The following is a 57,671-nucleotide window of genomic DNA, read 5'->3' on the forward strand; positions in this document are numbered from 1 at the left end:
GCGCGCTGCTCGGCGTGGGCAAGCAGGTGTCGGAGTCGCAGACGCTGCCCGGCAGCAAGACGCTCAAGCCGATGCGGTTGGAGACCTTCGAGCAGCTCGACCGCTCGACCCACGACGTGACGTACTCGCTGGAGATCTCCCGGGTCCGCATCCCGAACCCGACCGCCGACGCGTTGACGCTCACCGCGGCCCGCCACTTCGACCGCAGCGACATGGCGACCGCGCCGGTCACCACGCACGGATCGGTCGACCTGATCGCCCCCAAGCCCGGCTCGTCGCCCGCGATGACCGCGCCGACCACCCCGGCGACCTTCGACGTGCTGACCAGCAACCCGTTGACCCTGCCGCCGACCGACCCGAACTTCGTCCAGCAGCAGACGCTCAACCCCGACTCCATGTGGCACCTGGAGTCGCTGGGGTCCGACACCGCCAAGGCGATCCGCGAGGTCGCCTTCGCACAGACGTCGAACACCCCTGTCGCGGTGGGCAATACCGTGGCTCGCAACAACTTCCGCACCGCGGGCAACAACAGGTCCTCTTACACCGCCAAGGGCACGACTTCCGAGTACGCGCTGCACACTCTGACCACCGGTACCGGTTTGCACAACGGCGGCTGGTCTATGTTCAGCAATTCCTCTTACTCCACCAAGGGCATTGTCGGCGCTAAGCGCACCTTCCACGACGAACTGCTCGACGTGTCTGTCTCCGGCCGATTCGTTCCGGGCACGTTCAACCTGGTCCCGTTGAACAACCCCGGCAAGGTCGACCACGGCCGCGAGACCGAGGACATCACGCTCAGCGGGTCATCGCGCACGGTTACCTGGTCGCGTGGTGTTACCGCGTCCGGCCTCGGTGGCGGTACGGCGCTACACCCGAACGACAAGCTGACCCCCTCACCCGCGACGTTGCAGACCACGCCCACGCTCGGTACCGACAGCGGTATCGCGCAGCCGGAGTCGTGGACGAACGGCTCCTTCGACCTGACCGTCGTGGCCCAGGGCGGCCGGTCCTACCTGTTCGACGTGACCGCCGAGTTCTACGTGCAGACCACGCCCCGGCAGACCAACAAGGTCATCCCCAAGATCAAGGGCTGGTTCCGCAGGCTGGCCACCCCGTCCACGGTCAAGATCACCAGCACCGACGACGTCCGGGTCCGGGTGTGGGAGGCCGACGCGCTGCGCGAGGGCCTGATCACCCTGGCCGACGTCTACACCACCGCGGGCACCAACCCGCCAGCAGGCCTGGCCTTCACTCCGGCGGCGGACGGGGTGATCCTGCACCCGCAGGGCACCCCGGCCGTGCCGCCCCCTGGCCTGCTCAACCAGGGGCCAGCCGATGGCCGCGGCCGGACCTTGCGGGTCGAGCCGGGCGTCACCCAGAACCAGGTCGTCGACTTCGTCGCCGGGCTCGGGCTCGACATCCGGCCGCGGACCTTCGTCGTGCCCGCGGGCAGCACCTTCACCCCGCAGGACATCGCCGACGCCGTCGCCGCCCGCACCGCGCTGCCGGACGTCCAGGGCACCGTCGTGCAGCCGGACCCGGTCGTCCCCAACTTCGTGCCCACCCCGCTGCGCCGCGGCACGCCCGCGGTGACCCTCGCCAACCAGACCGCCCTGAACCAGTCGCTCCAGAACCAGACGCCGCGCAACCGCACCGCGCCGCAGCCGACCTTCGGGTCGTCCCCGTCCTCGTCCAGTTCGTCGGGCTCGTCGCGCACGGGTCAGGTCCGGCCGACCCGGGGCACCCAGATGAACACCATCCAGGAAGAGGCGCCGCAGATCGACAACGGCCCCCCTGGCTCGCAGTCGTTCCAGATGACCACCTTCCCCAGCGGGTCCCGCGGCAACGGGACCGACGAGGTCACCGGCCTGTGGAACGCCGCCGACCACGTGACCACGCCCTCGACCACCGTGACCTCGAACGCCGTGACCTCGGACACCACGCCGTCGAACACCGTGAACTCGAACACCACGCCCAGCACGACACCCGCCGTGGACCCCGGCGGCCCGCGGGGCACCAAGCGCTCCCGGGAGGACTTCGAGTCCGACTTCGGCCCGGTCACCCACCCCGAGCCGCCCGGCACCAGGAGCGTCCAGGACACCCTGACCCCCGCCTCGGCCCGGGAGGTCCAGGCGCTGGCGGCCGTGGTGCCCAACGGGTCCCGGTTCACCGACCCGGCCCTGTTCGTCGACCTGCTCAACGGCGACCGCACCACCCCGGGCCGCGACATCAACTGCGTCGACGCGGTCGTGTCGTTCCACTCGACCTACCACGGCGAACCCCGGGTCGCGGGCATCGGCACCCCCGGCCAGGCCCCGCGCGGCGCGGTCAGCAGGGCGGCCGAGTGGACGTCCTACGCCCCGGAGTTCGTCGGCACCGGCGCCAAGGCCCTCGGCGACGTCATCGAGCGCGTCACCCGCGCGGGCCACGGCGCCGACGCCATGCTCATCGCCTTCGGCGCCAACGGCGGCCGCGGCCACGCCTGGAACGTGGTCAACCACCACGGCACCGTGTCCCTGGTCGACCCGCAGAAGGGCACCATCGTCCCCGCGACCCCCGACGCCCTGCCCGGCATCGGCCGCGTCCACGCCATCCCCCTCGACGCCGCCAACCAGTTCATCCCCGGCACGCCGAGCACCCCCGGGCTGCCCACCGGCCTCCCCTCGGGCATCGCCGACGACTACGCCACCACCGCCGCCATGCCGAACCCCGACTGGGCCACCCACGTCGACGAGGTGGGCGAGGAGCTCGACACGCTCCTCGACGTCGTCGACACCGCCGCCCCCGCCACCAAGGCCCACGCCGAGGCCCTCGCCCTGCACCTGCGCGCCGTCGACATCGAGCGCATGCGGGCCCTCGCCGCCGCGGGCGACGTCATCACCATCCGCGGCACCAGCTACACCCTCGTCCCGCACGGCCCCAAGTACCACCTCGTCTCCCACGGCCCCGCCGACCCGGGTTTCGTGGCCGAGCTCGCCGCCTACGTCCTCGGCCGCAGCATCTTCGCCCTGGTCATCGGCGCCGACGCCGAGTCGCCGCAGGTCCTCGAGTTCCCCCCGCGGGGCCGCCCGCTGCCGGTCGAGGAGGGCGTCTTCGCTTACGCGAACGGCGACGAGGCGTGACGTAGGCGTCACTGGAACAGCGGGTTCCCAGGTGGGTCGCCTGTCCCAGGTGATCCGCCGCGATCCGACGCTTGAGCGCCGCCGAAACGGGGCACTAGTACGTCGGCGTCACACGACGCGGAGCTTCAGCAGTTGGAGAAAGGGTTTCCTCCGTGACCGCGGTCCTTGAGCTGTCTCTCGGTTACCAGCACCCGGCCCACCGCGCCCTGCGCGCCTACCTGCGCGAGGTCGCCACCGAGGTCGGGGTCGGCCTGGAGTCCGTCACCGTCGACCTCGACACCCCGGTGTCGGCCTACCTCGCGCTGGACGTGCGCCTGCCCAGCCACCCCGGCCGGGACGTGGCGCTGCTGTGGGACGAGCGCTCGGGTTGGGCCGTGGCGGTCGAGACCTACTCCGGTGAAGACCTGATCGTCTTGCGCTACCTCGGCGGTGCTGTCGACGCCTCCCCGCGGGAGGTCTCCCGGTTCGTCAACGCACTGCGGGTCGGCAAGCAGGTAGGGCTCACCGAGCCGCCGTCGCTGCGGGTGCCGACCGGCCTCGACGGGCTGGTGCTGGCACCCGCACTGGTCGCCGCCTAGGCGCGCCGACACCTCGCTCCGGGCCGAGCTTCACGCGGCCCGGAGCGCTCCCATGACTAGGATCCTCGCGAGGTCTCGCGTTGAGCAGCCAGCGCCGAGCCGACAGCGGCCATCGAGGTCGGTGTTCATCGGACGCGCGTGGAGGGTGCTGCCGTGGGAAGCCAACCGGATGACGAGGACTCCGACCTGGGCAACCTGGTCGGCCAGATGGTCGGGTTGACCGCCGACCTGCTGGCCGCGGGGTCGGTGGCCGACGTCCTGGAACGGGTCGTGGTCACCGCCAAGGACGTGGTGTCCGGCGGCGACCTGGTCAGCGTCACGCTGCGCGGCCCGGACGGCGAGTTCCACACCCCGGTGTCCACCGACGCCGTCGCCGACGAGCTGGACAAGCTGCAGTACCGCTTCGGTGAGGGCTGCTGCGTGGAGTGCGCCCGCGAGTCCGGCCCGGCCGCCGCCTACAGCCCCGACCTGGCCCACGACGACCGCTGGCCCCGGTTCGGGCCCGCCGCCGCCGAGCTCGGGTTCCGCTCGCTGGCCTCGGTGGCGCTGCTGCCCGACGCGCGCGCACCGCGCCTGTCCGGCGCCCTCAACGTGTACTCGCGCGAGCCGCACGAGTTCGACCCCGTCGACCGCGACGCGTTGATGCTGCTCGGCACGCACGCCTCGCTCGCGCTGGCCGCCACCGAGGGCGTCACCCGGGAGCAGTTGCGCGTCGAGCAGCTGCGGGAGGCCCTCGACACCCGCGATGTCATCGGCCAGGCCAAGGGCATCCTGATGGTGCGCCGCGGCATCGACGCCCAGCAGGCGTTCGACACGCTGCGCCGCACCTCGCAGAACATCAACGTCAAGCTCCGCGACCTGGCCAAGACCCTGGTCGATCGCCACCACCTGCTCGACTAGCCGGGACAGGACCGTCCGCCGGGTCGCGGCGACCCGGCGGACGGCTTCTTTCCATGAGCCCGCGTGCTGCTGCTTAACACGAGCGGGCTCACGTCCAGCGGCACGAGGGACGACGCAGTGATACCCATCTCGCGATCATCCACACCACACGGTCGCCGACCGGTCACCGGGTCCCGCCGCCCGACCGGGTAAAGGGCGGTCAAAATCCCCGCCACAACCTCGCAATGAATGATTCGACGGTCCCGTTGATGGAATTCGCGGCATACCACATTTCCCGATATCCACTCGATATGGCGAGATCGGTCATGACCAGGCATTTCGGTCGTGGAAATGCTTTTGGCAACTGGGAAGCCGGGTGGCTTGGACACATTTGTTGACGCTGTATGGGGTGGCTCATACGTTGTGGCGGTCCGAGTTCTTCGGCATTCCCTGCATCCTTAGAGGAGTGTGGCGTGAAACGCACCCTTGCCCTCGTGGTCGCCGCGGGCGCGGCGACCCTGGCGGTCCACGCGGTGGCCGGCGCCGCCGACGCCGCCCCACCAGCCCCCGCCGCCAAGACCCCGCTCGCGCTCGCCGTCGCCGCCGCGGACCAAGCCGCCGCGTCCGGTCTCGACGCCCTCGCCAAGGGCCCCGACGAGCAGTTCGTCCGCCGCGCGGTCTACCAAGGCGGGATCCCCGGCCGCAAGGAGCTGTTCTACGTCTCCTACGACCGCACCTACAAGGGGCTCCCGGTCGTCGGCGGTGACGCCGTCGTGGCCACCGACGCCGCGGGCAACACCCTCGACACCGTCGCCGCCAACCGCGGTGGCCTCGCCGTGTCGACCAAGCCCAAGCTGACCGCGCGCCAGGCCGACGACATCGCCAGGGCCCGCGTGTCCCACGTGGACAAGGTCGAGTCGGGCAAGCTCTCGGTGCGCGCGGGCGGTGTCGGCACCCTGGTGTACGAGACCGTCGTGGCCGGGCACCGCGCCGACGGCGTGCCCACCCGGCTGCACGTCTACGTCGACGCCCAGACCGGCGCCGTGGTCGACTCGGTCGACGACGTGCGCGCGGGCACCGGCACCTCGCAGTGGAACGGCCCGAACCCGCTGACCATCGACACCAGCAACAACAGCACCGTCGACAGCACCCGGCCGGGCCTGAGCTGCGTCGACTACTCGACCAAGCAGCCCTTCACCAAGTCGAGCAACTCCTTCGGCAACGGCCAGGCCACCAGCAAGGAGACCGGTTGCGTCGACGTGCTGTGGTCCACCCAGAAGCAGTGGGGGATGCTCAAGGACTGGCTGGGTCGCAACGGCATCGACGGCAACGGCCGCGGTGTCCAGGTGCAGGTCGGCCTCAACCAGGTCAACGCCTACTGGACCGGTGACCACATCGAGATCGGCCACAACCAGGCCAACCAGTGGATCGCCTCGATGGACGTCGCCGCGCACGAGCACGGCCACGCCATCGACCAGTACACCCCGGGCGGCGCGGGCACCGAGGCCGGGCTCGGCGAGGGCACCGGTGACATCTTCGGCGCGCTGACCGAGGCCTACGCCAACGAGCCGTCCCCGTACGACACCCCGGACTACACCGTGGGCGAGTCGGTGAACCTGGTCGGCCAGGGCCCGATCCGCAACATGGCCAACCCGTCGCAGGTCAACGGCGACCCGAACTGCTACTCCAGCGCCATCCCCAACACCGAGGTGCACGCCGCGGCCGGTCCGTTGAACCACTGGTTCTACCTGCTCGCCGAGGGCACCAACCCCGGCGGCGGCAAGCCGAGCAGCCCGACCTGCAACAGCACGTCGCTGACCGGCATCGGCATCCAGAACGCGGGCCGCATCTTCTACAACGCGATGCTGCTCAAGACCTCCGGCATGTCCTACGCCAGGTACCGCGTCGCCACCCTGACCGCGGCGAAGAACCTCGACTCGACCTGCGCCCAGTACAACGCCGTCAAGGCCGCCTGGAACGCCGTGACGCTGCCCGCGCAGTCCGGTGAGCCCACCTGCGCCGGTACGCCGAACAACGAGTTCAGCCTCTCGCTGAACCCGAGCTCCGGCACCGTGCAGACCGGCTCCAGCACCACCTCGACCGTGTCGACCGCGACCACCTCCGGCAGCGCGCAGACGGTCGCCCTGACCGCGTCGGGCCAGCCCGGCGGCGTGACCGTCACGTTCAGCCCGTCGTCGGTCCAGACCGGCTCGTCGTCAACGCTGAGCATCGCCGTTGGCTCCAACGTCGCCGCCGGGACCTACCCGATCACGGTTCGCGCGGCGGGCACGGCCACCCACACCGCCGTCTACAACCTGACTGTCGGCGGTCAGCCTCCGGCCAACGACTTCTCGCTGGCCCTCAACCCCACCAGCGGTAGCACTGCCGCGGGCGGCTCCGTCAGCACCACCGTCGGCACGGCGGTCACCACGGGCTCTGCCCAGACGGTGAATCTGAGCGCATCGGGCCTGCCCTCGGGCGCTAGCGCTACCTTCAGCCCGTCCTCGGTGACGGCAGGGGGCACCTCGACCCTCGCCATCTCGACCACCGCGTCGGTCGCCGCGGGCACCTACTCGGTGACCGTCACCGGCTCGGGCTCCGTGGCCCACTCCGCGACCTTCACCCTGACCATCACCGGCGGCAACCCCGGCGGCTGCGGCGGCGTGAACGCGTGGAGCGCGTCGCAGGCCTACGTCCCCAACGACCAGGTCTCGCACAACGGCCACAAGTGGAAGTCCACCTGGTACTCCACCGGTGCCGAGCCCGGCGCGCCCGGCTCGTGGGCTGTCTGGCAGGACGCGGGCACCTGCTGATCTAACCTGAGCCCGCACGGCACCCCGCGATCTGTCGAGATCGCGGGGTGCCGTGTCCGTCAGGTCCCTACCGTTCCCGGGCCTTGGCCCAGGCCTGCTCGAACTCGGCCCGCTCGATCCACTCTGGGCTGAACTCGGGGTCCGCCGCGATCGCCGCGAACTCCTCGTCGTCGGGCATGTCGACCTCGGCGAGGAACGTGCTCCCGGTGCTCTCCCGCTCGTCGGCCCAGTCGTGCCTGCCGTCCCGGTACACCTCGACCTTGCGCGTCTCCGCCCGGTCGGCGTCGATCTCGCTGTAGATCAGCACGGGCTCGTCCGGGTGGTCGTGGTGCCAGTGGGTCTTCAGGTACCGCATGGCGCTCAATTCCTCCCCCAACTCACGATCCGCCCGCTGACGTCGAGCGCGGCGTCGTTGAGGACCACGAACACGTGCTCACGCCCTGGGGCCTCGGTCACCTTCAACCCGGTCACGTCCACCTCCACGTAGTGCGTGTACTTGGTCTTGGGCCACGGCCTCCCCAGGAAGCAGCGCGCCAACTGGCCATTGCTCCTGGTGCCGGGCTGGATGTCCGAAAGGTACTGCCCGTCGCCGTAGCGCGCGTCCTTCGGGTTGTCGGCCAGCCGCGACGGCCACAGCTCGCCGCTGCTCCGGATTCCCTCCATCCCCTTCTCGTTGGTGTAGTGGTACAGCGTTCGCCGGGGCGGCGACGGTTGCCCTGTCGAGCAGGTACCGGACTCCCGCTCCTTCTGCTGCTGGGCCAACAACTGGTCCACGGTTGTCTGCGCGACCGCGACAGCGTCAACCCACGCCTCGCCCCGTGAGGAGAACCTCAGCGTGACACGGCCACCGCTCGCGTTGGCCTCTTGCTGCGCTCTTGCCGAGTACTCCGCGTCAACGGCCGCGAACACGGGACCCGCGTCAACGTCCACACACGACAGTTCGCCGGTAGCGCTATCGCCGGTGAGTCGGATCGTCGTCGGCGCGCTCATGCAACCACCGGCAGGCCTACCGTCGATGGTCACGTTCTTGACGGTCAACCGCGCGCTGACAGACCCGCCGGAGAGTCGTTCGCGGGCCTTGGTGCCCACCTCGCCCTTGAACGCCGCCGTCACCGAGCACCCGGCCGCGGTGCAGTCGAACGCCGCGGACGTGGTGAGCGAGAACGAGATCCCCGCGTCCACGGCCTCGGCCAGCCGCTTGGTGTTCTCCGCGAGCGCTTCGTACATCCGCTCGACCGCGTCGTCGTCCTCGATCGGGATGATGTCCACCCCGCGCGAGTCCTCCGCGATCCGCTCGGCCGCCGGTGGTGGCACGAACTCCGGTAGCGCTGTCGGCATCCGCGACGGCGTGAGGATGCCTTGCGGTTCCAGTCGCAGCACGCGGTAAGGCCGGTCTCTCGACACATAGATCGTGCCGAGCCCTGTCTCCGCTGTTAGTGCGGGGACACCGCGGACGTCGACTGCGGGCACGTTGACGTCACCGGGCGCCGGTAGGTTCGGGACCTGGGCGACCGCCTCTTGCAACTTGGCCGACAAGTCGCCGGGGGAGGGGAATTGCTTACCCAGGTCCCCGTACATGTACTCGTCGTTGGGGTCACCGGCCTTCCACCGCCCCAGCCTGTCCTCGTCGCGCAAGAACCTCGTGTAGAGCTTCCCGTCGACCTTCAGCAGGCCCTGGTCGTTGTCTTCCAGTCCCGCGTATCCCGTGACCCCGAACTGAGCCCCGAACTCGGTTGTGGTGACTTCCCGCCGTTGCCCTGTGATCGACGTGTCCTCGTAGCGGACCCCGGGAGCCGCCCCGAGCCCCTCCACGGCTTCCTCGAACGCCCCCCGATCCCGGGCAGGCCCGTCGTCGCGGTCAGCGCCCGACCACCAGGCCACCAGCCCGGCGACAAGCGCCAACACCACCCCGAGCGCCACGAACAGCCTTGCCCGCGTCATCGCAGGACCTCCCAGGAGATGGCCACCGGAGCCTGCGCGGGTGCGCTGCGCGCGGTGCTGCGGCAGGTGCTTGCGACCAGGAGCAGGACGAACAGGGCCGCCACCAGCCCCACGCAGCCGCCTCCGCCCCCGCTGCCGGAGCGGCCCCGGTCGCGGGTGCGGACCATGCCGCCCGGCGGGATGCCGGGGTGGCGCTGGGCGTAGTGGGCCTCTTGCCACTCGGCGCCCTGGGACTCGGTCGACCAGGGGGTGCGGAAGCCGCATTCCCCGCACGCGTACTGGAACTGGGACATCGCCGCCGCCTCACGGGTGCTGGAGACGGCCCAGGACCAGGCCGACGAAGTGGGTCATGGCCTTCTGCACGCACGGGGGCGAGGCGTGCTTGCCGGTGCAGCCGGGTGCCCACGTGCTGCCGTCTCCGTAGTCGAGGAAGTCGAACGGGACACCCGCGGCGGTCAGGTTGGCGACGGTGACCAGGTTGGTCTCCCTGGCCTGCTGCTCGGCGATCGCCTGGACCGGGTTGTCGAGCAGGTTGCCGCCGTTGCCCGTGTAGAGCGCGACCCCCATGCCCCGCAGCGGGGCGACGTTGTGCGCGGGGCTCTCGGCGTTCCAGATCCCGTCGAACGGCCACACCGGCGGCCCGAAGATCGCGTCCGCGCCGACCGTCGGCACCCCGGACGCCTCGATCAGCTCCGTGGTCACCACCACGCCGCGCATCACCGGGTTGCGCAGGTCCAGCCCGCCCGACATCGAGCCGACGTACCCGAACAGCTCGGGCCGGTGCTCGGCGTAGTGCAGCGCGCCGAACCCGCCCATCGAGTGGCCCAGGATCGCCCGCCCGTCCCGGTTCGCGATGGTCCGCAGGTTCGCGTCCACGAACGGGATCAGCTGGTCCAGGTGGAAGCTCTCCCAGTTCTGCTTACCGACCGCGCCCGGGTTCACCCAGTTCGAGTACCAGCTGCGCACCCCGTTGGGCTGCACCGTGATCAGCGGCTTGCCCTGCGTGGCGATCTCCGCCCGGTCCACGTTCCACCGGGTGTCGGGCATGTCCGGGTTGCCGTGCAGCGCGTAGAGCACGGGGTAGCGCTTGGCCGAACCCGCGTAGTCCTCGGGCAGCGTCACCACGACCACGTGCTGCCCGGCCACCTGGGTCGGCAGCAACGTCGGCCGCGGCACCTCGGTGGACGCGACCGAGAAGGTGAAGGTGCGGTGCGCGCCATCGATCCACGTCGGCTGGACCTTCACCGTCAGCCCGAACCCGTCCACGAACCGCGGCGGCTCCGCCTCGGCCTGTGCCGGTGTCGGCAGCACCACCGCGACACAGGTGGCCACCGCGGCGCCCCATCGCGCCAGTTCTCGCATGTTCATCGCTGTTCCCCTCCCAGGAAGCCGATCCCGGTGGACCGGCCGCACCACAGTGGCGAACCCGCAGGTCAGCCGAACAGGTCAGCGACCGGACAAGGAAGTCCGGTTGGCGATAAGGTCGACTCCCGGCCGATCAGGGGGTGTCGCACCGTGGCGGGGGAGTTCGGCAAACTGGTCCGCGCGCTACGCCGCGCCGCGGGCCTCACCCAGGAGGAACTGGCCCACCGCGCGGGCATCAGCGACCGCACGGTCCGCCGCCTGGAAAGCCCCGACCCGGGCGACACCAGGATCGGCACCGTGAAACTCATCGCCGACGCCCTCGACCTCGACGGCACCGACCGCCAGGCCCTGATGGCGGCCGCGAGCGCCGAGGAACCGCAGGCCCCGCCGGAATCGCCGGAGCCGGTGCGACCGGTGGTGTCCCAGGATCCGGTGGTGTCCCCGGATCCGTTGGTATCACCCGAGCCGGTGGTATCACCCGATCCGGCGACGCTGCCCGAGTCCGAGGCGCGGTCGGACCCGGTGCGACCAGGCCCGGCACAGCGTGACCCGGCACAGCGTGACCCGGTACACCTGCCCGCTCAGCGGAATTGGCCGGTCCAGGCAGGTCTGTCGGCCGATGATGGCCTGTCCGACGCCGTGCGCAGGCTCGCGCACATCGTCCACGCGCGGTGGGAGCGCGAGGAAGGCCAACGCGGCGTGCACGACCCGTTCCCGCTGCCGGTCCGCTGGCACCCCGTCGCCGCCGGACTCGCTGATCGCTGGGACAACGTCCACCGCCTCCCACCGGGGGAGGACGCGCTGCCCATCGACCTGACCGGCGACCTTCGCGATATCGCCGGGATCTACCGCATGGTGCCCTCCCGGCGCTTGGTGGTGCTCGGCGAGGCGGGCTCGGGCAAGTCGGTCCTCGCGATCCGGTTCACGCTCGACTACCTGCGCACCCGGGCCGCCACCGAACCGGTGCCGGTGATCTTCAGCCTGGGCGGCTGGGACCCCGCGACCCCGCTGCGCGAGTGGCTGGTCGACCGGCTGCTGCGCGACGACCCCGGTCTGCTCGCCCCGGCGCCGACCGGGTCGACGCTGGCCGCCGCGCTGGTCGAGGCCGGGTGGGTGCTGCCGGTGCTCGACGGGTTCGACGAGCTCCCGGCCACCGTGCGGGCCGCCGCGTTGGCCGCGTTCAACGAGACCTCGCTGCCGATGCTGCTCACCAGCCGCCCCGAGGAGTACGCCGCCCTCGGCCGGGTGCTGAACTGGTCGGCCGGGGTCGAGCTCGACGACCTCGCCCCGGGCGACCTCGCCGACTACCTGCCCCGCGCGACCCGCAACGACCCGTCGTGGGACCCGCTGGTCGCCGACATGCCCGCGCCGCTGGCCGAGGCGCTGCGCACCCCGCTCATGGTCGCGTTGGCGCGCACCACCTACCGCGCCGACCCCGCCGCGCTGACCGACCCCGCCCTCGACTCCCGCGCGGTCGTCGAGGAGCACCTGCTCGCCGGGTACGTGCCGTCGGTGTACCGCGACGGTCGCCGGTGGCCGCTGCCGCGGGTCCGGCACTGGCTCGGCAGGCTGGCCGAGGCCAGTCCCGTCGAGGTCGCGTGGTGGCGGCTCGGCGACACGCTCAGCCGCTCGACCAGGGTGCTGGCCGTGGTGATCGCCACCTCCCTGGTCACCGCCCTGTGCGACATCGTCGTGTCGGCCCCGATCATCCTCGCCAACGGCCTGGGCCCGGTCACCGTGCTGCTCGACGGCCTGCTGATCGGCCCCGTGGTCGGACTCGGCTTCGGCGTCATCTACGGGCTGATGATCGTGTGCCTCGACGTGTCGGTCGAACCCTCCCGGGTCCGCCTGCGCCTGGGCAACCGGGTCCGGGTGCACCCCACCGTGCCCACGCGCGCGCTCGCGGGCTTCGTCGGCGGTTTCGTCGTCGGCCTCGGCTACGGCCCGGTCGGCGTCCTGCTGCGCGGCATGGCGGGCGGCTTCCCCACCGCTGCCGAGACGATCCGGCTGGCCACCATCAACGCCGTCGCCCTGGGGTTCGTGTTCGCCGTCGCCGTCGCGGTGGCCCTGGGTCTCGTCGCCTTCCTCGAGTCACCCCACGACCTCACCTCGGCCACCGGCCCGCTCACCATCCTCGCCGCGAACCGCACCGCCGCCATCCACCTCTTCCTGGTGCTGGCCCCCCTCCTCGCGCTGGCGATCTTCGCCAGCGGCTTCCTCATGGTCGTCGTGCTGAGCGGTGTGCTGGGCGAGCTGCGCTGGAGCGGCCACGACGCCCTCGTCCTCAGCACCATCGGCGGCCTCAGCGGCGCCGCCTCCTACGTCCTGACCTTCACCGCGTGGGGTCAGTGGCTCGTCTTCACCCGTGTCTGCCTCCCTCTGCTGGGCCGCCTGCCCTGGTCCGTCACCGACTTCCTCACCGACGCCCACTCCCGCGGCGTCCTGCGCCAGTCCGGCGCCGTCTACCAGTTCCGCCATGCCCGCCTCCGCGCCCACCTCACCCGGTGACCGGCACCCGGCGATCAGCCCGTCACGAGCGCGTACTCGACCTGGGGTAACGGGTTGCCGTCCCCGAAGTCCCGGGTCTGCGTCGCGCCCGTCTCGACGAACCCGCACTTGGTGTAGAACCGCCGCGACTGCGCCGTGTCCCGCAGCGTCCACAGGTGCACCCGCGCCAGCCCGCGCACCGTCTCCGCCATCAGGTCCCGCGCCACGCCCGTGCCCCACCCGTCCGGATGGCCGTAGAAGCTGAGGATCTCCCGGTACCCGTCCCTGGTCTCGGACGGCACCGTGTGCGAGAACGCCAGCACCCGCCCGTCCCGCTCCGCCACCAACAACTCCCCGACCCCCTCCGCTATCCGCGCGTGCCAGCGCTCCAGCCGACTCCTGACGCCCTCCGCGGCGAACCCCGCCGGGAACAGCGGCGCGTACACCGTCCCCCACGACGCCGCGTGGACCTCGCCGATGGCCGCGCCATCCCCTGCTCGTGCCGGTCGAATCTCGTTCATGGCGCCCAAGGTAGACCCGGCCCCCGACAGCGTGCGAGAAGTTGTCCACACCCCCTGACCAGCGAGGATCGAGTCAGGTCGGCTGGCCGGTGACCACCGGGTCGGCGAGTGCGGCGAGCAGGTCGCGGCTGCGCTCGGCGGACACGCAGGTGTCGACCAGCCGCCCGGCCAGGGCGAGGTAGCGGTCGATGGTGGCCTGGCTCTCCAGGAACAGCGCCGAGCCGCCGAGGTCGAGGTGCACCAGGCTGCCCTGCTCGGCCACGGTGATCACCCGGAACGGGATGTCGTGGCTGAGCACGGTGTGCGGCACCACCTGGATCACCACGTTGCGCCGCGTCGACTCCCAGAACAGGTGCCGCGCCTGCTCCTGGATCACCCGCGGCGGTAGCGCTGCCGGTGTCAGGGACTCCCGCGTCAGCACGAAGTGCCAGTTCGGCTGTAGGTGCGTGTCGAGCACATGTCGCCGCGGTGTGGTCCCTACGGCGGCGGCGTACTCGTCGGTCTGCAGTGGCGCCGGGAGGGTGCCCGGGGTGAACGAGGTGATCCGGGCCGCCTGGGTCTCCAGTTCGTCCAGGGTCTGGGTGAACAAGGGGGAGTCGTGGCCGTCGTGCCACCACTCCTCGCGGCGCGCGTCGCTGTTGAGCGACAGGTAGTGCTGACGCTGGGACCTGGTGTGCACGCCGCAGGTGAACAGCAAGAGGCCCAACTCGGGGTTGGGGATGCCGCGTTGCCCGTTGAGGAACCGGGACAGGTCGGACCGGTGCCAGTTCAGGCGTTCGGCGATGTCGCGGTGGGCGATGCCGGTGCTGTCGATGAGGTGCCGCAGGCGCCTGCCGAGCAGCCAGGTCCGCAGGGAGGGGATGCGGGAGGTCAACACGTGCCTTTCTTCTCGGGGGGACCGGGCTGGACCGACCGGTCCGCACGGGGAGGTGGCGTGCGGACCGGTCGGGTGGCGCCTGCCGTCGGGGCATGACGGCCGGGGGCACCGGGGAACCGGCGCGCGGGCGGGGAGGGTCGCCCGCGCGCCGGAGGTCAGCCCGCCCGCGGGCGTTCGTCCATTGCGGCGACGGTGAGAGCGGCGTCCCGCAACGCTGCGCGCAATCTGCCGACGCGCAACGGGTGAATCAGCCAGGGTCCCGGCGCCGATGAGGTGACCACAACGCCGTCCTGCGCGATCGCGACCGTGATCGACACCCGGTGCCCCGCCTGGTCGAGGCACGGGATCGACCAGGCGTCCGGTCCCTGCCGCCACCCCCACCGGGCGGCCAGGCCGCACAGGACCTCGCCGGGGGTCCTCATCGTCGCCCCCGATCGTGCAGATGACCCCGCCGTTCGCTATTGCCCCTGTATGGTGTCCAATATCCATCCATAGCGGCGCGCACCACCTCGTTGGCGAGAGTTGTACCGGTGAGTGAACCGTACGTCACGTACGTGCGCCAGGGAAATACCTCGATCGTGTGACTGGCGTACGTACGCGGGCAACCGGGAGACTGTCGACCATGAACGAAACGGATGACCTGACACCAGGTTCACTGGTGCGCAGGTGGCGGCTCGGCAAGCAGCTCCGCGAACTGCGCGAGGCCGCGGGCAAGACCCAGGACGACGCCGCGGAGTACCTCGGCGTCCGCCGACCGACAATCAGTCGCATCGAGAACGGCAGGCACTCGATCCTGCCCAAGAACGTGCGCTTCCTCTGCCAGCTCTACGACATCGGCGCACCCAGGGTCGACACCCTGATGCGCCAGGCCGAGGAGAGCAACGAGCGTGGCTGGTGGGTCAGCCACAGCGACACCATGCCCGACTGGCACGAGACCTACGTCGGCTTCGAGGCCGACGCCAAGGCGATCTCCGTCTACGAGTCCGAACTGGTCTACGGCCTGCTCCAGGTTCCCAGCTACACCCGCGCGGTCCGCTCCGCTTTCACCGACGTGGTGGACGAAGGCACGTTGGAGAAGTTCCTTGCCTTCCGGCACGAGCGGCAGCAGCACCTGGACACCAGGCAGCCAGACCTGCACATCATTCTCAACGAGACCGCCGTCCGTCGTCCTGTCGGCGACATGCGGGAACAGTTGCAGCACTTGGTGAAGGTCTCCGAGTGGAACTACCTCACGCTGCAGATCCTGCCGTTCGCCGCGGGACCCCACCCCGGCATGACCAACCCGTTCTCGCTCCTCACCCTGCCGGACGAATCAGCCCCGAACTTCGTGTACCTCGAGCACGCCGACGGGGCGATCTACCTGGAACGTCCGGCCGATCTCACGCTCTACGCCGCGAACTTCCAGCGGATGTCGGAGCAAGCTCTCTCGCCCGATGACACGCGGGCCTTCTTGACTAGCCTGGTTGACGGCTAGTCCAACAGGGAGGTCCAGAGATGAAGCAGGTTAGGTGGCGTAAGAGTTCTTTCAGCGGCGGCAACGGTGGGCAGTGCGTGGAGTTGGCGCACACGCTCACAGTGGTCCGCGACAGCAAGAACCCCAGTGGTCCGACCCTCGTTGGGCGGATCGACGCGCTGGTCGCCGCCGTCAAGAATGGGTCCCTGGGTCACTGACCCCGGGACGGCACTGGCCCTCGCCCCTCCCGGGGCGGGGGCCAGCCCGTTTCTCGGCGGAGGAGGCCCCATGTCCATCCCGTGGCGCAAGAGTTCCTTCAGTGGCGGTAACGGCGGCAACTGCGTCGAGGTCTGGCGTAAGAGCAGTTTCAGCAGTGGCAACAACGGTGAGTGCGTCGAGGTGTGGCGTAAGAGCTCCCGCAGCAGTGGCAACGGTGGTGAGTGCGTGGAACTGGCGCCGGGTGCGATCCGTGACAGCAAGAACCCGGACGGGCCTGTCTTGCGCACCGTCGACCTCGGCGCCCTCATCTCCGCCATCAAGCGCGGTGCCCTCGGGTAACCCGCGTCTTCCCGCCGGTTCCGGATCGCGGTGAACCTTCCGCACCCGCTCGCCCGTGTGGTGAGTGGGAACGGAAAGGAGGACATCGTGGCGATCACGGTGGAGCGGGCGGGGAACGCGCTGGTGCTGCGCGAACCAGGTGCCGACGAGCAGGCGGCGGCCATCGCGGCGGCGTTGCCGGAGGAACGGCACCGCACCTCGGTCGTCGTCGGCGCCTCGGCCTGGCCCGCGCTGGCCCGGCTGGACCCGTGGCTCGTCGCCGACCTCGACGACCAGGTCGACACCGGTGTCCGACTGCTCGCCGCGCACTCCTCGACCATGGCCGCGGGCGAGGTCTCCCTGGCCAGGCGCTTGGCCGACCGGCTCGGCGTCGAGGTCGTCGCCCCCGATGGCGACCTGTACACGTTGTCCGGCGGGCACACCTTCGCCGCCGGACTCGGCTGGGTCGCGCACGGCGCGGGCTCCGACCGTCGCCCGATGGGGCACCGATTCCCCGAACCGTGGTGGCAGGGCTACCTACCGTCTGGCCACGAGGAGATCCCGCTGGGACTCTGGGTGCGCGCCGGCGGTGGCCCTTCGCGTGAAGATGACCCGTTGAGGTGGATACAACCCGACCCGGAGCGACCCACCGTAGTCGTCGGTGCTCCTGGGGAACCGGCTCCCTCGGCCGCCGATGTCGTCGAGGTGCTGGACGCCTTTCCCGCTGACGTGCGCGGCCGGGTCGTCCTCGCCTGCTACGGCACCGACATCGCCCAGGCCGTCGCCAGGGAACGCGGCGCCGCCGTCCGCGCCCTGCACGGCCTGCCCAGCGAACACGGCCTCGTCCACCTCGACCAGGACGGCCACTTCGCCTGGTACCCCTTCGCCATCGAGAGCGTCTACCGCCCCGGCTGCGCCCCGGTCCTCGACCGCTGGACCGCCCCCCTGCCGTCCCTGGCGATGTTCGCCCCCGCCCGCTACCGCCTGACCCCCGGCTGGTCCCTGGACGTCCTGGCCCGCGGCCTCCTGGCCCGCCCCGACACCCTCCCCATCGACCCCGCCATCCACACCCCGACCGCCCCCACCCCGGACCTGCTGCTCGCCTGCGGCCCCGACATCCCACCGCACGTCATCACCGCACTGACCGAGGTCCTCGACAACCTCCCCGCGACCACCAAGTCCACCCTCCGCATCCTCCCCGCCACCCCGGGCGCCACCCTCGCGGCCCGCTCCCTGGCCACCCACCTCCTGGGCACCCCCCGCCCCACCCCCACCCCCTGGCCGGAAGACCACACCCTCCGCATAACCCTCGACGCCTGGTCCACCCCTCTACCGAGCGTCACCGCCGGAACCAGCCTGCTCACCCCCGAATCCCTCAACCTCCCCGAAGACCACCCCACCCCCACTCCCACCACCTCAACCGCCACAGCCACCCCCACCCCACCCTCCCCGCGCGCAGAAGCCGAATCTCCCCCCGGCAACACCACACCGAACCCGCCCACTGCCACCCCACCCCACACGACAGCCACCGCCGATCCCGCAGCCTCCGGCGGCACCCCAGCCCCTTCGCGACAGGCCGACGCCTCACTCCCAGCAACCCCACTCACGTCGCCTTCACCCGCCGCCCCGACCCGGCCAGCCGCCCTCCCCACCAACCTGGCCCCATCCGCCGCCCTACCTCCCATCGCCGCCTCAACCACGGCAGCCGCACCGCTGAGGAGCGCACCCCCACTCCTCACGAACGCCCCCACTGCCACGCATCCGGCCGCCGGGCCCCTGCCCCCAGCGGCAACGGCCAACCCGCCTGCCCCACTGCCTGCAGCTGCCCCATCAGCCACCTCTGCCGTGCTTCCCGGAGCGGCGCCATCCCTGACGGCCGCCCCCGCGAAGGCCACGCCGCCCGCCGCCGCGCAACTGGCCAACCAGGCCATGTCCGCCCCCGCACACCCGGCAGACCCCACAGCCCCACCACCCGATGCGATGCCGCCCTCGGCGCCCGTCGACCCCACGACCCCGGCCGCGCAGGCCATCCCGCCCGTCGCCGCTACAGCCGCCGTGCCGCACGCCAGTCCCTCCAGCACCGGGCAATCGACTCCCATGGCGAACGCGATGCCCCCGGCCGCCGCGCAGGCCATCCCGCCCGTCACCGCGCCGCAGACCTCCGGAGCGCCGACCGGCCGATCCGCCACCGAGCAGCCGATCCCAGCGGCGAACGCCAACCAGGCCCTGCCGTCCGTTCAAGCCCAGCCGTTGCCCACCGCCGTGCAGGCAGCCGGTCAGGCGCCCGCCGGGGCGATCGCGGCGTTGGCGGTGCAGGCGAGTGCGCCGAGGCTGCCCTCCGTTGCCCCCTCGTCATCCGCGCTCCCGCTCCCCGCCGCCGTCACCGCCCCGCCCGCGAGCGCGCTCCCCGCTCTCGTCTCCAAGGCCCACACCGACCCCGCCGTCCCCGCCGACGCGCGTAGTGATGAAGCCCAGCGCCGTGCGGTGAGGGCCTCGCTGGGGACCCTCTATGATTCCGCCACCCGGGCCGTGGTCCAGCTCTTAGCCGAACGGCCAGGTCTCCGGGCGTCCGGTGACCAAGCCACGCTCCTCACCGAGCTGGCCGTGGTCCGGGTCTTCGCGGAAGCCCCCGGCGACTACGACACCGCCTTCCACACGTGCCTCACCGCCGGACTACGACGGTTGCCCACGATGCGCGGCGTTGTGGTTACCGGTGCCCACCAGGTCAACCACGCCGAAGGTGCCCTCCTACGCCTAGAAGGACCCATGCTCGCCGTGTCCTCGGTAGGCGCATCCGTCCCAGGTGACACCGAGCTGCTGATCTGGACCACCACCGCCCGCCGCCTAGAGGGACTCCTTGACGCGGATAGGCGTAACGACGTGGTGATTCCTACGCACACCGCGTTGCGTGTCTTGGGCGTAGAGGGCAATCGCCTGCTCTTGGCTGAGGAAGGTGCTTCTACCGAACGCGCATTGAGCAACCTCCGGGCGGCCGCCGCCGCGCGGGCTGCTGTCGACGTGCCCCATCACCCCCACACGGCGCGCTGGTTCGGCGCGCTCCCCGCCGCCTGACCGGAGACCGCGATGCCCACCGACCACGAGCCGGACGTCGACACCCACCAGCAGCTGATCGACTTCCTGACCGGGACCGACCCCGAGGAGGCTCCGCGATGGCAGGCAGGCTGACCACCGTGCGGTCCGTGCTGAGCGTGTCGGCCACCGACGCCGACTGCTTCCGCACCATCAACGACGCCATCGCCGCCGCCGTCGACGGGGACGTCATCGCGGTGCGGCCGGGCACCTACCGCGAGTCGGTCGTCATCGAGCGGGAGATCACCCTCTCCGGTGCGGGCTCGGCGGGCGAGGTGCGCATCGAGGCCGCCGGGGGACCGGCGGTGCACCTGGCCGCCGAACGTGCGACGGTCTCCGGGATCGTGCTCGCCCATCGCGATGGCGAGGCCGCCGTTGACCTCACCGCCGGTTCGTTGCGAATGGACGAGTGCACGATCGCAGCGGAGTCCGCCGTGGCGATCGCGGTGCGGGGTGGCGCCGAGTTGCACGCGCGGGACTGCCGTGTCACCAACCCGGGCGGCGCGGGCCTGCTCGTGTTCGACGGCGGCGGCGCGGAGGTTCGCGCGTCGACGTTCACCGGCATCGCCACCACCGCCGTGGTCGCCCGCTCCGGGGGAGCCCCGCGGCTGGTCGACTGCGACATCGCCGAGTCCGGGGGAGCGTTCCTCGCCGCTGACAACGGTGGCGGCACGGTCAAGAACTGCCGGATCGAACGCATCAACGGCCCCGGCATCGTCGTCGAGGAGAACAGCACCCTTCACGTAGACAGCACCACACTGTCCGAAGTGGAAGGCGTGGCGTTCCTTGTAGGAGTCGGTTCCTCACCTACCTTGCTCGACAGCACTATCGTCAACGCTCAGGCCCAAGCCATCGTGTTGGTGCAGGGGGGAACCGCGACGATCGAGCGTACCGAGGTTCGAGGTGCGCGCGGCCACGGTCTGCACGTCCTCGATTCCTCCCGCGCAGACCTAACCGACTGCGTCTTCACCGACTCCGGCCACGACGTCGTCCTGGTAGGTGGCACGGGCTCCCTGAACCTCACCAAGTTCACCGTGACAGGTGGCACCGGGTCGGCGGTCATCGCGGAGGAGAACGCGACAGTCACCATCACTGAGCCCAAGATCGAACGCGCCAAAGGCACCGCTGTCATCGCGCGCGGTTCGGCACGGGTAAGGATCGACGGTGGCGCTATCAGGGAATGCGGCACCGGCGCGCTCTGGGAGGGCGCGGCCACCGGAGAACTCGGTGGCGTAGTCGTCGAACAGAACCTCGGCGACGGCGTAGTACTTCGTTCAAGTGAACCGGTGGACCTGCGCGGTTGTCGTATCGAGCGGAACCGTGGTAAGGACTTGCGCGACGACGCGGGCCTCGCCCAGGTCGAGACACCACAAGAGACTCCGCCACCGAAGGTCGAAACCTCCAGTGACCTCACTACCTTGCTTGACCAGCTCACCAACCTCGTAGGCCTCGACGGGGTCAAGCGTGAGGTGGAGACGCTGGTTCGGCTTCACCAGATGGCCGAACGCCGAGCAGCGGCCGGGCTGCCGTCACCGCCCCTCGGAAGGCACCTTGTCTTCGCGGGCTCTCCCGGTACGGGTAAGACCACCATCGCCAGGTTGTACGGCCGGATCCTCACAGCGCTAGGAGTTTTGCGCACCGGACAGCTCGTAGAGGTCGCCCGCGCCGACCTCGTCGCAGCGGTCGTTGGTGGTACCGCGCTCAAGACCGCCGAGAAGTTCGACGAGGCTCTAGGCGGCGTCCTGTTCATCGACGAGGCCTACGCGCTCTCCGCGGGATCCGGTGGCAACGGCCCTGATTTCGGCCGGGAAGCCATCGACACGTTGGTGAAGCTCATGGAGGACCACCGCGACGACGTCGTGGTCATCGTCGCCGGTTACACCAACGACATGCGCACCTTCATGGCCGCCAACCCCGGCCTGGCGTCGCGGTTCACCCGCACCATCGAGTTCACCGACTACACGGCGCCCGAACTGGTGACCATCGTGGAGGGACTCTGCCGGGCGCACGACTACCGGCTGGAGTTCGAGACCCGCGCCGCCGTGCACGCCTACTTCACCAAGCTCCCGCGCGACGCCACGTTCGGAAACGGCCGCACGGCGCGCAAGGTGTTCGAGGAGATGGTCGGCAGGCAGGCCTACCGGCTCGCCGAGGACGAGAACGCGCCCGCCGTCGCCCTGACCCGACTCCTGCCGGAAGACCTGGGACCGTTGCCAGGTAGCGGAATCGGCGCAGGCGCGGGTCGGATAGACCAAGAGCAAGTCGACAGGCTTCTCTCGGACCTGCGCGGTCTAGTCGGCCTCGACGACGTCAAGCGCGAAGTGAGCAGCATGGTCGACCTGCTCGACTCGGCACGGCAACGGCGAGAGGCCAACCTGCCCGTGCCGTCGCTCAGCAGGCACCTCATCTTCGCGGGGCCACCCGGAACCGGTAAGACAACCGTCGCGCGTCTATACGGCTCGATCCTCGCTGCCATGGGAGTTCTCGCCCAGGGCCAGGTGATCGAGGTAAGCCGGGCGGACCTCGTGGGCGAGTACATCGGCCACACCGCCAAGCGCACCACCGAGTCCTTCGACCGCGCGCGCGGGGGACTTCTCTTCATCGACGAGGCGTACACCCTGTCGAGCCGTCCCGGCGGCGGGCAGGACTTCGGTCGTGAGGCGATCGACACGCTCGTCAAGCTGATGGAGGACCACCGCGACGAGGTTGTCGTCATCGCCGCCGGTTACGCCAACGAGATGGAAGGCTTTCTAGCGGCCAACCCCGGTCTCCAGTCCCGGTTCTCCCACCACGTCGAGTTCGCGAACTACACCGCCGACGAACTGGTCACCATCGTCAGCCAGCACGCCACCAAGGTCGGCTACGAATGTACCGCCTCCACGGTCACCGCGCTGCGCAGCCACTTCCTGGCGATCCGCAGGGACCAGTCGTTCGGCAACGGGCGATATGCCCGCCAGGTCCTCGACGAGGCGGTCACCCGACACGCCCGCCGAATGCGCGGAATCGCCTCGCCGACCATCAGCGACCTGTGTGTGTTGCTTCCTGACGACATCCCCGCGCCTAGCGCTAACGGCAAGCCACCGGGGCAAGGGTAGGTATCCACTAGCAGGTACCCATTACGCCGGATTGGCCTGCCCGATCGGCGGGTTGTGCGGCCGGACAAGGGATGTGAGCCTTGTCCGGACCGCAGCTGTTGCGCTGCGGCGTAAGGGGGAGGAATCTACTTGTACGAGCAAAAGAGGCGTAGACGGTTATCGCTTGTGGTAGTGCTCATCGCGAGCCTGTCGGTGTTGGTGCCCACCGCTTCGAGCGCGTCCAACCGTCCGGCGAAGCCGCCCACAAAGGAATCCAGCGTCATCGACGGCAGCTACATCGTCGTGTTCAAGGAAGCGCCGGGAGCGAGGTCAGCGGCCTCCACCACCGCGGCGACGGTGGCATCCCGCTATGGCGCACAATTGACGCACACCTACCGCCACGCGCTCAACGGGTTCGCGGGCCGGTTCACCGCAGACACCGCGCGCAAGATCGCCGCCGACCCGGCCGTGGCCTACGTGAGCCAAGACCTCAAGGTCAAGGCCGACGGCGTCCAGGACAACCCGCCGTGGGGCCTGGACCGCGTCGACCAGCGCGATCGGCCGGGTGACAACACCTACAACTACCCGACCAACACCGCCTCCAACGTCACCGCTTACGTCATCGACTCCGGAATCCGCACTACGCACCAGGACTTCGGCGGACGAGCGACATGGGGAACGAACACCCTCGGGGACGGCAACAACACCGACTGCGCGGGCCACGGCACGCACGTAGCGGGAACGATCGGCGGTAGCACCTACGGCGTCGCCAAGGCCATCAAGCTGATCGCGGTCAAGGTGCTCAACTGCGACGGGGACGGCACCAGCGCGTCCTTCATCGCGGGCCTGGACTGGGTGACCGCGCACCACACCACCGGCCCTGCGGTCGCCAACGTCAGCCTTGGCGCTGCCGGGACGAATCAGGCCTGGGAGGACGCCGTCCGCAACTCCATCAAGGACGGCATCGTCTACTCCATCTCCGCGGGCAACGACACCGAGGACGCCTGCAACCACACCCCGGCCCGCACGCCGGAGGCCATCACGGTCGCCGCGACCACCATCAACGACCGCTCGGCCGACTTCTCGAACTACGGCTCCTGCGTCGACATCTATGCCCCCGGTGAGAGCATCGCCTCTACCTGGAACTCCAGCGACACCGCCACCGAGATCCTCGACGGCACCTCTATGGCCGCGCCGCACGTGACCGGTGCGGTCGCGCTGCTCTTGGCCGCCGAACCGACCTTGACCCCGGCTAGGGCAGCCGAAGCCCTCCTACTCGACGCATCGACCAACCGCGTTACGGCTGCCCGCGTCAGTACACCCAATCGGCTGCTGGCTACGAACACCGGGAACCGGCCGGGCTATCCCGTAGTCGCCAACCCCGGCTTCCGAGCTGCACGCGTGGGGACCGCGTACTCGCAGACGCTCACCGCCACCGGTGGCACCGCCCCGTACAAGTGGACTGCCACGACGCTGCCCCCTGGCCTGACCATCAACCTCAACACCGGTGTCATCTCGGGCACGCCCACCACGGCCTCGAACTACAACGTCACCGTGACCACCACCGACGCAGCGAACCGCGCGCTCCCCACCACGTTCCCGATCAACGTGACCCCCGCTGCGGGCGCCTGCTCCAGCCCGGGGCAGAAGATCCTCAACGGCGGGTTCGAGTCGGGGCGGGCGTCGTGGTCCGGCGACACGCAGACCATCGGTGTCTGGAGCGGGGCCAACGCGCCGCGCACCGGCACCAGGGCCGCCGCCCTGAACGGCCACGGCGTCGACTCCGACAACATGCTCAACCAAGCCGTCGTCATCCCCGCCGGTTGTGTCCACTCGACACTGTCGTTCTACCTGAAGATCGTGACCGAGGAGACCGACCCGGTCATCTTCGACACCGTGACCGTCTGGGCCGGTAACACCGTCCTGGCCACTTACAGCAACGTCGACGCGGGCACCTTCGGCCTCAAGACCTTCCCTGTCGGCGCTTACTCCGGGCAGCCCATCGTGCTGTCCTTCGACGGAATGGAGGACTTCGCGGCCGGGACCGCGTTCGTCTTCGATGACGTCAGCCTGATCGCGTCCTAGCAGCAAGAGGGTGGCGCGGATCCCGCGCCACCCTCTTCGCGGCCTAGACGCCGGTCTTCAGGATGGTGACCGAGTCGCTGAGAGTGTTGGTCACGTAGGTCTCCCCACCGTCAGGGGACACGGCCAGGAACCACGGTTCACGCCCCACCTTGACGGTCGCGGTCACCCTGTTGCTGCCGGACTCGATGACCGACACGGTCCCCGACCCGTTGTTCGCGACATAGACATGCTTACCGTCAGGAGCTACCGCTACCGCCATCGGACGCTCGCCCACGTCGATGGTGTCGGTGACCTTCTGCGAGTCCGTGTCCACTACCGACACCGTGTTCTCGTCGAAGTTGGCTGTATAGAGGGTCTTACCGTCCGGTGACACAGCTAGACCGATGCTGCTCTTACCCACACGCACCGACCCGAGCAGCCGATGGCTCTCCAAGTCGAGGATGGTGACCTGGCTGAGCTCCACACTGACCACGTACACCCGGTTGCGGTCCACGACCAGCCCGCGTGACCCGGTCGGCGCCTTCGCGAACGGTGTCGCCACGGTCCCCTCGGACTCCAACTCCAGGATCTGCGCGGTGTCCTGATCGGGGATCAGCAGCCTCTTGCCATCCGCGGTCACGTCCGGGACGAACAGGCCCTTGCCCGCCGGAACGGTCGTGACCACCTCGTCCCGCGCGATGTCGATGACCGCGACAGCGTTGCTGGGGTTAAGAAGCGTCACGAACGCCTTGTTCCCGTTGACCGCTACGTACTGCGGTGGCGCTGACACAGGGATCGCCTTGATGACCTTCTGCGAGGCCCGGTCAATCACCGACACCGTGTTGGACACGCTGCTCGGTACATAGACCTTCGACCCCGACACGGCCACGCCGCGTGGGCGCCGACCGACACCGTTGATCGTGCCCGAGACAGTTGGCGTACCCGTGCTCGCGCCGATGATCGCCTCAGGCAGCGCTGACGACGAAGACTCGTTGGTATTGCTGGCAAAGACAGTGATGCCGCCACCGACGAGCACAGCAGCGACAACAGCCGCCGCTGGGACCAAGACCTTCCGCCGATTCACCTTCGGCCGCGGAACCGGCGACGGGATGAACGTGGGCGTTGGCGCTATCCGTCGCGCAGCGATCGCGGCGGCACCTAGGGCAACTGTGAACTTCGGATGCAGGCCGGTGCGCACAGGCCTACCGAACGCGGCAGACACCACCTGGTCCACCAACGGGATGCGGGACGACCCACCCGCCAACAACACCGCCGCGAGGTCTCTTGGCGTGAGACCCGCCGACGAGATCGTGCGGTGCAAGGCCTCCACGGTCAGGTCCACCGATGGGCGGATCATCTCGTTGAACGCCAGGCGGGTCACCACGACCTCGCGCAGACCCGACAGCAACGGCACCCGCACCGTCACGTCCGGCTCGATCGAGAGCTCCTCCTTGGCCCGCACACAGGCCGCCCTGGTCGCCGCGAGCACGGCCGCCGCCTCGGGGTCCGCCGGGTCCAGGTCGGCGAGCACCCCGCCGACCTGGGCGTCCACATGGGCGAACAGCGCCTCGTCGAAGTCCATGCCGCCCAGGCGTTCGATGCCCTCCGGCGTGCCGACGATCTCCATGCCGTCCTCGCGCGCCCGCAGGATCGTCGTGTCGAAAGTCCCACCGCCGAGGTCGTACACCGCGACGAGTTCACCGACACCCAACCGGCGCTCGGCCGCGTAGTGCGTGGCCGCCGCCTCGGGCTCGGTGACCATGATCGCGCCGGATAACCCAGCCAGGCGCGGGACCTCGTCGAAGTGCTCGCGCCGGTACGGTCCCCACACCGCCGGGCAAGTGAGCACTATCGACTCCGGCGCGGTGCCGATGGTGGCCGTCACGCGCGCGACAACCGACTTCAGTTGCGCGGCTAAGAGCGCTGCGGGGGAGTAAGGGGCACCGCCCACCACCAGCGGCGTCGGGTCACCCAACCTGCGTTTGAACCCCCGCACCAATCGGTGAGGCTCGACCCGTACCGCGTCCATCGCCGCGTCACCTGTCAGCAATGTCCCGTCAACCGACGCGTAAACAGCCGAGGGCTCAACAACTCCGTCGCGACCCAATGGCACCATTGTCGTGGTACTGGGGCCTCCGTCGGTGCGATTGGGGCCTCCGGCGGCGTGATGGGGGCCTCCGGCCGAGACACCACGACCAGTCGGACCGACTATGGCGGCTCCGGTGAAAGTGGTGCCGAGGTCGATGCCGAGGCCGTGGCCCATGGAGTTCTCCCAGTCCGCGCGGGCGACAGCCCTGCTCCGGTAGTTGACTCTATCCTCGCGCGTTCGGGTAGGGATATCCCTACCCGGCTAGAGGGCAACCCCTGTTGCCCGAACTGACACTCCGACCGCACCATGGTCCGATGAACCCGATCACGCGCTGGTGGCGGCGGGTCCGCACGGTGCGGTTGCGCCCGGTGGACCCGACCACCTGCGCGCTGCGTCGGGGACTGGAGCGCGACCTCAACGACGGCCCCGCGCAGCGGGTCGCGGCCCTGTCGGTGGAGCTAGGGTTGTTGTCCGTGGACCTCCCCGACAACCCCACGCTCAACGGGCGCATAGACGAACTCCAGGGCTCGCTCGCCGCGGTGCTCGCCGAACTGCGCGAGATCGGCGGCGCGCTCTACCCGCCCGTGCTGTCCAGCGACGGGTTCGAACCGGCGCTGCACGCGGTAGCGGAGCGCCAAGGGGTGGCCCTCGCCGTGCACAGCGACCCGGTCGACAGGGCTACCGCGGCCGCCGCGTGCCTCGCCGTCGCCGACCACCTGCGGTCCGTGCCCCGCGACACCCACGTCGACGTGCGGGTACGCCGGGGACTCGGCTCGGTGTGGGTCGACGTCACCGAGGAGCGCGTGTGCGGGTAGCCATCGCCGACGACGGCGCCCTGTTCCGCGAGGGCCTGGTCATGCTGCTGCGCGCCGCGGGCCACGAGGTCGTCGGGTCGGTCCCGGACGGCGACAAGCTGGTCGCCCTGGTGGCCACCGACCCGGTCGACGTCGCCATCCTCGACATCCGCATGCCGCCCGAGCCGGACGGCGGCCTGGCCACCGCCGAACGGGTCCGGGCGCTGCGGCCCGAGACCGGCCTGCTCCTGCTGTCGCACTACGCCGAGACGCACTACCTGATGCGGGTCCTGGAGATCGGCACCGAGGGCGTCGGGTACCGGCTCAAGGAGAAGGTCGCGGGCGTCCAGGTCCTCGACGACACCCTCACCCGGCTCGCCGACGGCGAGATCGTGATCGAACCGTCGCTGGCCAAGCGGCTGGTGGAGCGGCCCGCGGGCGGCGCGGGACCGGTCGGGGCGCTCAGCGAACGCGAGCACGACGTGCTGCGGCTCATGGCGGAGGGGCGCACCAACAACGCCATCGCGGGCGAGCTGTTCATCTCCGCGAAAGCCGTGGAGAAGCACATCGCGGCCATCTTCACCAAGCTCGACCTGCCCGGCGACCCCAGCGTCCACCACCGCAGGGTCCTCGCCGTGCTGGCGTACCTGCGGGCCAGGCGGATCGACGGGTAGCGGCGTGGGTTTCGAGGCGCTGATCCGCGACCTGGCCGAGTCGACCGGCCACGCCGCCGCCTACTACGCCCCGGACGGCGACGGGCTGACCCTTGTCGCCTCTTGGCCAGGTTCCGCCGCGCCCGCCGACCGCATAGAGGCGATCCCGGGTGTTGTGGAGCGTGTCCCCAGCGGGGGAGCGGTAGCGCTATCGGATGCAGGTCCGGGCGACCAGGAGCGGTTACGCCGAACAGCGCACCGGATCGCTCTGCTGGCTGCGGACGAACGGCTCCGCGCGGAACGCGAGCGGCTCACCGAGCGGGTCCAGGTACTAGAGGCCGACGCGCGCGCCGCACGGGAGAGGCTTGCCGAGGTACGTGACCTTGAGCGTCGGCGGATCGCGGGGGCACTGACCTCGGTCACGACCCGTGAGTTCACCGACCTGCGGTCCTTACTGGCAGACCTGGACCACGCCGGTAGCGATACCGCGCGCGCGTTGACGTCGTTCCGTACCGCGCTTGACGACGTGATCGACCGTTTCCGGACCGTGGTTCGCGGCGTGCACCCGGCGATGCTGCCCGAGCGTGGACCGCTTGCCGCGCTTGAGGAACTGGCCGCTGACCTTCCACGCCCCGTCCACTTCGCTGGTGATCTGGGGCGCCGGGTGGGGTGGGAGGTCGAGTCCGGGATCTACCACGCTGCTGCTGCCGTGATGTCGCTGCTGGCCGAGGGGACCTCGCACGAACCTGTCGGGGTGGCACTGTCGCGTGCGAACGGTGCGTTGACGCTGACTTTCACGGATAGCACTCCCCGGCTGACTGCGGCGGAACTGCGCGGGGCGCTGAAGGACGACGCGGACCGGTTGGCCGCTTTCGGTGGCGTGCTGGATACCTGGGTGGCCAACGGGCGGGCTCTTGTCCGGATCTGGCTGCCAGAGCGTCTGGACGGAACGGCTGTCGTTGCGCCTGCCTACGCCGAGGGGACCCTCTTGGCCCGAGTGCGTGACCTGGTGACTACGGCGGTGCGGGAGTCCGTGGCGGGTTGGGCCGAGATCGCCGACCGCCTCGACCAGCCGCCTACGGTCGCGTTGGTGGACTCTTCCCGCGCGGTCGAACTCCTCACCGGGTACGCCTTCGCCGCGGACGGCGCCATCACCTGGTACGTCCACGGCCGCACCCGCGACGTCACCTTCCACCGACCGGGCCTGCCACCGGTGACCACTCCGGTCTCCGTCGCGGGCATCACCCGCCCTGCTGACGCGGACCGGCTCGTGATCCGGTGGCCTGCGGACATCCTGCGCCACATGACTTTGGTGGACGTGCCCGCGCTACCGACCGCGGTATCCGGCTACGACGTCGTCGTCCTCTCGCGGCCAGACCCCACCTTCCTCCGCACCTTCCGCGACAAGGTCGACATCATCGTCGGCACCGAAGACCTCCCCAGCCTCTTACGCCGCCGCGTCATAGAACGAGCCGACCTCATCACCGCCCGCTCAGTCCTAGCCGCCGCGCGCAGAGCCCCCCGCCCCGAACCCCTGGCCCGCCTCTTAGACCGCATCGAGGCTGACGCCCATGAGCTTGCCGAGCTCGCGCTGCTCAACGAGCTGGAAACCGGCCTCCTCACCCTCCCCATAGACGCCGAACGCCTCCTAGGCGCCAACGGCCGCGCCCCCCACATCCGCCTAGGCCTCCCCGCCACAGCCCCCCTCGACGAGATCCACCACACCGCCACCACAGCCACCGCCATTTGGCGCACCCGCGCAAGCAACCCCGCCACCAGCCCCCACCACCGCGACGCCTGCCTGATCCTGGTCCGAACCTGCGAAGGCCTGTCGCTGCTCCGCTCTTAACGCAGGTGAGCCATCAGGCTGTCGTCCATGAGGTAAGGGCGCTCGACGGGTAGAAGGCGCTGCGCGGTCTCTAGGTCGTCGTTCTTCACGTGGCCGTGGATCGTGTGGGCAAGCGCCGTGACATCGGTGATAGAGACAATCCAGTTGTCCGCGTAGCGGCGTGTGGCCTCTCCCGCTAGCCCCAGCTGGAGCGAGCGGTGGGGGAGGGGCCGTAGGTGGAAGTCGCGCTCCGGATCCCACTGGACCCGCGCGGGGGAATCCTTCAGCTGACGGCGCCAGGCGTCGTGGTCGGCGTGGAGCCCGGCCTCGAAGTGTGCGAGGCAGGCGTGTTCGAGTGCCCACTCGAACCCATCGCGAGTGATCTCCACCGCGAGCACGACCTCTTGGTCTTCCCTGGCGCCCCAACCGCAGCGGTACATCATCCAGAGGAACGACGGTTTGATCCACGTCATCCGGTCCCGCTTCCACGCCGCGGGAAAGCGACCTTCCTTCGCGGCAGGCAGGCCGATCACCGGCGCGTAAGCCTGGTAGACGGTCACCGTTGACTCGGTATGGACCGCGCGAATCTCGAACTTCGGTTCTTGCATGGGGTAAGAGTCGGCGATGGGTGCACTACAGCGCCAACAGTTTTAGGCTCACGTCGGGATGAAGCCCGCGATCGTGGTGCCGTTGCCCAGGCCTGAGTCCACTCGGACTGTGCCGCCGATGGCGGTTAGGCGGGTTGTGAGGTTTACCAGGCCGTTTCCGGTGCTGGTGCGGCTCATCTCGAAGCCGGGGCCGTTGTCGCGGACGGAGAAGTGGAGGCCGTCTGGGGCGGGGTGGAGGCGGACGTCGATGGCGGCGCCCACGGCGTGTTTGTGGGCGTTGTTGACGGCTTCCAGGCAGACGAAGTAGACGGCTGTCTCGACGGGGGCTGGGTAGCGGGGCAGGTCGGCCGAGACGTCGAGGTGGACGTCGCTGTGTGGGGCCAGTTCGGCGCCTAGGGCGGCCACCAGGCCCTTGGTGAGAGCTGGGGGCAGGATTCCCGCCGCCGTGCGCACCAGGCTCTCCTGGGCGGCGTCCAGGCGGCCGGAGAGGGTCGGGAGGAGCCCCGGGTCGTGCTCGGCGACCGCGACGGCCATCCGGAGGGCCACAAGGTGGTGCTGGGTGCCGTCGTGCAAATCGCGTTCGATGCGGCGGCGCTCGGTGTCCATCTCGGCCGCGGCGCGCCACCGGCCATCAGCCAGGTCCGCGATCGCGGCATGGCCGCGGCGACGCAGTCCGTCGACCTCGCGGGTGAGCCGGATCAGATCGATCACGGGAGCCAGGACGGCAGCCACTGAGCCCAACCGGCTGCGGGTAGGGCGAACGCGCAAGTCAGCGCCAGGGGAGATCACCGCGCGGAACCCGGCACCGCCCGCGCCCCACGCGTAGCGGACACCGTCCAGCCGTAGTTCGCACCCATCGGCCCCCAGAGCGATGCCCACCGCTTCCGCGACCGCCTCCGGGCGCGGATCCCGCTCCCCGACAACGGTGGCGACGGCGGCTAGGACGACATCTGCCGCCGGGTCACCGTGATCACGCCGCGCCACCCTGTCACGGTACCCGCACGGATCGTCAGACGGGACGGCTGCTCAGCACCGTCGACTGGTCGATCTTCCACTGACCCCCGGCGTTAACCAGCACGTAACGGTGCACCTCCCGCACGGACCGGCCATCGGCGAACCGGTAGTCGATGGTCGCCTTCAGGGTGTTCTCGCCGATGGACGACACATCCGAGATCCGCACATCGCGAACCGAGCCCCAGAAGTTCTGATAGCCGCCGAACCCGCCTGCCGGGTAACGCTGGAACTTCTCGGTCAGCCGCTCCCACCCCTTGTCGAGGCCGGCGGGCATCAGGCCGTAGTAGTCCGTAAGCGCTGTCGCCGGGTCGCCCGGTGTCGGCGCTACCGGGTTGACCGCTGGAGGGACCGTCGTGGTCGGCTCCGCAGTCGTAGGCTGAGCCGTCGTCGGCTGCGCCGTAGGCGGCGGAGCTTGAGTGGAATCCGGGGGAGAGGTCGGCGCCGCGACTCCAGACGCCTGGTCGTCGAGCAGGGCTAGAGCGGCGACAGTCCCACCCGCCAACACCGCGAGCGCGACCAGGACAACCAGCGCGGACTTCCGACGCCGCCGCGCCTCGACCTGGACCGGCGGTTCGACCAACATCGTCTCGGCCTGTACTGGCTCGACCGGTGCCAACTGCTGCGTGGGCACGAACGCGATGGGATCGTGTTCGACGGCATCAAGCGCGTCACGGACCTCAGCCATCGTCGGTCGCGCGGCAGGATCTACGTCCAGCATGCGCAGCAACAGCGGCGTCAGAGCGCCCGCGCGGGTAGGAGGCTCAAACACACCTGTCGAGACCCGGTAGAGCAAGGCGATGGGATTGTCGTCCCGCCCAAACGGCGGCACGCCCTCAACGGCGGCATAGAGCGTCGCACCAAGTGAGAACACGTCCGACGCGAAGGTGGCTACATCGCCCCGAGCGACCTCCGGAGCCAGATAGGCCGGTGTGCCCTTGACCGTCGAGGTAGCGGTAACAGCCGAATCGGCGGCTAAACGGGAGATTCCGAAATCGGTGATCTTGACCCGCTCGTCCTCACCCAGCAACACGTTGCCCGGCTTGACATCCCGGTGCACGATCCCGGCCTCATGCGCGGCGGCTAAAGCGGCCGCGATAGCGAAACCCACGCGCGCAGCTTCCTCCGGGGACAGTGGCCCCGTGGACGCCAACGCGGCAGACAGGCTTGTCGACGGCAGGTACTCCATGACCAGACAGGGATTGCCGTCGTCGTCAGTCACGTCGTACACGGTGATGGCGCCAGGGTGCTGCAGCCTGGCCGCGATCCGGCCTTCCCGCATCGCCAGCCGCGTCACGCGCTCCGCCTCGGGTCCCACCGGGACCCGCATGCGCTTGACCGCCACCGTCCGGTGGAGTCGTTCGTCGTAGGCCCGCCACACCTCGCCCATGCCGCCGCTGCCCAGTGGCTCGACCAGACGGTAGCGCCCGGAAACCAGTCGCTCAGTCACTCAGAGGTGTTTACCCGCGTGGGCGAGGCGTGAAACGGGCTAGTTGTGCGTCATGCCCGGCGTGGAGTTGTGCGTCATACCGGGGTCGGTGCCCGCGGACGCCGGGGCTGCGATGATCGCCCCGACGACGAGCGCCGCGGCGGCGACGAGGGCGGCGAGAAGGGAACGCTTGGCGCGCATGGGGTTCTCCGTCGGTCGGCCGTCCGGCCGGTGCGGCCCGGACGGGCTGTGCACGGTGTGGAGCGCACCGATGGTCGCAACGCCACGCCACGGTGGCGCCACGCCAGCGCCAACGACCGGTGAATGCGCGCGTAACCCCAGGCGACCACGGTGCGTGAGCTGCGGCTAGGCCATTGGGCTCGACGTACCCACGGATGATTGTTTACCTTTCGTTCACCTTCTAGCCTGACCTGATGTCCGTTGGCCACGTCCGGCAGCGACGTCGCCTCGACGCCGCGGTCGACGCCATGCGCGCCGGACGGGGACGGGCGCTGCTGGTCGAGGGCGAGCCGGGGATCGGCAAGACCACCTTGGTGCGCGCGGCCACGAATCGAGCCGAATCGCTCGGTTATGTCATCAAGTGGGGTTACGGCGACGAGCTCGGCCAAGACCTACCGCTCTTACCGGTGCTGGACGCCCTGCGCGGTGACGACCCCAGGCTCGCTTCCGCTGACCGGCTCCTGCGCGGTGAGACCGGCGCGTCGGACCCTGTCGCCGCGGCGTCCCGCCAACTTCAGGCCATCATCACCGACCTGTGCGCCGCCACACCGACCGTGTTGGTCATAGACGACCTCCAGTGGGCAGATCGCGCTACCGCCGCCCTCTGGTGCCGCCTGGCCAGGCTCGCGCGTGACCTGCCGCTACTGGTCCTCGGAATGACCCGACTGGCGCCGCGTGGCACCGAGCTGCTCGCCATCAGACGCGCCGCGGGCCCCGGCGTCGTCCCACTCGACAGACTCGACGACGACGCCGTCACCACACTCGTCGGCGACCTCGCGGGCGGTGCCCCCGGAACCCGCCTGCTCGCGTTGGCCGATGGTGCCGCGGGAAACCCGTTGTACTTGACCGAACTCGTTGAAGCTCTCCGCAGATCCGGCGCCATCACGGCACAAGCGGGCGAGGCAGAACTAACAGCGGATCTCGCCCCGGGTTCACTGGGTGCCGCTATCGCCCACCGTTTGGACTTCCTGCCCGAGCGAGTTCGAGCGGTACTCGGCGCGGCAGCACTACTTGGTGTCGAGTTCGATCCCGCCGATGTTGCCGGTGTACTCGGAGAGCGCGTCACCGACGTGATCGACGCGTTGGAGGAAGCGCGCGCGGCCGGAGTCTTGCGTGAATCGGCCGACAGGCTTGCCTTCCGCCACCCATTGATCCGCTCCGCGATCCACGACGACCTACCAGTTGCGGTTAGAGCCGTCCTCCACCGCGACGCAGCCGTTGCCCTGGCTGGTTCTGGCGCTCCAATCAGACGCATCGCGCGGCAATATCTGCGCGCGGTAGATCTGTCAGGCACCGCCCGACTCGACGCGTGGTCCACGGCCTGGCTCGTCGAGGCCGCGCCCGCGTTGATCGCCCAGTCGCCGTCGATGGCCGTCCGACTCCTCGACCGGGCCGTCCGTGGGGATGGCGGGCCTCTTGCCGCCAGGCTGGCTGACGCCCGCTACCGCATGGGTGACGCCAGCGGCGCCGAGGAAGTCGCCAACCGCGCGTTAGCGGTAACGACGGACCCTGACCTCATCGTCGACCTGCACTGGACGCTCGCGCAGTGCCGAGCACTGACCGGTCGCTCTCGTGAGTCTCTTGCAGCGCTCGCCGACGCCAGCACCGACCTACCTGATCGACACCGGGCACGCCTGTTAGTGCTGACTGCTCGCGCGCACCGTGACCTCGGGGAAGTCGAACTGGCCGGTGTGGTTGCCGCTCGCGCGTTGGCTGCCGCCGAGGAGGACCGGTGGACCATCGGATGGGCGCTGCACGTGCTCACCGTCGTGTCCGTCATGCGCGGGGACGTCGCTGCGGCGCTTCCCCTGTTCGACCGGGCGCTCGCGGTCACCGACGCCCACCCGGCCTTACTCGACCTCAGGCTCTTACTGCAGATCAACCAGGCGGTCGCGCTCGGCGATGTAGACCGCTACCCCGAGGCCATCGCTGCCGCCACGGCGGTCCGCACGCTCGCCGAAGAGGCAGGTGGGTTGATCCGGCTCGCGCAGTCGCACAGTGCCCTCGGGGAGCTGTTGTTCGACGTCGGCCGATGGGACGACGCGCTGACCGAGGTGACCGCGCTACCCGACGAGGTCAAGGACCCGGGCGTGGCCTGCTGCGACCACGGCATCGCCGCGCTGATCGCGTTCCACCGCGGTGATCCCGACGCGGGCGTCGCCCACCTCGCGGCGGCGGCCGAACCGGCCAAGGGCATCGGTAACCGGGTGATCGGCTCGTTGGCGCTGGCCAAGGCACTCGACCGTGAGAGACGTGGGCAGCCCGACCGCGCGCTGGCGGGGCTGCTGGGATGCCTCTCGGAGTCAGCACAAGAGCTTGAGGAGATGGAAGATCTCCTGCCCGAGACAGTCCGTCTCGCGTTGCTGCTTGGTGATCTCACCGCGGCCGAGTACACGGCTGGGCTGGCGGAGAAGGTCGACGAACCGGTGTCGCACCGCCTTGGAGCGGCGGCTCTCTGTCGAGGACTCATCGACCGTGACCCGGCAGCGCTGACTCGCGCCAGTGAGCACTACCTCGCAGCGGGGCGGCCGTTCGCGCGTGGGCGAGCGCTGCACGCCGCTGCGATCGCCTGGGCCGAGGCCGAGGATTCTGTGTCAGCTCGGGCAGCCTTCACCGCCGCTGACGACCTCTACGAGACACTCGGCGCGGCCTGGGACGCCGCAGGTATGCGATCCGCGCTGCACGCGCACGGCATCCGTCGCGGACCGAGAGTGCGCCACCGTGTCGAACGCACCGGATGGAGCAGCCTGACACCGGCCGAGGCAAGAGTGGCCGCGTTGGTCGCACAAGGACTGTCCAATCCGGCCATAGCCGACCGCTTGGTGCTCTCGCGGCGAACCGTGGCCACACATGTCTCGCACATCCTCGCGAAACTGGGCATGGCCTCCCGGACCGATATCGCCAGGGAGGCCGCCGCCCACTACCGCGCGTCGGGTTGACCCGCGTCCGGGTGACCCGACTGCGGCCGGCCAGCCGGTGACTGGCTCGGGTGCCGCCGCCCGTGCCGCCTGCTCACCATCGGCACGACGAACCACCACACCAGGAACCACGTCACCGTCCCCATCGTCAGCCACACCGCCTGCCGGGTGCCCAGCACCACGTCCAGGATCAGCAGCATCGACGCGCCGAGGGAGAGCACGAGGAAACCCAGTCCGCACAGGGTGAACCACCCCGTCGCGGTCACCAGGTGGCTCTTGAGCCTGCGGCGGAACACGAGCCGGTGGAACGGAGCGGGGGCGATCAGCAAGGCGGTCGCCGCCGCCCCGAGCAGGAGAGCGACAACGTAGACGGTGCGCTGGAACTCGGTGATCTCGGGAAAGCGCGGCGTGAACGCCAACGCGAGCAGGAAGGCCAAGAGGAACTGCACCCCGGTCTGCGCGACGCGGATCTCTTGCAGCATCTCACCGTAGTTGCGTGTGAGGCGTTGGTGCGGTGTTTCGACGGTCATCGCTCGTCTCCAGGGTTGGTTTGTCCTGGTATGAGCTTGTCGTTCCGCGCCGAACGAGACATCCGTTGACTGACGGACATGGGAAGGCGAGGAGCTAGCCGCGGCGCGGTAGGGCTATCTCAGCCCACACCAACTTCCCGTCGTAGGTCGAGCGTGTGCCCCAACGGGTCGCGAACGACTCGACGATGTGGAGACCGCGGTGGTGTTCGTCGTCCAGCGCGGCGGGGAGCGTACGCGGCTGGGTGTAGCCGTGGTCGCTGACGTCGATGCTCAGACCACGCGCGTCCACGTGCAGTCGCAGGACCGCGGGGGAGCCGGTGTGCTTGATCGCGTTGGTGACCAACTCGCTGGTGATCGTGACGGCGCGGTCGGTCAACGCCGCAAGCCCCCACAGCTCCAGGTGCTCGGTGGTGAAGGACCGCGCTCGCGCGGCCGCGTCCGGCAGCGTGTCGAGCACGAGCGTGCTGACCCGGCGGTTGTTGCCCTCGTTCCGCACGTACAGCAGCGCCACGTCGTCCGCGTGCGCGTCCGCTGTCATGCGCGTGATCAGAGCGTCCAGCTCCTCGCCGTCAGCGGGCATCTCGCGGACAGCCTCAGCGAGCGCGTCGATCCCCTCGTTGAGGTAACCGTTCCTGGTCTCCACCAAGCCGTCTGTGTAGAGGACAAGCCGGGCGCCCACGGGGAACTCGATCTGCCGCTGCCCGAAGTTGGTGCCAACACCGAGCGGCATGCCCAACGTCTGCCCGATCAGCGACGACACGCCCTCCGGCGATACGTACACCGCAGGCGGATGACCCGCACTGGAGAAGGTAAGCGTGCCGTCAGCGGGATCGTGCACCGCGTAGAGGCACGTGATGAAATCCGCGTCCGGTGTCGCTATCGCCAGCTCGGAACTGTTGCGCAGCACCTCAGACGGAGGCAGGTCCAGCAACGCGTAAGACCGAACCGCTGTCCGGATCTGGCCCATGACCGCTGCCGCTGCCACACCGCGTCCGGCGACGTCACCGATGACGAACGCCGTTCGCCCTACCGGCAACGAGATCACGTCGAACCAGTCGCCACCCACCTCCGCACCTGTCGAGGCGGGCAGGTAGCGCGAGAGGACGCGTAGACCCGGTGTGGCGGGGATCGTCGGCAGCATGCTGCGGGCCAACTCGGTGGCCATGAACCGCTGCCGGGAGAACAGACGCGCGTTGTCCAACGCGATCGCGCTGTAACCGGCGATGCCCTCCGCCAACTGCTCGTGCCGCGCGGTGAACTGATCAGGCTCGGAGTGCCCGAAGAAGAAGCCGCCCAGCACCTCGCCGGAAGACGGTGAGATCACCGGCACCGCGAGGTAGCTGCACACGGGCAGATGACCTTCCGGCATCCCGTGGTACGGCGGGTTGTCCCCGTAGCGCGGGTCGGCGGTGATGTCGGGGGAGCGCATGGTGCCCACGCCGTTGAACGTCTGCGCGAACACCTTGGTGTTGCGCGGCATGGGGAACTTCTCGAACGCCGCCCTCGGCACGCCTGAGAGCGTGAACAGCGTGTAAGACTCGCCGTAGGAGTCCACGAGGTTGTAGAAGAACGCGCCGAACTCCGCGCCCGTGGCCTTCGTCGCCGCGTCGGTGGCGTCCTGCACCAACGCGTCCAGGTCCAGCTGCGCGGTCAACCGCCGCCCTACGACCTGCAGCGTGTCCACGAGGTCCGCCGTCGCGCGGAGTTGGTCGACGGCCTCTTCGAGAGCGTTGGCCTGGTCGCGAGAGGCCCGCTCCAGGGTGGTCAGGTGCTGGCGCAGCGCGTCCCGCTCGGCGGGCACCTCGGCGCCGTGCGCGAGCAACCCGACCCGCAGCCCGATCGCGACCGCCGTGAACTGCTCGGCGGTGCTCACCGGGATCGCCACACGCGAGTACAGCACCACGGCGAAGGGCGTCCCACCCGGCAGCACCCCGCCGAACCCGAGCACCGACTCGATGTCGTGCGTGGTGACCAACACCTGGTCGTTGATGTAGCGGCTGCCGCGAGCCACCGGCACGTGGAACACACCGAACCCGTTGCCGTCACCGCCGCCGTTGAGGATGTCCTCGGGAGTCAGACCGAACTCGCGAGTCATGGCCGCCATCATCGGCATCGACTCGAACTCCTCGACCGGAGGCAGCGTGCGCACTCGGGGAGTGTCGGACTCCGTGCCCGCCTCCAGCACCAGGTACTTGGCGCCCGCGTCCATCCCCAGTTCCGCGCCGGAGCGGATGGTGAGCAGCCGCACCACCGGCAGCACCGACCCGGCCGGGTCGGTGAAGCACTCGCGCAGCCGGGTCACCACCGCGCGCGCCGCCGAGGTGAAGTCCGGGGCCAGTTCCGCGAGTCTGCGCAGGTCGGCGGCGGTGCGGACCATGTCCGAGAGGTCGAACCGGGTGATGTCGTAGGTCCGCCCGTCCGGCACCCGGCTCGGGCTCACCTGGCGTCCGTCCCCGGCACCTCGTCGACGATGCTGAACAGCCGGTCCAGCGCGGTCGCGGTGATCGTCGCCCCCACCTGCGGGCGCAGCGCGGCGAGCGTCAGCGTCCCCTCGGCGGCCACGGCCGCCTTGTGCAGCCGCACCAGCGCGCTGAGGCCGCTGGAGTCGCAGAAGGACAACCTGCCCAGGTCGAGCACCACGGCCCGCCCGCTGTCCACGACCGGCGCCGCCACCCGCAGCAGCTCCGGGGTCGTGCCGAAGTCGAGCTGGCCGACCACGGACACCACCACCGCCGCCGCGCGCTCGTCCACCGTGATCGCCAGCGGTGCCGGTTCACCCACGCCAGGCTCCTTCCGCCAGCTCACCCGGGTGCAGAGCGTAGCCTCGAACATCGCCGCTCCGCACGAAGACCGCGTTCACGCCCCCGCCGAGCAGCGTAGGCGCACCACCGCCCGCAGTCATCGCTGGTCTTGCTCCGTAATCTCGTCGACCACGGTGTTCAGGGCCTGGGTAGCGTCAACGGGAATGGCGCCCAAGCCCGCTACCTCGGCCTGGTAGCGCGGCCGCCAGTCGCGGAGCCACGCGCGTTGACCTGGACTACGGCCGAAGTCGTGGTCGCGGTGCGGGTAGTCCAGCCGGGACAGCATCGTGGCCTCGTCGATGACCAGCAGGTAGGCCCGGTCGAACCGCGGCCAGGCCTTACCGACGTTGCCCGCGTTACCGCACACGTACAGCGTTCCCGGGCGCGCGGCGAGTTCGTCGAGCAGCGACAAGTCCCATGACCAGTCGTGCTCGGAGAGCCATTCGAAGGTGGTGTCGTCGGGCAGCTCGACAGGGCGCCCGTCGCGGTCGAGCCACATCGCCAACGCCGTGTCAGCGTCCACGGCCACCAGCCCACGGCGCGTCAGTTCGGCCGCGACGGACGTCTTACCCGAGCCGGAGCACCCGGTCACCAGCACGATTCCCACGTCAGCGGTCCTTTGGTGACCGGTAGGCCACTACGGCGACGTCGTCGTCGTAGCCGGAAGCCGGGCGGAGGTCGTCGAACACCCGGTCGATGATCGCCGCAAGAGGAGTCCCTGGGGCTGACTGCGTAGACAGGCTGGCGCGGAGCCGGTCCAAGCCGACGTCCCAGGGTTCGTCGCGGCGTTCGACGAGGCCATCGGTGTAGAGCAACACCAAGGACCCCGGAGGCAGGTCTGTCTGTGCGTTCACGCGGTCGGCGTCAGGTAGGACGGCCAACGGGAGCGAGCCCGCCTCGTCCAGCACGCGGGTACTGCCGTCAGGCGCGAGCAACACCGGTGGCGGGTGCCCGGCACGGCTGTAGGTGACTGTGCCCGCGACAGGATCAACGATCCCGCAGAAGACCGTCGTGCAACTCGCGCCCGGTACGTCCTCCGCGTAGCCGTCCAACTGACGCAACGCGTCGGCAGCGCTACCCGACTGGCGAAGCAACGCGCGGCACGCACTCCGTAGCTGACCCATCACCGCGGCCGCCGCGAGCCCATTGCCCACACAGTCGCCCACCACGATCCCGATACGACCCCCAGGCAGCCGCACCACGTCGTACCAGTCACCGCCGACCTCTAGCGGCAACACCGCCGGTTCGTACCGCACGGCGAACCCTGGCGGTAGGTCACTCGGCCCGAGCAGGGCGTGCTGCAGTGTCAGCGCCACCCCTCGGGTCTCGTCGAAGCTGCGGGCCCGCGCGGTCGCCAACGCCAGGTGCTGCGACATCAACGCGAACAGCGAACGGTCCGCCGGGTCCGGAGCCGACCGGGGCCGCACCAGGAGCACCGCGTCCGCCGCGCCCAGCGCCGTCACCAACGCGGGCCCCGCCGCGTCCCTGACCTCGGCGACCGCGCCCGCCCGCCGCCGCGCCGCGTCCGCCATCGCCCGCCGCAGCTCGAACGACCAGCTGTCCCAGGTCACCGACACCGGGTACGACACCACGCGCGGGTCAGGCGTGTCGGAGCGCCACAGCACCACCGCCGCCGACCACGCCGCGAACGCCTCGGCCACCCCGGGCAGCCCGGCGCCCAGCACCCCGTCCACGTCCACAGCCGTCGCGAGCGCGCCGGTGAACCGCGCCAGGGTCGCCTCGCGGTTGGTCGCGGTGACCCGCGCCGTCACGTCGCGGACCGTCCCCACCGACATCCGCGCCGCCCCCGTGCGGTCCGGCAGCGTCGCGACCAGCGACGACACCCACACCCGGTGCCCGTCGCGGTGCCGGATCGGGTACAGGAACTCGCCCCCGCCGTGGCGCAGGAACTGCTCGTGCACCCGCTCCTGCTTGTGCCGGTCGCCGCCCTCGGACAGCCACGGGTAGGGCCACCGGAACGGCACCCCGCTCGCCGGGTAACCGGTGATCGTCCCGAACGCCGTGTTCGCCTCGATCACCGTGCCCGCCGCGTCGGCCAGGAAGAACCCCTCCTGCAACGCCTCGACCAAGGTCTTGCGGAACCGCGCCGCCCGCGTCCGCAGCCTCGCCAGCTCCAGGTTCGACCGGATCCGCGCGACCAGCTCGGCGGGGGAGAACGGCTTGGGCAGGAAGTCGTCCGCGCCCGCGTCCAGCGCCTCCACCGCCGCGTCCTCACCGGCCCGCGCCGACAGGAACACGACAGGTAGCTCTGCCGTGGCAGGGTCCGCGCGGAGGGTGTGGAGCAGTTCGAACCCGCTCATGCCCGGCATCATCACGTCGGTCAAGACCAGGTCCGGGGCGTCTTCCGCCACCCGAGCCAACGCGGTCACCCCATCCGGAGCCTGGACGACCTTCCAGGTAGGACTGAGCAGCGCGGTCACGAACCGGCGCAGGTCAGGGTTGTCATCGACCACCAACACCGTCGGGGCGTCCTTGGGTGCACGTGACACCGGCTCGTTCGCCGGATCCGACCACCGCAGGGCCTCGGTCAGGTGAGCGGTCCCTCCCGCGGGCGGCGTAGTACCTACCTCGGCGGCTGCTTCCCCATACGGGATGCGCACCGTGAACGCGCTCCCCAGCCCCACGGTCGACGTCACGCCGGTAGACCCACCGTGCAGCCTGACCAGTTCGTCCACTAGAGCCAGACCGATCCCAGCCCCCTCGAACGACCGCCCCCGGCCGTCCGCGGCCCGGTGGAACCGGGTGAACAGCTGAGGCAACTCCTCCTCCCGCACCCCCACGCCGGTGTCCCTCACCACAAGCTCGACGCTGTCGCCCCGGTCGAGCAGCTCCACGTCGATGTGCCCGGTCAGGGTGTACTTGACGGCGTTCGACAGCAGGTTGAGCACGACCTTCTCCCACATCCCGCGGTCGACCGCGACCAACCGGGGCAGGGGAGAGCACCGCAGCACCATGGCCAGACCAGCCTTGCTCACCGCGGGCGCGAACGAGGTCGATACCTCCTCCGTCAACGCCGCCAGGTCAGTCCATGTGGGATCCGCCGTCAAGGCACCCGCTTCCAGCCGCGCTAGGTCCAAGAGGTCATCGACCAGCCTGCGCAGCCTCTCCGCGTTGCGCAGCACTACCTCGGCCCGATCGCGCTGAGCAGGTGCCAACGGTGCTACCTCGTCCGCCACGGCGTCCGCTGTCTCTCCGGTGATCAGCGTCAACGGCGTCCGGAACTCGTGGCTGATGTTGGCGAAGAACTCGGTCTTGAGTCGATCCAGCTCGGCCAGGTCCGCGATCTGTCGACGCTGCTCCTGGTAGGCCCGCGCGTCACCCACCGCCGCGGACACCTGGCCACTCACCAGGACCAAGAAGTCCTGATAGTCCTTATCGAACACCCGGTGCGCGGAGAGCCCTAGCGCCAAGACTCCTGGTGAGTCACTCCCACTCCCCGGCTGCAACGGCACAAGCAGCTCGCTGATCCCGCGTGGCATCGACTCCCGTGAGCGCCAGGCCGCCGTGACCGCCCCCGCCCGCCCCGGATCCGGTGGAACCGCCCCGCACTCGGCCGCCACCAGCAGCGACCCGTCCGGCTCGACCAGGTGGAACAGCGCGTAGGGGATTTCCGCGTGGTGCTCGGCCAGCACCCGCGCCGCCGCCGAACACACCGCCGCGACCGAGTTGTCCGCCGAGCGCGGCAGCCCGCCCAGGTCGCGCAGCGCCGCCAGCCTGCGGGCCGCCACCACCCGCGACGTCGTGTCGTTCGTGGTGCTGAACACCCCGACCACCCGACCGCGGCCGTCCCGCACCGGACTGTGCGAGTAGGACCAGAAGGTCTCCACGGCAGCCCCGTGCCTGCTCAGCACGAGCGGCTGGTCGTCGACCCAGGTGGCCTCGCCGGTCTCGAGCACCCGCTCCACCACCGGCCCGATCGTGGGCCAGACCTCGGCGAACACCTCCCGACCCGACCCGCCGAGCGCGTCGGGGTGCCGGTCACCGGCCAGCGGGACGAAGGCGTCGTTGTAGAGCATCGTCAGCCGCTCACCCCACAGCAGCAGCATCGGGTGGCGCGACTCCAGCACGATCCCCGCCGCCGTGCGCAGCGGCTCCAACCAGCACTCACGCGCTCCGAGCGGCGTCGCGGACCAGTCGAACCGCAGCACCAGCCGGGCCATCTCCCCGGTCCCCGGCTCGTCCGCGCGCACGCCGGTGACTTTTCCGCATGAATCGCGCGGGCGCGACCTCTTCCCCGGACGGGCCGCTACCGGCATCATGAACCGGCGGTAACAGTTACATTGCCGGTGGCGACTCATCCGGTGACGTGCACGTTGCTTGGCAGGGAGGTAAGACGGTGTCGACCGCACCGGGCGCCGGGGAGACCGGGTCGCCGACCACCGAGGTCCCCGGTCCAGGGGTCCCTATGGAAGCACCCGTGACCGTCACGGCCGAGTCTTCCGCCGACCACATCACCGTGCGGCTCCCGGCCCGTGCCGAGCACGTCGTCACCGTGCGCAACCACGTCCGCGTCTGGCTGGCCGACTTCGGCGTCGCCATCGAGACCGCGCGCAACATCGTCATGGCGACCGACGAGGCCGTGACCAACGCCATCGACCACCGGTTCCGACCAGAGGGCGACGACGGAGCGGTGACGCTGACGCTGCACGCGAAGGCCAAGACGATCGTCGTCACTGTCGCCGAGGACGGCTCGTGGCAGTTACCGGCCCAGGGCAACAACCCCATCGACGGTGGATTCAACCTACCGCTCCTGCGCGTCTTGGCCGATGAGGTGCAGCTCCGCCACTCCGACGGCAGGAGCACCCTCGTCGCGCACTTCCCGCACCGCGGTTGACCGCACACGCCCGGTCGCGAGCGGGCATAGTGAACGGCATGAGCGCGCTGCGAGGGGTCAAGCGAATCGGGTACGGGGCCATGCAGTTGGCCGGGCCGGGAGTCTTCGGACCGCCCGCCGACCCCGAGGGCGCCGTCGCCGTGCTGCGCCGCGCGGTCGAGCTCGGCGTGGACCACATCGACACCTCCGACTACTACGGCCCGTACGTGGTCAACGACCTCATCGCCCGCGCGCTGCGGCCGTACCCCGCGGACCTGGTGATCGTCACCAAGATCGGAGCCCGTCGCGACGACACGGGCAACTGGCTGCCCGCCCTCGCGCCGGACGAACTGCGCTCCGCCGTCCACGACAACCTCACCCGTCTCGGTGTGGACCGGCTCGACGTGGTCAACCTGCGCGTGATGGACGACTCGCCGCTAGAGGAGTCGTTCGCCGTTCTCGCCGCGCTACGCGAACAGGGGTTGGTAGGGGAGTTGGGGGTCAGCAACGTCACGGCCGCGCAACTCGCGAAAGCCCGCGAGATCGCGCCGGTCGCGTGTGTCCAGAACCTCTACAACGTCACCGAGCGCGCGGACGACCCGGTGATCGAGGAGACCAACCGGCTCGGGATCGCCTACGTGCCGTTCTTCCCGCTCGGTGGGTTCCAGCCGATCCAGGCCGAGGTCCTGCACACCGTGGCGGCCAGGCACGGGGCCACCGACCGGCAGGTCGCGCTCGCCTGGCTGCTCGCCAGGTCCCCCAACATCCTGCTCATCCCCGGCACCAAGACCGTCGCCCACCTCGAGCAGAACCTCGCCGCGGGTGACCTCGCGCTCACCCCCGCCGACCTGGCCGAACTCGACGCGATCGCGGGCTGAGCCACCCCGAGAACCGTGGTGGGCCGTCGGTGGCCGCTGCTAGTCTGGCCGCGTGACGGGGCAGAAAGCCGACTGGGGCGCCTTCGGGCGGCGCTACCGTACGTACTTCCGCAAGCGGGACGAGGTGCCCTTCCGCGTCCAGCCGCCGACCGGGGACGGGCGCACGCTGGGGTCGGGCGAACCGGTGTTCACCCTGGTGGCCAACAACAACGCGGGCATGTCGGCGTTGAACTCCCTCGACCAGGTGCAGGTCGGTCTCGCCTACCTCGACGGCAACATCGATATCGAGGGCGACATCTTGACCGCGCTCGAGGTGCGCAAGTTCTTCGGCGACTTCCACCCGATCTCTTACGCCAACAGGTTCCTGCCCGCCGTGGTGCGCGGTAAGACCGAGCACGACCGCCGGTCCATCACCGCGCACTACGACCGCGACCCGGAGTTCTTCCTGTCCTTCTTGGACGAGCGGCACCGCTGCTACACCCAGGGTTCGTTCAAATCGGACGACGAGCCCATCGAGGACGCCATGACCCGCAAGATGGACCTGGCGATCGAGCAGCTCGGCCTCAACCCCGGCGACACCGTGCTCGAGGTCGGCGGCGGATGGGGCGCGTTCGTCGAACACGCGGGCCGCAAGGGCATCGAGGTCACCACCCTGACCCTGTCCGAGCCCTCGGAGCTCTACCTCAAGGACCTCATCGCCCGCGAGGGCCTGCCCTGCCAGGTGTTGCGGCAGCACGTCTTCGAGTACTCGCCCGGCGTGAAGTACGACGCCGTGGTCAACATGGGTGTCACCGAGCACCTGCCCGACTACGCCAGGTCGCTGGCCAAGTACGAAGAGCTGCTGAAGCCGGGCGGGCGGGTCTACCTGGACGCGTTGGCGATGCGCGCCAAGCACCGCGTGTCCACGTTCATGAGCCGGTACATCTACCCGGGTGTGTCGAGCCCTCTGCTGCTGCACGACTACCTGCGGCACGTGGCGAAGTCGCCGTTCGACCTCGTGTCAGTGGACGACGAGCGCCACAACTACTACCTCACCTGCAAGATCTGGGCCGAAAAGCTCGACGCCAACCGGGAGCACGTCATCCGCACCTGGGGCGAGCCGCTGTACCGGCACTTCCGGCTGTTCCTCTGGGGCTCCGCCTCGGGTTTCCACACCGGACTCGTCCAGGCCTACCGCTGGGCACTGGAGCTTCCCGCCCGCTGACCTGGGCCTGTGCACAACTCGACGCGACTGTCGGTGCCCGCCGCTACCCTCTGCGTGAGTGGTCGGAATGGTTCCCTCCACTTCGGACGATGAGGTGGGGGCAGGCGGATGGGCACCGAAGCCGCACTGGTGGCCGCGGGCGCGGTACTGCCGGGCGTGAGCGCGGGCGGCGACCGGGACACCCTGGTGGCCAGGCACTACGAACACCCGGCCCTCGAGGACCGGGTCGTGGTGCGGCTGGTGCCGGAGGTGCTGGGGGTCGCCGAGGATCTGACAGCGCAGTACCTGGGGTTCGCGGCGCCGGTGAGCACCGTCCCGGTCGGTGTGGCGCGGCGCTCGGCGCTGGGGTTCCCGGCGTGGGCGCTGATCCACGACCCCGGCAACGCGCGGCACGCGCTGGCGCTGGTCAAGGACATCGAGCGGCTGGACCGGGTGGCGAAGTCCAAGGCGGGCTCCGCCAAGGACGGTTTCGCCGACCTGGCGACGATGCTGGGCCGCTCGGCGCCGCACTTCCTGCCGACCTTCTACGAAGAGGCCGCGCGGATCTTCCTCAGGCACGGCAACGCGACCTACGCGGCGACGATGTTCGGCAAGGCGCGCGAGGCCGAGCAGGTCCACGACCTCGCCATCGACGGCGAACGCGTCCGGTCGGTGTTCCTGGAGTTCGCCTTCGCCGGGGTGCTGCCCGCGAAGGCGTTGACCGCGCACGCGAAGGACCTGGCCCGCCGGTTCCCGCCCGCCGAGGCGTACGGGCGGTTCCGCACCCTGTGCGTGGAGCGGGTCCGCGGCGGACTGCCGCCGCACGCGGGCATGCCCGAGGACCTGCGCAGGCTCGCCAAGGCCGCGAAGCTGGACCTGCGCACCGAGGACAAGTGGGTGCTGCGCGAGATCCTCGGCACCGCGTCGATCTCGCGGGCCGCCACCGGGTTCTGGAAGTCCTACCGCGACTCGCTCGTCGCGCTGGCCGCCGAGGAACCCGGGATCCGGGCCCGGCTGCTGGCGTTCGTGCCCCGCCAGCGCGGCACCACCGACACCTGGCTGGACATCCTCACCGCGGGCGGCGCGACCGGGGCGCTCACCGGCCCGCCCGACCCGACCGTGTCCACCACCCCCGCCGGGTGGCTGGGGGAGATCGTCGCCGCGCGGTGGAGCGACTGGCAGGCGCCCGCCCGCAGCCAGGCGCTGCTCACCCTGGTCGCGGCCATGGTCGGCAGGCTGGTCGCCGACGCGGAGCCGGTCGCGGTGGTCGCCCGCCGCGACGACGTCGAACTCGACCTGCTCGACCTGTTGCTGGCCAACGGGGTCCCGCTGCGGCTCGGCACCGAACCGCTCGACATGGGCCTGCGCCAGTGGATCGCCGACGACGGCCCCGGCCGCCGCGACCTCGCCGCGGTGGCGGGCGGGGAACTCGGGTCCCGGCTGGGGTCGCAGGTGGTCAACTACCTCCGGCAGTCCAACCGGGGCAAGGTCGCCGACATCGAGCAGGTGCGCGCGGTCATGGCCGTGCCCGGTCTGCGCGCCGCCCTGCGCGACCTGCTCACCACCCGCGCCGCCGCGCCGAGGAAGACGGTGCAGGGCCTCGCGGACGCGGTGCAGGAGTTCGCGGTGCTCGGCACCCCGTACGCGTTCACCGATGTCCCCGAGGCCGCCGACACCCTCGCCGCGACCGATGTCGTGGCGGCGTTGCAGCGCACACTCAGGGCCGGTCTCCTCGACGAACTCGGCTGGCCAGCGCTCGACGAGGCGGCCGAGGCGTACCTGACCCGGACCAAGCACCACGTCGAGGTCGTCGGCGAGGGGTGGCCCGCGCTGGTGCTGGGCAAGCAGGACCACTTCGTGGCGGTCGGCCCGGACGGTGTGCTCGCCGAGCACACCGCGCGGATCCCGGCCGACGCCCGGAGCCAGTGGTCCTACTCGGCCACCGCGCACTGGTTCGACGGCGGGCTGCTGGTCAACTGGCGCGGTCCGGACGGGATCCTCGCCTACTGGGCGGACAACCCGGCCAAGCAGTTCGAGCCCGGCGAGTTGAACGTCTGGAACCGCGTTGGCGCCAACGCGTCCATCGCGCTGCCCGGCGGCGGCAGGTTCACCGGCAAGCGAGCGGTGCACCCGGGTGACACCAGGCTTCCTGAGCCTAGAGCGGCTTTCGGCGACGGTTCCACCGTCTGGTCCGCGCGCTACGGCACCACCTGGGAATGGTTCCAGGTCGATCCCGCCACCGGCGCGACCGGTCGGGTGGGGCGTCCGGCGTTCCTCGACGACTTCGCCGCCGAGGGCGCCCGCCTGGAACTGCTCAAGTGCGACCTCAGGCCCACCGCGCCCGGCACGGAGTCGAGTCCGCTGGGGGCCGCGGGCGGCCTGCACGGGTGGCGGCTGCGGCAAGAGGCCGATGGGACGTGGACCGGCGAGGGCATCGACGGCCGCCGGATCAATTCCCCGCACCAGGTGAGCGCCCTGCTCGACCTGCCGGGCAGCCGCGTCGCCGTGGTGCGCGAGTACGGCGCCCAGCGCCTGCTCGACGCCGAGGGCGAGGTCCTGGCCAGGGTGTCCGATGGCGCGCACCACCCCGACTACGCGGAGGGGACACCGCTGGTGGTGCCGCTGCACTGGTGGCACGTGCTGCGCCCGCGGGACGAGGCCGGGTCGGCGGCCCTGCGCGCGGTGAGCCGGGGCGCCGTCGAGAAGATGCTCAAGGCCGCGGTCGCCGAGCGGGACGGCGACGGTGAGTCCGCTGTGCGCGCGGTGTTCTCGGCGCTGCGGGCGGGCAAGCAGGACAGGGTCGCCAAGGCGGTGCTCGCGGGTCTGCCCGGCCTCAGCCACCCCGCGCTGGTGGCGGGGGTGGTCGGTGTCGTGCGCATGGCCGCCGAGCACCTCGTGCGGCTGCGCGCCTTCGGCGACATCGCCAAGGCGGCGCGCGAGCAGGGCGACTGGCTCGTCGGCACCGGGCCGGTGGTGACCGAGGACGAGGTCAACGCCGCGCTCAACCACTTCGGCCGCTACGAGAGCGGTCGGCCGACCGGCGCCGCCACCACGATGCCCGCCGCACTCGACGCCCTGCGCGCCGCCGCCGGTCGGTCCACACCGGACGCCGGACCGCTGCCGGGGCCGCTGGCCTCGGACTGGGTCGACGCCCTGCCGCACCTCGGTCTGCTGGTGCAGCGCGCCGCGTCCCCGGTCACCCCGGAGACCGAGCGGGCCACGCTGGCGCACGTGCTGCGGTGGACCGCGGACAGCGGTGTCCTCGACCAGCCGGGCCGGTGGCGGCGGGCGATGGTGCGGCTGCCGGAGAAGGTCTCCATCGACCGCCACCACGTGATCCCGGTGCGCGACGGGTTCATCGTCGTGGTCGACGGCGGGTGGTACGGCCGCGAGGCGACCGCCCTGCAGTACACCAGGAAGCCGGGGCAGTTCGACCTGCCACGCGACTGGTCCCTCGCGCACGGCGAGGAGGTGCCGACCGCCCTCGGTCGCGAGTGGATCGAGGAGTTCCTGCGCCTGCTGGACCGCGACGGTGCCGTGCCGTGGCGCCCGGAAGCGGTGACGGCGTTGGTCGAGGAGACCGGGATGGGCAGCGCGGAAGCCGCCTACCTGCTCGCCGGACTGCCCGGCGTCGACATGTGGGCCTCGACGTTCATCAGCACCGAGAACCGCGCCCTGCTGGGGTTGTCGCTGCCGGGTGCGAAGGCCGCCAAGCAGCGCATGAAGAACATCGACCCCCACCTGCGCAGGCGTTTGCTGGCCGCGACCACCCCGACGCTGCCCGGCGCGCTGTGGGACACGGGCCCGGACGTCGCCGCGGTGGCCCGGGTGTGGGTCGAGGCGGTCGGCCGGTCCCGACCGGTGCCCGACGACGTGCTCGTGGAGGCGGCCAGGCTTCCGCTGCGCGGCCCCGCCGACCGGGTCGTCGCCGTGCTCAACCCGGGCACCTCGGTGCTGGTCAGGGACGCGGAGATGCGGCTCGACGGCGACAAGCTGGTCTCCCGCAACGCGGACGGGTTCCACGGCGCCGACCTGTACGACGTGCCGCAGGTCCTGCTGTGGCTCGCGCAGCGGCTGCCCGCGTCGTCGCCGCACCGCGCGACCGTGGCCGAGTCACTGGCCCTGGTGCGGCAGCGGGTGGCGCACCCCGACTTCGCGGTGTCGCTCGGCAACATGGTCGACGAGTCCGCCGTGCGCGCGCTGCTGGGGGTGGAGTTGCCCGAGCCCGCGGACACCGTCAAGGTGCGTGACTGGCTCACCCTCACCAGTGCCGCCCGGTGGTCCTACCTGATGCTGTGGCCAGGACGGCTCGGTCAGCATGACCGGGACCTCTTAGTCGCTGTCGCCGAGATGACCGAGTCGCAGCACGTTGTGGCTGCCTTGGACCTGATCGCCGCTGACGGAGTCGTCGCCGCGTGCGCGGTGCCCTCCGCGGGCGACGCGGGCTCCTACTACCAGGATCCGACTTTCTCCGTACCGCACCTGGTGAAGGAGGCCGTCGAGCAGCACGGCTTGGATGAGGACGCCGCATCGCTCTACCTGCAACTGTTGGCGCTACCGGACCCGACGGATGCCAACGTGGCTCGCTGGACCGGCTGGACACCGGCGCGGTCGCGCAAGGCCCGCGCGGCGCTCGCCGAGACCGACCTGGTCGTGACCGCGAAACGCACCAGGGCGGGCCGGTCCCTGTTCCTCCCCGGCGGCTGGCTCGCGCTCGCCGCACCCCACCTACCTCTGGAGACGTGGAAAACCGCGATGTTCGGCTTCACCGACACCCCGCGCGGCGTGATCGCCGCCCGGGAACCCCTCGCCGACCTGTTCGCCCGGGCGTGGTCCCGGGCCACCACCGGCGACGCGCCCGGCTACGAGGAACTCCGCACCGGGCGGCGGCGATGACCGAGCCGAAGACCCGGCAGGTCGAACCAGCCGAGGACGCGTACCGCGAGGAGTTGGCGTTCCTCGCCGCCTACGACACTGGCCGCAAACCGCCGGGGTGGCTGCTGACGCCCCGCGCTGCCGTCACCTTCGTGATGGGCAGCGAGGCGTTGATCCTGCCCAAGGCCGTCGCCGGTCTGCCGTCCAGGTTGGCGATCAGCCCGAAGTTCGTCGGCGAGCGGGCGCTGGTGGAACGCGCCGTCATCACCCTGGCCGGGGAGCGCGGGCTGCTGCTCGTCGGCGAACCGGGTACCGCCAAGTCCATGCTGTCCGAGCTGCTGGCCGCGGCCGTGTCGGGCACCAGCCAGCTGGTGGTCCAGGGAACGGCGGGGACCACCGAGGACCAGCTGCGCTACGGCTGGAACTACGCCCTGCTGCTCGCCGAGGGGCCGAGCGCTCGGGCGTTGGTGCCGTCGCCGGTGCTCACCGCCATGCGCACCGGCGGCGTCGTGCGCATCGAGGAAGTCACCCGGTGTCTGCCCGAGGTGCAGGACGCGCTGGTGTCGATCCTGTCCGACCGGCGCATCGCCGTGCCCGAGCTGTCCGGCACCGATGACGCCACCGTGCACGCCGCGCCCGGCTTCACCGTGATCGCGACCGCCAACCTGCGCGACCGCGGTGTGTCCGAGATGTCGGCGGCGCTCAAGCGCCGGTTCAACTTCGAGGCGGTCGGCCCGATCGGTGACCTCGCCGCCGAGACGGCGCTGGTCCGCAGGCAGGCCACGGCCGCGCTCGACCGGGTCGAGGCGCCGTTCGCCATCGACGACGTGGTGCTCGAGGCCCTGGTCACCGCGTTCCGCGACCTGCGCAACGGGACGTCGGTGGAGGGCTGGGCGGTCGAGCGGCCCACCACGGTCATGAGCACCGCGGAGGCCGTGTCCGTCGCGACCTCCCTCGGCCTGGCGAACGCGTACTTCACCAGCGACCGCGACCCGTTGTCGCTGCTGCCCGGCCACCTGCTCGGCGTCGTCCGCAAGGACGACCCGACCGACGCGGCCCGGCTGCTCGCCTACTGGGACGGCGCGGTCCGCCGCCGCGCCGAGTCCGGCACCCACACCTGGCGCCGCCTCTGGGACCTGCGCGATGTCCTCGACCAGTAGCGGGTCGGACCAGGACACCGGACGGTCCCCGAGGAACACCGGCGAGCCGGACGGGGACACGGGTCAGCGGGGCACGGACACGGGCCAGCCGGGTGCTGACGCCGCGCTGGACGCGCTCGCCGCGCACCGCCTGCCGTACCTGATCGGCGTGCGGCACCACTCCCCGGCGGTCGCCGCGGTGGTGCCCGCGCTGCTGGAGGCCGCCGCACCCGAGGTCGTCCTGGTCGAGCTGCCCGAGGAGATGGGGGAGTGGTTGCCCCACCTGGCCGAACCGGGGTTGAGCGCGCCGGTGGCGCTGTCCGGCGCCGGACGTGACGGCGGCGGGCTGGCGTTCTACCCGTTCGCCGACTTCTCCCCGGAGCTGGCCGCGATCCGCTGGGCGGTAAGAGCGGGAGTCGAGGTCAAGACCTGCGACCTTCCGCTGTCCCGTCAAGGTGACCGCTACCAGGAGCGGGCAGCCTCGGCGACGCCTCTAGCCGATGCCCTGCGGCACAAGGTAACCGGCCGCGACGGGGACGACCTGTGGGACCGGCTCGTGGAGGCTGCCGCGCCAGGGCAGACCCCGGAAGCGATCCGGCGCACCGCGCTCTACGTCGGGTGGGCGCTGCGCACCGATGGCACCGTCGACCCGTTCGACCTGCGCCGCGAGGCGTGGATGCGGCAGGTCATCGCCGACACCGGTGATCGGCCGTGCGCGGCGGTGATCGGGTCGTACCACGCGGCCGCCCTGCTCGGTGGCGAGCCGATCGAGCAAGAACCGGCCAGCGGGCGTGAGGTGATCACGTCGCTGGTGCCGTACACCTTCGCGATGCTCGACGAGCGGTCCGGCTACCCGGCGGGCATCCGCGATCCCGAGTGGCAGCAGGCAGTCCTGGCGGCCGCGGGTGATCCCGATGGTGTCGAGGCCGCTGCCGCCGAGGTGATCGTGCGGGTCTGCGTCCGGGTCCGCGAACTCGGCCACCCCGCGGGACCCGGCGAGGCCCGCGAGGCGTTGCGGCTGGCCGTCGACCTCGCCCGGTTGCGCGGCCTGCCCGCGCCGGGGCGCAGCGAGGTCGTCGAGGCGATCCAGACCGTGCTGACCCACGCCGAACCGCTGGGGCGTGGGCGGGTCGTGGCCAGGGCCGCCGGTGACGTCCTGGTCGGCAAGCGCACCGGCGGGCTCGCGCCCGGCACACCCAGGTCGGGACTGGCGCCCTCGGTCGAGGCGCTGCTCGCCGAGCTGCGGTTGCCGAACCCGGACAACCGCGACCAGGTCGACCTGCGGCTTGATCCGGCACGCTCTGACCGTGACGCTCGCCGTGAGGTCACACTGAACCGGTTGACACTGCTCGGTGTCCCTTACGCCGAGAGCACGGGTACGGTCGGTGTCGGTGGCGCAGACGCGATCACCACCCGGTGGACAGCCACCTGGACGCCCGCGACCGCGGCCACCCTCCCTGTCGCGGGACTGTGGGGTCCGACGCTCCCGTTGGCGGCCGCTGGTCGGTTGCGGGCACGGAGAGCCGAGCGTGACGGGCATACCGCGCGCGACGTGGTCACCGATCTCGCTGACGCGGCGCGGTGCGGACTTGACCACCTGCTCGGCGACATCCTCACCGATGCCGCGATCGTGCTGCCCACCTCGGCGACGCTGAGCGAGTTGCTGGCCGCCCTCGACCTGCTGGACCGGCTCCGCGCGGGTCACCTCCCCGGCGGCGACAGGCTCGACGCCGACCTGCCCCGCACCCTGGAGACGGCCGCCGTCGCCCAGCTCGACGGACTCGCCGGGTCCGACTCCGCCGCCGACGCCCGGTCGCTGGTCGAGCTCGGCCAACGCCACGACGCGCACGGCACCGGCCTGCGCCTCGCCTCGGCCCTGCGCCGCCTCACCGACGACGGCGCCCCGCTGATCGCGGGCGCCGCGGCGGCCACCCGGGTCCTGCTCGGCCTCCTGCCACCCGGCGACCTGGGCGACCGCGCCGCCTCTCTGGTCGACAATGCCACCACGACCTCGGGCCGGGACACGCTGCGCGGGTTCCTCACCGGGGCCCTGGCCGCCGCCGAGCCGCTGCTGGAGGCCCCGGAGGCGTTGACCCCGCTGCTCGACCGGGTCGGCGCGCTGACCGACCGCCAGTTCCTCGACCGCCTGCCGACCCTGCGTGCCGCGTTCGCGACCATCGGCCCCACGCCCCGCAGGCGGATCACCGACGTCGTCGAGCAGCACACCGGCGTCCGGATCGACACCGCGCTCGACCCCGAGCTGATGGCCCGCTGGGTCGAGGCCGAGCACGCCGCGCTTGCGGTCCTCGCCGCGCACGGGCTCCACCACGGCCACTTCACCGCTCCGCCGTCCAAGGATGGCCAGGAACCCGTTGTGCACCAAGGGATCCCGCCGGTGACCAGATGGCGGTTGGTGCTGGGCTCGCGCGACGACCAGGCCGACGGCTCGGCTCGGCGCTACGCGGCCGCGTTGGACGAACTGTACGGAATGGACAGAGGGGAGGGCGCGGACCGGCACGGCATCGGCGGTGGTGGCGGCACCCCGTTCCCGAACACCCGGGAGTGGGCGGCGGAACTGGGCGAGCTGTTCGGCACCCGGGTCCGGGAAGAGGTGCTCGCCGCGGCCGTCGAGGGCGGCCGGGTGGACGCGGCGCTGCAGATCGACCCGGACTCGGTCCGGCCCTCGGTCGACCTGCTGCGCACGGTGCTCGCGCTGTCCGGCGGTCTCCCGGAGGCCACGGTGGCCCGGCTGCGGCCGCTGGTGGCGCGGCTGGTGCGGGAGCTGACCGCACAGCTCGCGGTCCGGTTGCGCCCGGCGCTGACCGGGATCTCGCTGCCGGTGCCGAGCAGGCGCCCGGGCGGTGGGCTCGACCTGCGCCGGACCGTGCGCGCGAACCTCGCCACCGCCCGGCGCGGCCACGACGGCCGGGTGATCGTGCTGCCCGACCGGCCCGTCTTCCGCGGCAAGGCCCGGCGCACCAGTGACTGGCGCCTGGTCCTGGTCGTCGACGTGTCCGGCTCCATGGAGGCTTCGACGGTGTGGTCGGCGCTCACCGCCGCCGTCTTCGCGGGCGTCCCGGCGCTGAGCACGCACTTCCTCGCGTTCTCCACCGAGGTCATCGACCTCACCGACCACGTCGACGACCCGCTGGCCCTGCTCCTGGAGGTCAGCGTGGGCGGCGGCACCGACATCGCGGGCGCCCTCCGCCACGCCCGCGGCCTGGTCACCGTCCCCGACCGCACCCTGGTCATCCTGATCAGCGACTTCGAGGAGGGCGGTCCCCTCGGCCCGCTGCTGGCGCAGGTCAAGGAACTCACCGCCACCGGTGTGTCCCTGCTCGGCTGCGCCAGCCTCGACGACACCGGCACCGCCCGGTACTCCACGGCCATCGCCGCGGGTCTGGTCGCCGCGGGCATGCCCATCGCCGCGCTGAGCCCGCTGGAACTGGCCAACTGGGTGGGGGAGAAGGTCCGCGGATGATGACGCTCACGGTGGATGCTCGGCGTTCTCGTGCCGGGACGGTGGTGGTCGCGGGTCTCGTGCGATCCGGTCGGCTGGAGGGGGTGTGGGGATGACGGTTCCCCCGGTGGCGCCGGAGGTGGTGCCCGCGGTGCTGGACGCGTTGCCGCCGCGGTTGCGCAAGCGGATCGACGGGGCACTCGACCGGGCGCGGGAATGGGGTGTCGAGGTGGTCGGCGACGCGGCGAGTGTGCGCATCGATGCCGACACGGTGCTGAGCTGGACGCTCCACAGCGGAGTGTTGATCAGCGCCGATGAGCTGGTGTGCTCGTGTTTGCTGGCGCCGAAGTGTCTACACCGGGGGATCGCGGTGGCGGTCGCGTCCGTTGTCGAGGGGCAGGCGCGGGCGGATGTGGCTGATGTTGTCGAGCAAGAGGACGACGTCGTGGCGGGGGAGAGGCGGGGTGAGCGGGCGGCCGCGGAGGTGCTGTGGGGGGCGTGCGCGGAGATCCTGCGGGTGGGGGTGACCGGGAGCGGCGCGGTTGTCCGGAGCGAGTTGTTGCGGGCGGTGCACGGCGCTCGGTTGGTCGGCCTGCACCGGGCGGCGGCGGGCGGCGTGCGGATCGCGACCGGGCTCGCCGCGGCGAAGGCGGGGGCGTCGTCGTTCGATCGGGAGACGGTGGCCGATGACCTCACCGAGGTGATGCTGGTGTGCCACGACCTGCGGTCCGGGATCGGGGACCCGGTGGCACTGCGGGGGACCGCGCGACGCGAGTACCAGCCGGTCGGGGCGTTGCGGTTGTACGGGTTGTGCACGGAGGCGGTGCTCACCTCGTCGGGGTACGCCGGGGTCGTCACCCACGTCGTGGACGCTGACCGGACACTGTGGACGGTGCCGTCGGTGTACCCCGGTGGTGCGGAACGGATTGTCATCGCGGCGGACGGGCCGGTCGCGATGGGGGAGACGGGGTTGAGCCACCGTCAGCTGGGGCGGTCGGGGTTGGTGCTGTCCGGGGCGACGGCCGCGCCGGACCGGCGACTTGGCGCGGGTAAGGCGGTCCGGGCCGTGGCGGCTGCCGGGGCGACCTGGGACGAGCAGCCGGTGGCGGGCCTGTGGGACGAGCCCTTGGCGGACCAGCTCACCCGAGCGTTCCACACCGGGCAGGACCTGTTGTTCCTCAGCGGTGTGGTCAGCGGCGCTACCAAGACCGCGCTGCGGCTGCGGCTCGACACCGGCGACATCGATCTCCTCGGTGCCACCGACGCGGCCAGGGACAACCTGCGCCTGCTCGGCGAGCGCCCGGGAATGCCGCTGCGCGTGGTCGCCCGCCTGGTCCCGGACCGCCCCACCACCGCCGTCGCGCTGGCCGCCGCCGGGGAACTGGCCGTCACCGGGCACGTCGACCTGACCATCGACCGCCTCCAACGATCCCACCTGCCGCCGGGCGTGCCTGCCGCGCCGCTGCCCGCGCCCGCCGTCGAGCCGCCCCCATCGGGCTTGCTGGCGACCGTCGTCGACCGCGTAGTCCTCGGCGGCCGCCCTGTCGCCGCCCTCCCCTCCACCACCCGTGACGCCGCGACCCTCGCCAGAGCAGGCCTC

The 57,671-nt window shown here is 70.7% G+C and carries 39 protein-coding genes (2 of these 39 cut by a window edge); 22 read left to right on the forward strand and 17 right to left on the reverse strand.

Annotated elements, in window-relative coordinates:
* The 4 genes from BMY07_RS00490 to BMY07_RS00505 form a co-directional block, all read left to right on the forward strand.
* Nucleotides 1-3,122: the 3' end of a toxin glutamine deamidase domain-containing protein gene (locus BMY07_RS00490; protein ID WP_092774391.1), read on the forward strand. It extends 8,095 nt beyond the left edge of the window; 3,122 of the gene's 11,217 nt are visible here — the last part of the coding sequence; its start codon lies beyond the left edge, outside the window; its stop codon occupies nt 3,120-3,122.
* 152 nt (nt 3,123-3,274) lie between these two features.
* A complete protein-coding gene (locus BMY07_RS00495) occupies nt 3,275-3,700 on the forward strand; it encodes a DUF6292 family protein (protein ID WP_177215358.1) in 426 nt (141 codons plus the stop codon).
* 153 nt (nt 3,701-3,853) lie between these two features.
* Nucleotides 3,854-4,600, forward strand: coding sequence for a GAF and ANTAR domain-containing protein (locus tag BMY07_RS00500; protein WP_342741516.1), 747 nt, complete (start codon nt 3,854-3,856; stop codon nt 4,598-4,600).
* A gap of 452 nt (nt 4,601-5,052) precedes the next feature.
* Entirely contained in the window at nt 5,053-7,392 is a 2,340-nt protein-coding gene (locus BMY07_RS00505) for a M4 family metallopeptidase (protein ID WP_245782101.1), read from the forward strand.
* A gap of 67 nt (nt 7,393-7,459) precedes the next feature.
* On the opposite strand, the gene BMY07_RS00510 is transcribed toward BMY07_RS00505, so the two are convergent.
* The 4 genes from BMY07_RS00510 to BMY07_RS00525 are packed head-to-tail and all read right to left on the reverse strand — an operon-like array spanning nt 7,460 to nt 10,701.
* Nucleotides 7,460-7,747: a DUF6881 domain-containing protein gene (locus tag BMY07_RS00510; RefSeq protein ID WP_092774393.1), complete on the reverse strand. Its 288-nt coding sequence runs from the start codon at nt 7,745-7,747 to the stop codon at nt 7,460-7,462.
* Nucleotides 7,748-7,752: 5 nt separating this feature from the next.
* Nucleotides 7,753-9,333, reverse strand: coding sequence for an HYD1 signature containing ADP-ribosyltransferase family protein (locus tag BMY07_RS34745; RefSeq protein ID WP_218150553.1), 1,581 nt, complete (start codon nt 9,331-9,333; stop codon nt 7,753-7,755).
* Nucleotides 9,330-9,626, reverse strand: coding sequence for a hypothetical protein (locus tag BMY07_RS00520; protein ID WP_218150554.1), 297 nt, complete (start codon nt 9,624-9,626; stop codon nt 9,330-9,332). The genes BMY07_RS34745 and BMY07_RS00520 overlap by 4 nt, the downstream gene beginning before the upstream one ends.
* A 10-nt stretch (nt 9,627-9,636) precedes the next feature.
* Complete coding sequence (locus BMY07_RS00525; protein ID WP_245782102.1) at nt 9,637-10,701, reverse strand: alpha/beta hydrolase; 1,065 nt, start codon at nt 10,699-10,701, stop codon at nt 9,637-9,639.
* 147 nt (nt 10,702-10,848) lie between these two features.
* Between BMY07_RS00525 and BMY07_RS00530 the strand changes: the two genes are divergently transcribed.
* Complete coding sequence (locus BMY07_RS00530) at nt 10,849-13,206, forward strand: helix-turn-helix domain-containing protein (protein WP_177215359.1); 2,358 nt, start codon at nt 10,849-10,851, stop codon at nt 13,204-13,206.
* Nucleotides 13,207-13,220: 14 nt separating this feature from the next.
* Here BMY07_RS00530 and BMY07_RS00535 read toward each other — a convergent pair whose 3' ends face one another.
* The 3 genes from BMY07_RS00535 to BMY07_RS00545 form a co-directional block, all read right to left on the reverse strand.
* Complete coding sequence (locus tag BMY07_RS00535; RefSeq protein WP_092774902.1) at nt 13,221-13,706, reverse strand: GNAT family N-acetyltransferase; 486 nt, start codon at nt 13,704-13,706, stop codon at nt 13,221-13,223.
* A 73-nt stretch (nt 13,707-13,779) separates the two neighbouring features.
* Nucleotides 13,780-14,583 (reverse strand): helix-turn-helix domain-containing protein, encoded by an 804-nt coding sequence (locus BMY07_RS00540; protein WP_092774396.1) that lies wholly within the window; start codon nt 14,581-14,583, stop codon nt 13,780-13,782.
* A 155-nt stretch (nt 14,584-14,738) separates the two neighbouring features.
* On the reverse strand, nt 14,739-15,005 hold the full coding sequence (locus BMY07_RS00545) for a hypothetical protein (RefSeq protein ID WP_245782103.1): 267 nt from the start codon (nt 15,003-15,005) through the stop codon (nt 14,739-14,741).
* A gap of 200 nt (nt 15,006-15,205) precedes the next feature.
* On the opposite strand from BMY07_RS00545, the gene BMY07_RS00550 reads away from it, so the two are divergent.
* The 6 genes from BMY07_RS00550 (at nt 15,206) to BMY07_RS34015 (ending at nt 24,822) form a co-directional block, all read left to right on the forward strand.
* Nucleotides 15,206-16,057 (forward strand): helix-turn-helix domain-containing protein, encoded by an 852-nt coding sequence (locus BMY07_RS00550; RefSeq protein ID WP_092774397.1) that lies wholly within the window; start codon nt 15,206-15,208, stop codon nt 16,055-16,057.
* Between the two features lie 20 nt (nt 16,058-16,077).
* Nucleotides 16,078-16,254 (forward strand): DUF397 domain-containing protein, encoded by a 177-nt coding sequence (locus BMY07_RS00555; RefSeq protein ID WP_092774398.1) that lies wholly within the window; start codon nt 16,078-16,080, stop codon nt 16,252-16,254.
* A 70-nt stretch (nt 16,255-16,324) separates the two neighbouring features.
* Complete coding sequence (locus BMY07_RS00560) at nt 16,325-16,594, forward strand: DUF397 domain-containing protein (RefSeq protein WP_092774399.1); 270 nt, start codon at nt 16,325-16,327, stop codon at nt 16,592-16,594.
* Between the two features lie 87 nt (nt 16,595-16,681).
* Complete coding sequence (locus tag BMY07_RS35805) at nt 16,682-19,645, forward strand: hypothetical protein (protein ID WP_092774400.1); 2,964 nt, start codon at nt 16,682-16,684, stop codon at nt 19,643-19,645.
* Between the two features lie 98 nt (nt 19,646-19,743).
* Nucleotides 19,744-22,758, forward strand: a complete 3,015-nt coding sequence (locus BMY07_RS00570; protein ID WP_092774401.1) for an AAA family ATPase — start codon at nt 19,744-19,746, stop codon at nt 22,756-22,758.
* 165 nt (nt 22,759-22,923) lie between these two features.
* Complete coding sequence (locus BMY07_RS34015) at nt 22,924-24,822, forward strand: S8 family peptidase (protein ID WP_177215360.1); 1,899 nt, start codon at nt 22,924-22,926, stop codon at nt 24,820-24,822.
* A 43-nt stretch (nt 24,823-24,865) separates the two neighbouring features.
* Here BMY07_RS34015 and BMY07_RS00580 read toward each other — a convergent pair whose 3' ends face one another.
* Nucleotides 24,866-26,797: an Hsp70 family protein gene (locus BMY07_RS00580; protein ID WP_177215361.1), complete on the reverse strand. Its 1,932-nt coding sequence runs from the start codon at nt 26,795-26,797 to the stop codon at nt 24,866-24,868.
* Nucleotides 26,798-27,204: 407 nt separating this feature from the next.
* Between BMY07_RS00580 and BMY07_RS00585 the strand changes: the two genes are divergently transcribed.
* The 3 genes from BMY07_RS00585 to BMY07_RS00595 are packed head-to-tail and all read left to right on the forward strand — an operon-like array spanning nt 27,205 to nt 30,186.
* Nucleotides 27,205-27,705: a histidine kinase gene (locus BMY07_RS00585; protein WP_092774403.1), complete on the forward strand. Its 501-nt coding sequence runs from the start codon at nt 27,205-27,207 to the stop codon at nt 27,703-27,705.
* Nucleotides 27,696-28,358, forward strand: coding sequence for a response regulator transcription factor (locus BMY07_RS00590; protein ID WP_092774404.1), 663 nt, complete (start codon nt 27,696-27,698; stop codon nt 28,356-28,358). The genes BMY07_RS00585 and BMY07_RS00590 overlap by 10 nt, the downstream gene beginning before the upstream one ends.
* 4 nt (nt 28,359-28,362) lie before the next feature.
* Entirely contained in the window at nt 28,363-30,186 is a 1,824-nt protein-coding gene (locus BMY07_RS00595) for a sensor histidine kinase (RefSeq protein ID WP_092774405.1), read from the forward strand.
* Here the strand turns inward: BMY07_RS00595 and BMY07_RS00600 are convergent.
* From BMY07_RS00600 to BMY07_RS34020, 4 genes are read right to left on the reverse strand one after another with little or no spacing between them, the layout of a single operon-like run.
* Complete coding sequence (locus BMY07_RS00600; protein WP_092774406.1) at nt 30,183-30,773, reverse strand: DUF4291 domain-containing protein; 591 nt, start codon at nt 30,771-30,773, stop codon at nt 30,183-30,185. The two genes, BMY07_RS00595 and BMY07_RS00600, sit on opposite strands and share 4 nt — an antisense overlap.
* Before the next feature lie 48 nt (nt 30,774-30,821).
* The gene (locus BMY07_RS00605) at nt 30,822-31,757 is read right to left on the reverse strand and encodes a sensor histidine kinase (protein WP_092774407.1); all 936 of its coding nucleotides are present in this window, start codon (nt 31,755-31,757) and stop codon (nt 30,822-30,824) included.
* A gap of 25 nt (nt 31,758-31,782) precedes the next feature.
* Nucleotides 31,783-33,234 (reverse strand): protein kinase domain-containing protein, encoded by a 1,452-nt coding sequence (locus tag BMY07_RS00610; protein WP_245782104.1) that lies wholly within the window; start codon nt 33,232-33,234, stop codon nt 31,783-31,785.
* A gap of 39 nt (nt 33,235-33,273) precedes the next feature.
* Nucleotides 33,274-33,414 (reverse strand): hypothetical protein, encoded by a 141-nt coding sequence (locus BMY07_RS34020; protein ID WP_177215362.1) that lies wholly within the window; start codon nt 33,412-33,414, stop codon nt 33,274-33,276.
* A gap of 233 nt (nt 33,415-33,647) precedes the next feature.
* Between BMY07_RS34020 and BMY07_RS00620 the strand changes: the two genes are divergently transcribed.
* Nucleotides 33,648-36,392: an ATP-binding protein gene (locus tag BMY07_RS00620; protein WP_092774409.1), complete on the forward strand. Its 2,745-nt coding sequence runs from the start codon at nt 33,648-33,650 to the stop codon at nt 36,390-36,392.
* Here BMY07_RS00620 and BMY07_RS00625 read toward each other — a convergent pair.
* The 5 genes from BMY07_RS00625 to BMY07_RS00645 form a co-directional block, all read right to left on the reverse strand.
* Entirely contained in the window at nt 36,374-36,901 is a 528-nt protein-coding gene (locus tag BMY07_RS00625; RefSeq protein WP_177215363.1) for a DUF6328 family protein, read from the reverse strand. The two genes, BMY07_RS00620 and BMY07_RS00625, sit on opposite strands and share 19 nt — an antisense overlap.
* Nucleotides 36,902-36,995: 94 nt before the next feature.
* Nucleotides 36,996-39,341 carry an ATP-binding SpoIIE family protein phosphatase gene (locus BMY07_RS00630; protein ID WP_245782105.1) on the reverse strand — a complete coding sequence of 782 codons (2,346 nt, stop codon included), beginning with the start codon at nt 39,339-39,341 and terminating at the stop codon, nt 36,996-36,998.
* On the reverse strand, nt 39,338-39,682 hold the full coding sequence (locus BMY07_RS00635; RefSeq protein WP_177215364.1) for an STAS domain-containing protein: 345 nt from the start codon (nt 39,680-39,682) through the stop codon (nt 39,338-39,340). The genes BMY07_RS00630 and BMY07_RS00635 overlap by 4 nt, the downstream gene beginning before the upstream one ends.
* Before the next feature lie 117 nt (nt 39,683-39,799).
* The gene (locus BMY07_RS00640) at nt 39,800-40,309 is read right to left on the reverse strand and encodes an ATP-binding protein (protein WP_092774411.1); all 510 of its coding nucleotides are present in this window, start codon (nt 40,307-40,309) and stop codon (nt 39,800-39,802) included.
* A gap of 1 nt (nt 40,310) precedes the next feature.
* Entirely contained in the window at nt 40,311-43,913 is a 3,603-nt protein-coding gene (locus tag BMY07_RS00645; RefSeq protein WP_092774412.1) for a SpoIIE family protein phosphatase, read from the reverse strand.
* Between the two features lie 227 nt (nt 43,914-44,140).
* On the opposite strand from BMY07_RS00645, the gene BMY07_RS00650 reads away from it, so the two are divergent.
* From BMY07_RS00650 to BMY07_RS00680, 7 genes are all read left to right on the forward strand, one after another.
* The gene (locus tag BMY07_RS00650) at nt 44,141-44,557 is read left to right on the forward strand and encodes an ATP-binding protein (protein WP_177215365.1); all 417 of its coding nucleotides are present in this window, start codon (nt 44,141-44,143) and stop codon (nt 44,555-44,557) included.
* A gap of 38 nt (nt 44,558-44,595) precedes the next feature.
* A complete protein-coding gene (locus BMY07_RS00655; RefSeq protein WP_092774906.1) occupies nt 44,596-45,414 on the forward strand; it encodes an oxidoreductase in 819 nt (272 codons plus the stop codon).
* A gap of 52 nt (nt 45,415-45,466) precedes the next feature.
* Entirely contained in the window at nt 45,467-46,618 is a 1,152-nt protein-coding gene (locus tag BMY07_RS00660) for a class I SAM-dependent methyltransferase (RefSeq protein WP_092774414.1), read from the forward strand.
* A 108-nt stretch (nt 46,619-46,726) separates the two neighbouring features.
* A complete protein-coding gene (locus BMY07_RS00665; RefSeq protein ID WP_092774415.1) occupies nt 46,727-51,493 on the forward strand; it encodes a hypothetical protein in 4,767 nt (1,588 codons plus the stop codon).
* Nucleotides 51,490-52,632, forward strand: a complete 1,143-nt coding sequence (locus BMY07_RS00670) for an ATP-binding protein (RefSeq protein ID WP_092774416.1) — start codon at nt 51,490-51,492, stop codon at nt 52,630-52,632. The genes BMY07_RS00665 and BMY07_RS00670 overlap by 4 nt, the downstream gene beginning before the upstream one ends.
* A complete protein-coding gene (locus BMY07_RS00675; RefSeq protein WP_092774417.1) occupies nt 52,616-56,092 on the forward strand; it encodes a vWA domain-containing protein in 3,477 nt (1,158 codons plus the stop codon). Before BMY07_RS00670 ends, BMY07_RS00675 begins: the two co-directional genes overlap by 17 nt.
* 91 nt (nt 56,093-56,183) lie before the next feature.
* Nucleotides 56,184-57,671, forward strand: the 5' portion of a protein-coding gene (locus tag BMY07_RS00680) for a hypothetical protein (protein WP_092774418.1). It continues 195 nt past the right edge of the window; 1,488 of the gene's 1,683 nt are visible here — the first part of the coding sequence; it begins with the start codon at nt 56,184-56,186; its stop codon lies beyond the right edge, outside the window.

The sequence above is a fragment of the Actinokineospora terrae genome, assembly GCF_900111175.1.
GTDB lineage: Bacteria > Actinomycetota > Actinomycetes > Mycobacteriales > Pseudonocardiaceae > Actinokineospora > Actinokineospora terrae.

What these genes read in the sequence shown, in the direction of transcription:
- BMY07_RS00510 (WP_092774393.1), bottom strand. Translation starts at nt 7,747, where the DNA reads ATGCGGTACCTGAAGACCCACTGGCACCACGACCACCCGGACGAGCCC.
- BMY07_RS34745 (WP_218150553.1), bottom strand. Translation starts at nt 9,333, where the DNA reads ATGACGCGGGCAAGGCTGTTCGTGGCGCTCGGGGTGGTGTTGGCGCTT.
- BMY07_RS00520 (WP_218150554.1), bottom strand. Translation starts at nt 9,626, where the DNA reads ATGTCCCAGTTCCAGTACGCGTGCGGGGAATGCGGCTTCCGCACCCCC.
- BMY07_RS00525 (WP_245782102.1), bottom strand. Translation starts at nt 10,701, where the DNA reads ATGAACATGCGAGAACTGGCGCGATGGGGCGCCGCGGTGGCCACCTGT.
- BMY07_RS00535 (WP_092774902.1), bottom strand. Translation starts at nt 13,706, where the DNA reads ATGAACGAGATTCGACCGGCACGAGCAGGGGATGGCGCGGCCATCGGC.
- BMY07_RS00545 (WP_245782103.1), bottom strand. Translation starts at nt 15,005, where the DNA reads ATGAGGACCCCCGGCGAGGTCCTGTGCGGCCTGGCCGCCCGGTGGGGG.
- BMY07_RS00550 (WP_092774397.1), top strand. Translation starts at nt 15,206, where the DNA reads ATGAACGAAACGGATGACCTGACACCAGGTTCACTGGTGCGCAGGTGG.
- BMY07_RS00555 (WP_092774398.1), top strand. Translation starts at nt 16,078, where the DNA reads ATGAAGCAGGTTAGGTGGCGTAAGAGTTCTTTCAGCGGCGGCAACGGT.
- BMY07_RS00560 (WP_092774399.1), top strand. Translation starts at nt 16,325, where the DNA reads ATGTCCATCCCGTGGCGCAAGAGTTCCTTCAGTGGCGGTAACGGCGGC.
- BMY07_RS00570 (WP_092774401.1), top strand. Translation starts at nt 19,744, where the DNA reads ATGGCAGGCAGGCTGACCACCGTGCGGTCCGTGCTGAGCGTGTCGGCC.
- BMY07_RS00585 (WP_092774403.1), top strand. Translation starts at nt 27,205, where the DNA reads ATGAACCCGATCACGCGCTGGTGGCGGCGGGTCCGCACGGTGCGGTTG.
- BMY07_RS00600 (WP_092774406.1), bottom strand. Translation starts at nt 30,773, where the DNA reads ATGCAAGAACCGAAGTTCGAGATTCGCGCGGTCCATACCGAGTCAACG.
- BMY07_RS34020 (WP_177215362.1), bottom strand. Translation starts at nt 33,414, where the DNA reads ATGCGCGCCAAGCGTTCCCTTCTCGCCGCCCTCGTCGCCGCCGCGGCG.
- BMY07_RS00620 (WP_092774409.1), top strand. Translation starts at nt 33,648, where the DNA reads ATGTCCGTTGGCCACGTCCGGCAGCGACGTCGCCTCGACGCCGCGGTC.
- BMY07_RS00625 (WP_177215363.1), bottom strand. Translation starts at nt 36,901, where the DNA reads ATGACCGTCGAAACACCGCACCAACGCCTCACACGCAACTACGGTGAG.
- BMY07_RS00655 (WP_092774906.1), top strand. Translation starts at nt 44,596, where the DNA reads ATGAGCGCGCTGCGAGGGGTCAAGCGAATCGGGTACGGGGCCATGCAG.
- BMY07_RS00665 (WP_092774415.1), top strand. Translation starts at nt 46,727, where the DNA reads ATGGGCACCGAAGCCGCACTGGTGGCCGCGGGCGCGGTACTGCCGGGC.
- BMY07_RS00670 (WP_092774416.1), top strand. Translation starts at nt 51,490, where the DNA reads ATGACCGAGCCGAAGACCCGGCAGGTCGAACCAGCCGAGGACGCGTAC.
- BMY07_RS00675 (WP_092774417.1), top strand. Translation starts at nt 52,616, where the DNA reads ATGTCCTCGACCAGTAGCGGGTCGGACCAGGACACCGGACGGTCCCCG.